Raw genomic sequence first — 57,671 nt, forward strand, 5'->3', positions numbered from 1 at the left:
TGAGGATATCAAGAAGACCTTCAAAGGATTCATTCTTACGACCGAGGATGGGACCCGCTACGAGTTCGGTGGTCAGGCCAGCGCCATCGAGTATTCGGTTCCTTTTTTTAGTCAATATGAATCGAACTGGGAAGCCGATTCCTGGTATTTAACGAAGATTACTAGCCCAGAAGGACAGCAGGTGGTGCTAACCTACGAGGTGTCTCCGGCGGGACAAGGCAAGTACATAGGTACCTTTGCCCCTTCCGTTTACTTTGTCCCCTCTACCTGGACGGATATGGAGCCATGGGGGCTCCAACCAATACTTAATTGGCTTGGGGTAACATCCGGAGGAGGAACAATACCTTGTATTGCGGATATGAATATGGGAAGAGCCACGCAAGGCGTACTTTACAATGGACAACTCATTCGGGCTACGTATTTGAAACGCATCGAAAGTGCTACGACCCGTATCAACTTCGATACGGCCCCTACCGTTGAGCTGAAATACGCCAACCGGCTCTTTGAAAATCACATGATGGACGTGTGGCGAAACACGGGGACCGTCTGTGATATGTTTCCCTACCTCTACCATAAAAATGAGTACCAGTGCGGGCAAGAAGACAATAACGATAGTTTATCTACCGTTCTGCGTCGGGTACTGGACCAGATGGTCTGGCGGCAACTCAATAACCTTGAAGTGGTGGAAAAGGCGACGGATAGCCGGGTCGCCTACCGGGAGCTGCACTACACGGCTACGGAAGCCGAACGCCTGCGACTGCTGTCGGTGCATTTTCAAGATAAGGCCAATCCACTCTGCGCCTCCCGCTACGATCTGGACTACTACCATACACCGGGCAACGAGCTACCGGATTACCTGGACGTGGGAGACCAGACCGACCATTGGGGCTTTTTCAATAAAAATGCAAAACCCCTGGGGTCACCAGGCTACCTGGCCAGCATCAATAGCGATCCTGACCTGCCTACTTCCATGCCCCTAAAAATGGCCATCTTCCAACAGTTTTATAATCATAAGGAAGCCAGCGAAGATATTCTCGTGCTACAGGAAGGGAGCTTGCGTAAAGTTACTTATCCCACGGGGGGCTACTCGGAATTTACCTACGAGCGGCATGCGGCTAGTCAATACCTACACGCATGGAGGAATGGGGATCTTACCCTGATGTCCGAAGCTGATCTGAAAATCGGGGGACTGAGAATCAGGGAAATTAGCAGCCACGATGGCACCCTGGCTAAAATTCAACGCTATGAATATACGGATGGAACAAGCTCCAGCGGTATTCTGGCGGGCAAGCATCAGTACCACTGGCCGGAATACCGGGTAGAAGCATCGACAAGCTCCGATATCACGTATTACCGAGAAGTTTTTTCCTACCAGAACCTGCTTCCGACGGGCATCAATGCCCAGGGGAGTCACATTGGTTACCGGCAGGTCAAAGAGGTGCAGTCGGACGGTAGCTACACCCTGCATCGGTTTACGAACTATGAATCGGACTACCCAACCGATCGGCTGCGCCACATGGATGTGGCGGTAGACCTCTCCAAACGGATGCAAAGCGTAGGGGCGCAGTACGATCCCCGTATCGACCGATCCTGGGAGCGGGGACAGCTATTGAGCCAGGAGATTTACAACAGCGCCCATCAGCTATTGCTCCGTCGCCAAAACAGCTACCAGCGGCTTTCCTCGGATTACGTCCGATCTGCCAGCGCCAGTTCTTTTGTCGTGTGTCGAGCAAACCCGGAATTCGCACCAAGCCATGCGCGGGTGTATACCGGATTACCTTACCGGTACGAAACCCATCTGTTTCGCCGGGTGCGCGAAGAAGTGTTTCAGCACGACGTAGAAGATCCGACGGCCTACTCCCTGGACGTCACCGAGTACAGCTATAACCAGCAGGGCTTCCCCGTGGACGTCAAGCACACGCGCAACGACAGCTACACCCGCACCAAGAACCGCTACGTAGGTGACTACGTTTTCTCGCACCCGGCCCCCAGCTTTGCCGATCCGCAGGCCGAGCTCCTGCACCGCATGCAGCAGCGGGGGATGGTCGGCCGCCTGGTCGAGCAGCAGGTCTGGAACAACCAAACGCCCGGCGTCAGCAGCCCCACGGGCCCCGAGCGGCTGGTGGAAGGTTACCTCAATACCTTCCGGGATTACAGCAGCCCGGCCCAGCTAGCGGCCGGACAGCTCAACCTGCAGGTACAGCACACCCGCCGCTTCGTCAGCGCCACGCCGCCCACCTCGGCTCCCCTGTCCAGCCTGGGCGCGACGGGCAGCGTCTACGCCTTCACGGCCGATAGCCGCTACACCAGGACCGAAGTCGAGTTCGCCCCCGACGCCACGGGCTATACCGCCTGGGGCGAGCCCCAGCATTTCAGGGGGGCGGACGAGATCTGGACCACCTTAGACTGGGGAACCGGGGCCCAGAGCAGCCGCCTGCTCGCCCGCAGCCAGGGTGCGCTCACGACCACCTTCGAGTACAGCCAGCCGCTGGTGGGCGTTTCCAAGATCACCGATCCGACCGGCTACTGGAAGACCTACGAGTACGACGGCTTCAATCGGCTGCTCCGGGTGAAAGACCCCCAGGGCCGCAGCCTGCAGGCCTACCGCTATTTCCTCACCAACAGCCAGGGCTGTCCCTGATCCCGCCGCCATGCCAACCTCCCTCCGTTTTCTTCCACTGCTGCTGGGCCTGCTGCTGGGCCTGAGCACGCTCAGCCAGGCCCAAACCGCCAACCTCTGGACGGGCCAGACCGACAGCAACTGGCACAACCCGGCCAACTGGTCGCTGGGGCTGGTGCCCAACGCCTGCCACGACGTCATCATCCAGGGGGCCACCTCAGCTCCCGCCCTGCAGGGTGACGTGCAGCTGCACGAGCTGTACCTGCTGGACGGGGCCTCGGTGCTCACCAACGACTACGACATCTACCTGGGGCTGGGCCTGCCCTTCACGGTGGTAGCGCACGGAGCCACGCTGCCCTGCGCCGACGGCCCCGTCTTCCCCCTGACGGCCACCGTCACGGGCCCGGACACGACCGCCTACCACTACCTGTGGATCGGTCCGGCGGGCGATACGCTGCAGACCATCGACCAAACGGTGGCGACCGATACCCTGTTCATCAACAGTCCGCAGACGGGCGTCCGGCGGGACACGGCCGGGATCGTCGTGTTCTTTCAGGCGGGCTTCTCAGTGGCCCCGGGGGCCGACTACCTGGCCGTGATCAGCCAGGCGCAGCGGGCCACCACCCTGACGGCCTCCCGCTCGGGGATCTACACGCTGATCGTCACCGATCCGGCCACGGGCTGTAGCGTGCAGGATACGGCCCTGCTGCGGCGGGAGGGGGCCCCCACCCTGGCGGTGACGCCGCCCGCCCCGCTGAGTTGCCTGAACGAGTCGGTGACGCTGCGGGCCACGGCCAGCCTGACGGGCGGCAGCCCCGGCAGTCCGCTCTACAGCTGGGCGGGGGCTCCGGCCACCGTTTTGGGCAGCACCCAGGCGGTCAGCCAGCCGGGCTCCTACGTGATCACCGTCACCGACCCCAACAACCTGTGCAGCACCGTCGATACGGTGGAAGTCATAACCAACCAGACCCTGCCCCAGGCCACGCTGGCGGGCGGGATGCTGAGCTGCGATCCGGCCCAGCCGCTGGTGCTGCGGCTGAGCGGGCAGGAGCCCGTCACCGCTTCGGTGCTCTGGGCCAGCGGAGCCACCACCGACAGCCTGGCGGTGAGCCAACCCGGCAGCTACACGGTGACGGTGCGGCACCCGGTTTCGGGCTGCACGCTGACGCTGACGGCGGAGGTCACGGCCAACCCGCTCTGCGCGGTGGCCGAGGGCTGCGCGCTGCCGCCCCTTCCGGCGGGAGGAGGCCTCACCTACGAGCGCTGGGAAGGCCAGCCCGGCAGCCAGGTCAGTGACCTGAACCTGGCGGTGGCCCCCGACACAGTGGGCGTACTCACGAGCCTGGAAGCCCCCAGTCTGGGGCAGTCCAACTACGGCGTGCGCCTGCGGGGCTACGTGGTCCCCCCTACCGGCGGGACCTACACCTTCTGGCTGGCGGCGCACGCCGACGCCGAACTCTGGCTGAGTACGGACGAGGATCCCCTGCATAAAGTAAAAATCGCCCACCAGACCGGCCCGGTGGGCGCGCGCCAGTACGGAGCCACGCCCAGCCAGCGCTCGGCCCCCGTAACGCTGGCCTGCGGGCAGCGCTACTACCTGGAGGTGCTGCACAAGCAGGGCAGCGGCAGCGATCACCTGTCGGTGAGCTGGCAGATCCCCGGCCAACTGTGGGATACGCTGCCCGTGCCGGGAGCCTACCTGACTCCCTTTGCTACCTGCGCGCTGGCCATCGAGGGCGACAGCACGGCCCTCTACCTGGGCCAGACCCGGGCTTTGCACCTGGAGCGGCCGGGCGGGCTGACGGAGCCCGTGGCCTGGAGCAGTTCCTACGCCCACTACGTCAGCAGTCTGACGGCCACCGACAGCACCGACAGCCGCAGCGGCGTGGACACGGTCTACGTGCGTCCCGGGGCGGCGGGCACCTATACCTACGCGGTGCGCAGCAGCACCGACGCCAGCTGCTGGGCCGAGTACCGCCTGCGGGTCATCGACCAGGCCTGCGCCTGCGAGGACTGCGACCTCCCGGCGGTGAAGGAGACCGACTACCCCAGCCTGGACGGCAGCCAGCCGCTGAGCGGTAGCCACAGCTACGTGGCCGAGAGCCTCTACCGCACGGCCGACGGCAGCTCGGTGAGCCAAACGGTGACCTACCTCGACGGGCTGGGACGGCCGGTGCAGCGGGTGCAGGTGCAGGCCGGGGGCTACGGGCCGGGGGGCGCGGCTCCCACCGACCTGGTGCAGCCCATCGTCTACGACGCGCTGGGACGACAACCCCGGGAGTATCTGCCCTACGCCGGGGCCAGCAGCGGGGGCCAGTTCGCGGCCGGGGCCGTCGCGGCCCAGGCCAGCTACTACGGCAGCACGCTGGGCAAGAGCGGGGCGGCCTACGCCCAGCTGCAGTACGAGGCCTCCCCACTGAATCGGGTGGTGGCGCGCACCGCGCCGGGCAGCAGCCAGCCGGTCACCTACCGCTACCGGACCAACCGGGCCGGGGAGCTCTTCCGGCTGCAGGTTGATTTTTCTACCGAGCCGCTGCGGGTGAGCACCTACGCGGCCGGGTCGCTGCGGGTGGTGGAAACCACCGACGAGGCGGGGCGGCCCACCACCGAGTACCGGGATCTGTTCGACCGGGTGGTGGGCCAGGACGTGGGCGGACTGCGGACGCACTACGGCTACGACGCCCGCGGGCAGCTGCGATGCGTGGTGCCGCCGGGGGCCGTGCAGTTGCTCAGCGACGGGGCCAGCCTGGACCCCTTCGCCGGGGATTTGCTCTTCGCCTACCAATACGACGCGGAGGGCCGCCTGACGGCCAAGAAAGTACCCGGATCGGGCAGCAGCACGATGACCTACACCAGCCGGGACCTGCTGGATACCAGCACTGACGCCAAGGGGCAGGTGCTGAGCTACACCTACGACACCCTGAACCGGGCGGTGACCGTCTCGCTGAACGGGCAGGAGATCACCCACCACTACTACGATACCTACCCCAGCGACGATTTCGAGGCCAGCCACGCCTTCGGGCAGGCCCGCAAGACCAACACCACGGGCCTGGCTACGGCCACCGACCAGCGAGTGCTGGGCAGCAGCACGCTGCTGCGCACGAGCACCTACTACGACGCCGAGGGACGGGTAATCCAACTCTCATCCCAGAATCACAAAGGGAGCGTGGACCGCAGCTCCCTAAAGCTGGATTTTAGCGGGCAGGTGCTCGAAGAGCGGCAGACGACCCGGGGGCTGACGCTACTGACGCGCCGCTCCTACGACCGGGGCGGGCGCGCCAAGGCGATCTGCCAGCAGGTCTACGACGAGCAGACGCCCGAGGCGGGCAAGTACTGGGAGCCCGTGGGGCGCTACGCCTACAACGGCATCGGGGAGCTGACGGGCAAGACGCTGGGCTGTGGCATCCAGCGGGTAGACTACGCCTACAACCTGCGGGGCTGGCTCACCAGGATGAACGATCCGGCGCAGCTGGCGGCGGGCAAGGACTTCTTCGGCATGAGCCTGACCTACGACGCGGTGGGCAACATCAGCGGCTGGCAGTACCGCTCGGCGCAGCGGACGGGCCCCTACACCGAGGCGTTTTCGGTGACGGCCAAGGAGCTCTACCAGTACGGCTTCACCTACGACAACCTCTACCGGCTCAAAACGGCGGGGCTGACCAAGGCCGGAGCGCCGGTCTATGCCCTGGGTGGAACGGACAACGGGGCCATGGACTACGATGCCAACGGGAACATCACCAGCCTGCGGCGCAGCTTTCAGGGCAGCGTGGTGGATGAGCTCAGCTACGTCTATACGACGGGCTCCAATCAATTAGCGTCGGTGGCCGACGGGGGTACCAATCCTTCCACGCCCAACGAGTTCTTCGGCAGCAACGCCAGCTACGGCTACGATGCCAACGGGAATCTCATCAGCGACAGCGGCAAGGGCATCAGTAGCATCAGCTACAACTACCTGAACCTGCCGCAGGCGGTCACCCAGGGCAGTCAGACGATCGGCTACACCTACGAGGCGGGGGGACAAAAGCTCAAAGCGGATTTTGGCAGCGGGAAGGTCTACGACTACGTGGCCGGGCTGGTGTACGTCAACGACAGCCTGGAGTTTATCCCCACGGCGGAGGGAAGAATCCTGCCGCCGGGACGGGCGGTGAACCCGGGTGATACGGTTACGAACAAATTTTACCGCTACGAGTACCAACTTAAAGATCATTTGGGTAATTTAAGGGTGGCGTGCCGCTGTGAGGAGAAGCCTAATGCCACGATGCCTTCTGAGGCCTACGTGCCGATCGTAGTACAGGAGAACCATTACGATCCCTGGGGCTTGAGTTTACCGCTGGATACGCTGATAGGCAGTCCTGCGGACCGCTTTACCTATAACGGCAAGGAGAAGCAGGGGGAACTGGGTTGGCTGGATTACGGAGCCCGGATGTATGATGCGCAGCTTGGTAGGTGGGGTGTCATTGATCCAATGGCGGAGAAGTACTATTCATTTTCTCTCTATAATTATTCGTTAAATGATCCTATTTTATTAAATGATATAGATGGTAGAGATATTGATGTAAGTAGATTTAATAGTAAAGAAGAGCAGGAAATTCTGCGAAAGTTTCTTACAACTAAAGAAGGGTACTCATTTTTTGCCCAGTTTGCTAATAAAGGGGATAAAGTTGCTGGGGTGATATTCAAAGCAACAGGATCACATGCAAAAGATTTATTGGTTATACAGTCCACTGATCATGTCCACATGGTATACGATAATGGGCAAACTCAGACCTTTGAGCGGAAAAACCCTGCTGAAAATACTGATCGCCCTGGAAGCAATTACGGAAAAGACCTTCAATATGCTGATAAAAATACGGATGCAAGTAAAGGCATTATTCATCTGATCCGTATAAACAAAGGACAAGATGATGTATTTAAGTTACATACTTTATCCCATGAATCATTTGTCCACGTACAGGAGGACATAAACAGATTAAGTACTTTGCAAAGTGATGGTTCAATTAGACCAGGTACTATGAAGTATATCGATCAACTCCGAGCAATAGGAGAAAGTGCTATATCGGATCATAATAAATTAGGACAAGGGAGAATTTCGAGTTATAGGAATATAAGTGCTCAATTAGATAAACTTAATAATACTAAAGTTTATACTGAGTTGTACAATAAAGATGTAAGAAATCATGGCAAGAGGTAATTATTTATGTTTAATTTATTTGATTTTCACAAATTTAATATTTCTTAATTGTGGGAGTAATATAAGAGGACAGGAGAATGTTCTAGCCTTTGATACATTATCGGATGGTAGGCTATTAATTTCTGGTATGCTTATAAATGGAAAAAAAAACGGGGTCTGGAATAGCTATTATGATAATGGACAGTTTCAATTTGTAGAAACGTACATTAATGATACACTAAATGGACCTTGGATCTCTTATAGGGATAATGGCAATATCTTTACATTGGGGGAATTCAAAAATAATCTTGAAGAAGGGGAATGGTTACATTTCGGAGAGTATCCTAATCATATTGCTGTGAAGCGGTATTATTCTAATGGTAAAAAGATAGGGACATGGGAATACTATGATCATCATGGTCGTCTGGAATTGAAGATCAAATACGGTAAAAATGAGGTTGAAGAAATACTGGTGGACAACCGAATGCCTGTGCCAGATCAACAATAATTGTATGGCGTTTCATTGTCTAGAGATGATTATGAGGGAATACGCATAAATATCATATATGCCTACGACTTGCGGGCCAAGTCAAGGCCGGAGCGCCGGTCTATGCCCTGGGCGGAACGGACAACGGGGCCATGAGCTACGATGCCAACGGGAACATCACCAGCCTGCGGCGCAGCTTTCAGGGCAGCGTGGTGGATGATCTCAGCTATGCCTATACGACGGGCTCCAACCGCTTAGCGTCGGTGGCCGACGGGGGTACCAATCCTTCTACCCCGAACGAGTTTTTCGGTAGCAACGCCAGCTACGGCTACGATGCCAACGGGAATTTGATCAGTGACAGCGGCAAGGGCATCAGCAGCATCAGCTACAACCATTTGAACCTGCCGCAGGCGGTCACCCAGGGCAGCCAGACGATCGGTTACACCTACGGAGCCGGGGGGCAGAAGCTCAAAGCCGATTTTGGTAATGGGAAGGTCTACGATTACATCGCCGGGCTGGTGTACGTCAACGACAGCCTGGAATTTATCCCCACGGCCGAGGGAAGAATCCTGCCGCCGGGAAGGGCGGTGAATCCGGGTGATACGGTTACGAACAAATTTTACCGCTACGAGTACCAACTTAAAGATCATATGGGCGGGCGGCGTTCCGCTAACTTGCGTATCGCGTGCCGGTGCGGGGAGCAGGAGAATGCCACGACGCCTTCTCAGGCCTACGCGCCGATTGCGGTGCAGGAGAATCACTATGATCCCTGGGGCTTGAGCTTGCCGCTGAATGCCCAGGCTGAGTGGGTAGCGGGTAGTCCGGCCGACCGTTTTACCTACAACGGCAAAGAGAAGCAGGGGGAGTTGGGTTGGCATGACTATGGAGCCCGGATGTACGATGCCCAGATTGGTAGGTGGGGGGTGGTCGATCCGCTGGCGGATTCTGCCAGGAGATTTAGTCCTTATGCTTATGGATTTAATAATCCAATACGCTTTGTTGATCCTGACGGCCGAATGGGCGATGATCCTCAGGATGGGTGGTTGCAAAAGCTGCTTAATTATTTTGGCTTTTTAGCGCAACCCCAATCTGAGCAAGAGGCCCAGATGTATGCCAGTAGGCAGGAGCAACTCTCGACGGTCTCTACAAGGTTGCAGGAAGGGGGAGAATCATTACGGAAAAAGGTAGCGTATGTTCCCCTCTTGGGTTCTGCTTCAGAACTCAGCCATGCCGCTGTAGAAAAAGATAATACCCAGATTATGGTTAATACTATCTTTTTGGGGTTGGATGCTTTACCTATAACAAATGCCGCTAATGGGGGAAGTAATATAGCATTGGGTGTAAGAGAACACCTTGGTGGCTTTGCAAAAAAAGTTGGAGGTAGTACTTGGGAAACATGGGGAACTAAAAACTTCCAAACACAATTCTTAGAAACAATAAATAATCCAGCAAATAAAATTCACTTTAACCTTGATGGAGTGGGTAATGTTTGGAAAGCGGTCAGTGATGGTGCCAAAGGATTTGGAAAAAGTCTACATGTTACAAGCTGGGAACTACATCAAATATATTCTAATCCTGATGCATTAGGAAGAACAATATTTTATCAAGGTGGAAAAGTAGTGCCGAATCCATTTTAAAAAAGGAGATATTATGAATAAGGACATTTTTAATTCAGACAGGGATTTTACTGTTTTTGATTATTTTATTAGTCATGGACAGTTATTAATTAGATCAAAGAAAGGAGATAATCAAAAATGTAATATTGACATCATTTTCTTTGACACAACATTCCTACAATTGTTTACAATGTTATATGGTTTGACAATAAGGGTAGTCAACAAAGATGATTTCATTAAGTACGATTCTGTTAATAAGTATCTCAGTTATGATAACAGTAATTTATTTGAGATAATAAGTGGTAATGAGAAATACTATATTGCGGCATCATTTGTTAAAGTTTTTGAAAATGAATTAGAATTTAATGAAACGAGTTTAGGGATGATTCATAAAGGTCGAGAGAAAGAGATAGCAGGAAGCCGCTAAGGGGATAAAGGCTAGTAGTAAAGTATTATTAAACATGTTAAGACAGCTACAAGCTAAGTTCAAACACGCTGTAGACTTTGGAATTACAGACAATTGGAATAAAGCTGCATCAGGCAGGTTTAACTCAGCAATTAATCAGTAATCATTCTGTGTAAGTTCAAACTATTAATGGAACATATAGGGGACAACCTGTAATTCACTATGTCAATCCAAATATTGGATTGAATGTAATACTAATTCAGGATTGAGGTGGCGTATTTTTTAGGTAAGGAAAACAAGTTAAAGAGATTACATTACCTACTTTCTCGAATAGTTCCTGGACAATATTCTTGATCTTTGCTTGTGCTTGTTCTAGACTTTCAAATACCCCGAGGAAGGCAAGTACGCGGGGCTGGCTCACGAAGATGAACGATCCGGCGCAGCTGGCGGCGGGCAAGGACTTTTTCGGCATGAGCCTGAACTACGACGCGGTGGGCAACATCAGCGGCTGGCAGTACCGCTCGGCGCAGCGGACGGGCAGCTATGCCGATGCGTTTTCGGTGACGGCCAAGGAGCTCTACCAGTACAGCTTCACCTACGACAACCTCTACCGGCTCAAAACGGCGGGGCTGACCAAGGCCGGAGCGCCGGTGTATGCCCTGGGCGGAACGGACAACGGGGCCATGGACTACGATGCCAACGGGAACATCGTCAGCCTGCGGCGCAGCTTCCAGGGCAGCGTGGTGGATGAGCTCAGCTACGTCTATGCCGCGGGCTCCAACCGCTTAGCGTCGGTGGCCGACGGGGGTACCAATCCTTCTACCCCGAACGAGTTTTTCGGTAGCAACGCCAGCTACGGCTACGATGCCAACGGGAATTTGATCAGTGACAGCGGCAAGGGCATCAGCAACATCGCGTACAACTACCTGAACCTGCCGCAGGCGGTCACCAAGGGCAGTCAGACGATCGGCTACACCTATGATGCGGGGGGCCAGAAGCTCAAAGCGGATTTTGGTAGTGGCAAGGTCTACGACTACATCGCCGGGCTGGTGTACGTCAACGACAGCCTGGAGTTTATCCCCACGGCCGAGGGAAGAATCCTGCCGCCGGGCCGAGCGGTGAACCCGCCGCTCAACGACGAGGCGGGGGTACCGGCGGGCGTAGCCAACACGTTCTACCGCTACGAGTATCAATTACGGGATCATTTGGGTAACTTGCGTATCGCCTGCCGCTGCGGAGAACGGGAGAATGCTGTGACTCCTTCCCAGGCCTACGCACCGATCGTGGTGCAGGAAAATCACTACGATCCCTGGGGCTTGAGCTTGCCGCTGAATGCCCAGACTGAGTGGGTAGCGGGTAGCCCTGCCGACCGCTTTACCTACAATGGAAAAGAGAAGCAGGGGGAGCTGGGCTGGCATGACTATGGAGCCCGGATGTACGATGCCCAGATTGGTAGGTGGGGCGTGGTGGATCCGTTAGCGGAGAAGAGAGAATGGCTCTCCCCATACAATTATGTGCAGAACAATCCTATTTTAAGGGTTGACCCAGATGGTGCTTTTGATTTTGTACAAAGGGGGGATGGAAGTATCTATTGGGACAAAAATGCGAACTCCCAGGCAACAACCAAGCAGGGAGAAACCTATTTGGGTACATCATTGAATTTTACATTTAATAGTTATATTAATAATACTTTTGATGGTCCACAACCACCGTGGGATGTTACTGGGGATAAATTGACTTCTACTATTATTGTGACGGGTAATGAGGCTGCGGACGGGAGCCTAACTTCGGTTGATATTAAATCATCATATTCCATTGGAGAAACCGGAGGTATAGCTATGTTCAAAGGCCGTGATTATTTTCCCGGACTAGGAGGTGATCAAAATAAGGCGATTGATATCAAGGGTATGAAAGGGGGAACAGTTACGTTTGAACAGCATGCGAGCGTACCGGGAATTGAGGCTGCTGGTTTGAGTCTTTTAGGCTACGATGTTGTCAATGTTGCTCAAAAAGCTACTTTTAATTTGTCTGGAAATAAACTTTCCGTTACGGCGAGCACTGATGTTTTTCCGTCCGCTACTCTATCGGTAAACGGTAAGCAATTGTTCCAATACAACCAACCCTCATTTAAAGCTACACATGGACGTGGTTCAAGCTATACAGATAATGGAACCGGGGGAGCCGTCACTAATGACATTCAGAGGAGACCTACACCAAGTTTTCACACAAGATACAAGAAGTAATATGAAGACGGCAAGAATATTTTCAAAGTTTTCGGGATATATTTTGATAAAATGGGTCTGCTTCTATTTATATCAGTTTCTTGAGAGTAGAAATTCATGGAATTGGGAAAAAGTAAATTCTAGGGAAGATGCTTTGTTTACCGCTTGGATGTTATTAGCTCTGCCAATACTCGAAATTCTTATTCTTATTTTCCCATTCCAACTGGCCCTAAAGCAAAAAGGAATAATAGCATTATTCATCCTTTTGCTAACCTTTTCATTTGAATTTGCAATTGGTTGGTATGCGACTAACCAGCGTTTTGCAACATGGATGATTATAAAATTATTCTTTAGTGTAGCTCTTTTCTACATTTTCTATAAAAAAGAGATATGGATAAATGGGTAAGCAAAATACATTTCGTCAAATAGCCTAAGCCCCAGAATGCCCGGGGCTTTTAGCTTATCAGAGTGCCGCAATATTTTTAAGTTTTGCGGCCTTGATCAGGTTGTCAATTGTATAGAGGATATTGTTTTTATCTTTCTCGGAGAGGTTTTCGATTTCCTGTAGGTGTTGCAGGTTCTTTTTATCAAGCACCATGTTTTCGGATTTGCCCAGCAGGTAGCCAATACTTTCTACCGCTACGAATACCAACTTAAAGATCATTTGGGTAATTTAAGGGTGGCATGCCGCTGTGAGGAGAAGCCTAATGCCACGGCCTTCCCAGGCCTACGCGCCGATCGTGGTTCAGGAGAACCACTACGATCCCTGGGGGCTGAGTTTACCGCTGGATACGCTGATAGGTAGTCCAACCGATCGCTTTACCTACAACGGCAAGGAGAAGCAGGGGGAACTGGGCTGGCTGGATTACGGGGCTAGGATGTATGATGCCCAGATTGGTAGGTGGGGTGTTGTGGATCCCTTGGCACATATGAGAGTGTCTTTAACTCCCTACAACTTCGTAAGTAATAATCCGATATTTAGAATTGATCCGACAGGAGCTTTGGACTATCCTATTTATGGGAAAGATGGCACGTATTTGGGAGATGATGGTAGAACTGGAGGGGATTTGGCTTTTATCGGGGAGCTGACGGGCAAGACGCTGGGCTGCGGCATCCAGCGGGTGGACTACGCCTACAACCTGCGGGGCTGGCTCACGAAGGTGAACGATCTGGCGCAGCTGGCGGCGGGCAAGGACTTTTTCGGGATGAGCCTGAGCTACGACGCGGTGGGCAACATCAGCGGCTGGCAGTACCGCTCGGCGCAGCGCACGGGCAGCTATGCCGAGGCGTTTTCGGTGACGGCCAAAGAGCTCTACCAATACGGCTTCACCTACGACAACCTCTACCGGCTCAAAACGGCGGGGGTGACCAAGGCCGGAGCGCCGGTCTACGCGCGTCGGGCTCGGACTAAGGCCTCCAGCGCCGAATCCTTGAGTTTTAACAGGCTTTGGTAGTCCTCTCCGGTGCAGCCTAACAACTCGCGGTAGTAACGGACTGTAGGACGGGATATACCCGTCTGCCGAACGATATTACGCTCGGAAAAATTTTGATTTAATAGCAGTAGTGCCTGCCGTAACTTTTGCATACTAAGTGACTGGTTAGCCATAAGTCTAGGTCGTGATTAGGTCAAAACCCAATCTAACCCCAACCCATGGTTGCAGCCCTTAGTGGTAAACTTTGTGACGGAATGTCAGGCTTGTATAACATCAAACCAACTCCCAGGTGGTAAACGTTGCCTCGGAACTAGTGGCAAAGTTTGGCCCGGAATACTGGTAAAGTTTCCGTCGGAACAGTGGTAAACTTTGCTCCGGAATTGGTGGTAAGGTTTCGAGCGGAATGGTGGTAAAGTTTACTCCGGAATATCCACCCTGGCCGCCACCAGCAGCAATAGCAGCATCGGCTCTTTGAGCAGACCCCATACCGCCGTCAGCATTCCGTTTTTGCTTTTATCGTCTACGTAGTTCTCGCCGTGGGCCCGGCGGGATTGCAGGGCCTGGTCGGTGGTGAGGCCTCGGGGAGGATTCGTGGGGTCGGTGTACATGAAAGGTAGATCTGGGGTATCCATAGCGTGGCATCTCTTGAGTACTTTCAATCCTTTGGGTTTTTAAGCGTCGCTTTTGCGCTTACTCCGTCTCTATTTCCGACCAGACTCCCACCGGGCCGCCGACACCATGACAAGCTATTCAAAAAACGGTTCCTTTCCAAATGCGCAGACGCGCGCTGGCGGTACCCGCAGCGGGATAAGGTAATAGACCCGGTAACGAAGTGAAGACCCTCAGGCCGTCCTGCAAGAAACGGGGCGAGAAGATGCTGGATTTGGTGCGGATGGCTGGGCAGGAAGAGGGTAGGTACTTGGCTAGATAGCCAAGGGATCTGACCGGTGGCTTTTAAGGTACCTGTGCCGTAGTAGCGCCGCCGCTTGCTCTTGTCACCGAGCTCCCAGGCACTCCGTTTCGCTGTGCGATTTCGCCAGCACCCGTGCCAGAACTACCCACCGTTTAGGGTACCTTACCCGCTGGCTGGGCGATAGGTATGCCTATTCTCAAGGTACTTGCCGAGTCTACCTTCAAAGACTTGGAATATCCATCTACACTATCATCGTTTAATCCGTATTCCACGGTGAAGGTTTAGTAAGTCGAAGACTTACCTTATGTTTAGCCACCCGTTTTTGTAAACGGACGGCAGCGGGGGGGAAAGTAGCCCCAGCTCACCTAACTGCAAGAGCAGGCTTTTTATACTACCTCCCCCCCCCAAAAAAGCCCACCTCCCTTTTTTGTTTGCTCTGTCCGATTCACTACCTTAGCCGAGGGGATAGCGCTTCGTAAAGGCTATCCCTTAATTCCTAACGTATTACGTTCTAGCCACCCTCTACCACCCATGCACAACCACGTAGCCTTCCTGGACGAATGGGGTAACAACGGGCTCGACTTTACGAAAAAAGGAGTGTCTACGCACTTCATCGTGGTGGCCCTGACTCTGCCGAAGGAGCGGGTACCCGAAGCGGAAGAGGTACTTGAGCGGGTACGGCGGAAGCACTTTCAGGCCGGACCGATGAAATCGGCCGGGGTAGGCAGTAACCACGGGCGGCGAAGGGCCATCCTGGCCGAGCTGCTGGAAGCGCCTTTTCAAATTTTTGCCCTGGTGGTAGACAAGCGGCAACTGATCGGGGAGGGGCTACGCTATAAAGGATCCTTTTACAAGTTTCTCCACGGCCTGGCCGACCGGGAACTGTACCGTACCTTCCCAAACCTGGAGCTGGTGGCCGATGAGCACGGGAGCAAAAGCTTCATGGAGGGCTTCATCCGCTACGTGCAAAACCGGCACATCCCCAACCTGTTCAACCAGGCTACCTTTGGCTTTGTCAATGATCAACGTAGCTTACTGGTGCAGGGGGCGGACCTGGTGGCGGGTACCTTAGCCCGCTGCTACGACGAAACGGTACTGACCGACGAGCGCCCAATCTTTATTGAACTACTGCGTCCCAAGCTGCTGACCCTGCGCTTTTGGCCCGATGTATTCGCCCCTTCTCTAGCCCAGACGGCTTTGGGCGCAGAAAAGTACCATCCCGTGCTGGCCGAACTGAGCGTTAACCTGGCGAACGATTTCCTGAATACGAAAAACGCCCACCTCTCTCCGCCGGAACTCGACCAGGTGACCTGCCTGCACTACCTGGTCTTTCTCTTCCGGCACATCGACCCCACGCGCTATATCTCCAGCCTGGAGCTGATGGAGCATCTCAAGGCCAGAAAGGGCAAAGATATATCGCTGCACTACTTCCAAACCAAGGTGATTGCGCCGCTGCGGGATGCGGGCGTACTGATTGCCAGCAGCGCGCGGGGCTATAAGCTCCCGGCCAGCGAGCGCGACCTGTACGATTTCATCAACCACAGCCATACCATCATCGCGCCCATGCTGTCCCGCGTCCAGAAATTCCGGGACCGGATTCGACTGGCTACCGGTGGAGCTCTGGATGTGCTGGACCGGGAGGAATATGGTACGTTGCGAAGGTTGGTAGAGTAGATCGAAGGCGGTTATTGGTTAGGGGAAATGAGGCTATTTATTCCTGTGTCGAATGAATTACTACTCTGACTCACCCCATGAAAGTAGTATGATAGAAGGAACCTATATTATATTTAATTCACGCAGTGGGTAACGAGTCTCTAATTTCTAGATCTTATTTATATAATTTCTTGAAAGCAATATGATATAATTATATTACCTCTGTTTACCTAAGAGTAGCCAATTTTCATGTACATTTATGCGTATTTACAGCTCAATCAGTGTACGAGAATATGGATAAACTGTCTTTTTCCGGTCATGAATCCTTCATTTGTAAGCAGTTCTGGCTTAAAAAGGTGTTCGACTATGCTACAGATGGAAAGAGCTTTAACGATGAATTCGCAGTAGTTCGACTAGGGGTTGGTAAAAACATGGTTACGTCGTTACGTTTTTGGGGTAGGGCATTTGGGGTTTTGGATGAAGCGGACGCTCCTACCGAAATCGCCCTGTACTTATTTGGTGAAACTGGCAAAGATACTTACCTAGAAGATCTTGCCACGGTATGGTTGTTACATTATCAACTAGTGAGGACTAATAGGTTTTCTGTGAGTTCGTTGGTCTTTAATGCTCTCCGCAAAGAACGAATAGAGTTCACTCACGAGCACTTAGTCTACTTCTTGCTCCGAAAGACAAAGGAGTATGGCGCAAATACTGACAATCCAAAGACCATTGAGCGCGATGCCAACGTGTTTCTACGAATGTACTCAAAGCCCCGACGGGAAGAGAGCCTCGAAATAGAAGATGATTTTGCCGGTATACTTAATGACCTCGACATTGTCAAACGGTATAAACAACGAGGGTTAGATGGGAAGCTCGTTGATTGGTATAAAATAGAAGCCGGCGAGCCCTTCGATTTGCCCTTCCAAATTGTCCTGTTTGTTATATTGGACAACTATGAAGGACAGAAGAGCATCACTTTCAGAGAATTGCTAACCGGAGTTAATTCTCCGGGCTCGGTATTTGCGTTAAGTGCGGAGGGACTATTCGCTAAACTAAAGCAGATTACAGATTATTATAAAGAGGCGGTGTATACTGAAACGGCTGGAAACCAAGTACTGCAATTCAAAAAACTACCTAGCAAGTTCGACATACTGAATGAATATTACAACCATTGAATACGGCGCGAGCTTTTCTTCTTCTGTCAATATTGTCAGAGATGCAGAAACGGCATTGAACTATATTGTCACCCCTAATACGGAACAAGCTTTTGGTCAGATTATAAATGATTTCCGTCTTGGTGTGCGTTCCTTTACGATTATTGGAGCGTATGGAGTCGGCAAGTCGGCTTTCCTATGGGCGTTTGAACAAAGTGTCTCCAAACAGAAACCGCTGTTTCAGAAATTAAAACAAGCCCCTCTTTTTACAAAAGGCGCTGAGTTTTTACGAATTGTAGGCGAATACAATTCCCTTAAAGAAACTTTCGCAAGCCATTTGAGCATCGACAGTACAGATTTTACTGTCAATGATATTTTTCAAGCGTTGGAAACTCATTTGGTGTCGGTAGACGATCAAGGGAAGACACTGGTCATCGTCATTGACGAGTTTGGCAAGTTCCTGGAGTATGCTGCGAAGAATAATCCCGAGGGAGAATTGTTTTTCGTGCAACAATTGGCAGAATATGCTAACGACCTTAAAAAGAACTTGTTGTTAATCACCTCGTTGCATCAAGATTTCAATGGGTATTCGCGAAGCCTTTCAGTATCCCAACAAAGAGAATGGGACAAAGTAAGGGGGCGTCTGAAGGAAATTGCCTTTAATGAACCAGTAGAGCAGTTACTATTTCTAGCGTCAGAACGTTTACCCAAACTCGGAATCTCTCATACCCCTCGTGACTTTCTCAAGTTGTTCGAAGCTATCAAAACCTCGAAGGCGTTTCCTTTAAGAGATTATTTCTCAGAAATAATAGCGGAACGTCTACTACCTTTTGATATTCTATCGGCGGCGGTGTTAACCCTGAGTCTACAGAAGTACGGACAAAACGAGCGTTCGTTGTTTTCGTTTATAGAGTCACAGGACCCATTTGGGATAAAAGACTTTAACAGGGAAACAGGACTGTTTTATGGATTAGCCCATGTTTATGACTACCTCATCCACAACTATTATTCATTTCTTAACACCAAGTACAATCCCCATTATGCTCAATGGGCTGCAATCCGTTCTGCTATCGAGCGTACTGAGAGTCTATTAGCTGGCCAAGAGACCGACGCGTTGAAGCTAGTCAAGAGCATTGGACTCATGAACATTTTTGCCTCTACGGCAGCCACTATTAACAGGCGCTTTTTAATTGACTATGGTCGTTATAGTTTGGGTATATCCGAGCCCGAGCAACTGCTATATGAACTCGAAAAGTTCAAAATTATCCGATTTATCCGACACAGCAATAAATACGTCCTGTTCGAAGGTACTGATTTGGATATCGAACTTGCTATCGACGAAGCCGGTAATCTAGTTGAGCGTGTTTCGAATGTAGTTCATCACTTACTTAAGCATTTTGATTTTCCATACGTTCTGGCTAAAGCCGCCTTTTATCAAAAAGGCACACCGCGCCTCTTTGCCTTTCATTTAAGTGAAACGCCACAAGAGCTAGCTCCCGTCGGAGAGGTTGATGGCTACATTAACCTTATTTTTTCAGATATAGTTACAGAAAGTCAACTAAAAGAGCATTCTGCCAATGGACAGGAAGCAGTTTTATATGGCCTCTTTAAAAACACCGATGAAATACGCAATGTATTATTTGAAATCGACAAAGTAGAAAAAGTAACAGAACAGAATGGTGACGATCGGGTAGCCGTCAGGGAGCTAAATGCTATACGGCAACATCAAGTAAGATTGTTGAATCACTATGTGCTCGAGAGCATTTATTCAGAGCGATCCTCTGTGGCTTGGTTCTTTAAAGGGAACAAAGAAACGGTCTACTCTCAAAAGGCTTTTAACCAATTGCTATCGAAAATATGCGAGGAGGTATATCCTGCTTCGCCTATATATAAGAATGAAATGGTCAATAAGACCAAACTTAGCGGAGCGCTGAGCTTGGCTAAGAAAAACTACCTAAAGCAGCTGGTTGATAATTGGCAAATACCAGATTTAGGCTTTCAGACTAATAAATTCCCTCCCGAAAAGACCGTATACCTTTCCTTACTACGCGAAACAGGTGTTCATAGACAAGTGGAGCACGGATATACGTTATTAAAACCTGACAACAGTACTTTCCTCGAACTTTGGAATATTTGTTCTGAGTTTCTTATAAGCACACAGAGCGGAAAGAGAAAGCTAAATGAGTTAAGTGATATTTTGCTTGCGCGACCGTTGAAGCTGAAGAAGGGATTTGTCGATTTTTGGTTACCGACCTTTCTCTTTTGTCAAAGAAACGATTTTGCTCTGTTTGGTCGAGATGGGTATATCCCTATCCTTTCAGCCGAGACATTAGACCTGGTAAGTAAGGAGCCAGGTACCTTTGAGGTGAAAGCCTTTGATATCGAAGGGGTCAAATTGGATATTTTCAATCGTTATCGCTCTTTATTAAATCTATCCGAGCAAAGTAGTCCAACATCAACTACTTTCATCGAGACGATACGTCCCTTCTTAACATTTTACCGCGATCTTCCGCTATATGCTAAGCACACCAAAAACTTAAGTAAAAAAGCGATAGCCTTGCGAGAGGCAATTGTTTTAGCCAAAGATCCGGAAGATACCTTCTTTGATCAATTTCCCAAAGCCCTTGGATTCAACATTCTGCAACTCCAAAGAAATCAGAGTGATTTGGAGGAATTTGTATCTCAACTTGAAAAAAGCATTCGTGAGATTAGGACCTGCTATGAAGAGTTAGTTAACAGCTTTGAGGTGTTGATAACGAATGAGTTCACAAATGGGGTAGGGATTTTTACCGAGTACAAGAAGGAACTACAAGATCGATTCAGGAATATAAAAACGCATCTTTTGCTTCCGAGGCAGAAGGTATTCCTTCAGCGTGTCAACTCCCAACTGGATGACCGAAAGGCATGGCTAAGCTCATTGGCACAAGCTTGTATCGGAAAGTCTTTGGATACCATCACTGACAACGAGCGAGAAGTGCTCTTTGACAGGTTCAAAGACACGATTCTAGAAATGGACAACCTTTGCGACATTAGTAATGATACGTTTGATGAAGAAAAGGAAATGGTATTAAAACTAGAAGTAACATCCTTTGTAAGAGGCCTAAAACGAAATCTTGTAAGGCTGCCTAAAAGTAAAAATGAAGAACTTATCCAGCTTAAAAGTGAAATAAAATATAAATTGGGACAGGATAAGCAATTAAATATTGCTACATTGACTAAAATTTTAGAGGAACTGCTACAAGATGAAGAATAAGGTAAGGCATGTATTGGGAATATCGGGAGGGAAAGACAGCGCCGCACTCGCAATTTACCTCTTCCAAAAGTACCCATCCCTAGATGTAGAATACTATACCTGTGATACTGGAAAGGAACTTGACGAAACTTATGAACTCATTAGGAACCTTGAAATTTATTTGGGTAAAAAAATTGTTCGTCTCCAAGCTGCCGGAGATAGCCATGAAGACCCGTTTGACCATTTTTTGAAACTTTACGGGGGATTCTTGCCCTCCTCCGGCTCTCGTTGGTGTACACGAAAACTCAAGCTCGACCCTTTCGAAAAATGGGTTGGAGACGATCCTGTTATCTCTTACGTTGGAATTCGGGGAGACGAGAATAGGGAAGGCTATATATCCAAGAAAACAAACATTCAATCCATTTTTCCGTTCCGACAGAACATTTGGAGCGAGGATGTCGTTGCCAAGCTTTTAAAAAACGAACGAATTCCAAATGTATTGAATTGGTACGGAAATACTGCCTCCGACAAATTGGAGCGTATAGTAGAGATAGTCTCTGAACCACTTTCAGCTAAGTTTAATCAGAACAATAAGTTAACAGCCCTATTGGAGTTGGATACCGTCGCCTTCAATAAAGTAGTTTTTGACTACTTGAAAACCACAGGCTATCCGTTGTCTGTCTTGGATGAATTTCCGCTATTAAAGAACAAGGATGTACTCATTAGAAATGACATTTTTCAAATCCTGCGTGACTCTGGCGTAGGTGTTCCAAAATATTATGAGGGACTACCGTTTGAATTTAACGGATCTGTCGGCGTATATGCTCGTAGCCGCTCGGGATGCTATTTTTGCTTCTTTCAGCAAAAGATCGAATGGGTGTGGTTGTACGAACAGCATCCTGAAAAATTTAAATTAGCGGTAGAATACGAAAAGGATGGGTATACCTGGATGCAGGATGAAAGACTCGAAGACCTTATCAAACCTGAGCGCATTGCACAGATTAAGGAAGAACAAATTAAAAGAATCGAGAAAGTAAATAGCAAAAAATCCTCATATCTGATTGATATTTTGGCTGAGTCGGAAGTGGAGGGTTGTGCAAGTTGCTTTATATAAAAAATAATATCGATGGATTTCGTTATCGAAGAATGGACCCTAAGTGATTTAATATTTAAACACGAGCATGGCTATATTAACCTAAATCCACCGTATCAACGAGGTGATATATGGACTATGCCTGCCAAGAAAAAACTCATTGAATCTATCAAACTTAAGTATCCACTGCCCGCTTTTTTTCTCTTTAAAAACGAAGTTTCGAAATACGAAATGGTTGACGGGCAACAGAGAACTAGAACTATACTTGGATATGCAAAGGGACTCTTTCCTGATATTAACAAGCAAGAATTTGAAGATAGTGATAAAGACTTTTTTTTGAATCATTATAAAATATCAGTATTTGTTATAACAATTGCTACTCAGTCTGAAATTGAAGATTTCTATTATAGAGTTAATAAATTTGGCACTAAACTCAATAGACCCGAAATTTTAAAAGCTCAGTATTCTAATAGCCCACTACAGAATTTAATAGAGAGAATATCAGACTCTCCACAGTTCGAATCAATAGAATTGTTTACTCAGTCAACACTTAATCGCCTAACGGACTTCGATTTTATTGGCGAATTACTAGGTATTTTAAAATTTGGAATTACTGATAAAAAACTCTCAGTTGATAGGTGGTACCAAGATTCTACCTTTTCTGAACCACAGGCAGAAGAGCTAGAGAGACGCTTCTTTGTAATTCTTGATGATGTGATACGTTTTAATGAAATTTATCCGTTAAAAAACACCAGATATCGTCAACGAAATGATTTTTATACTTTATTTTGTTTCTTAATTAATACACAAGAACTGAAAAAATCCAGCTTGGATCACTTTTACAAGATTTTGGTATTAATAGGCGAAGATATATCTCCGTCTCAAGAGGAGTGTTTTGCCTTTCAAGAGTATGCTACTAATTGTGTTAGCCAGTCCAATTCAAAAAATGCTAGAGAAGAGCGTTTACGCTTTTTTAACGAGTTGTTATTGAATACAATTCAATCCCCTATTTCTACTGAATCAAAAGAGAATTTAACAATTGTAGATGTGCTTAATTTTTACCATCTTCCAGAAGATTCTCTTGTAATGGTTGAGAACTATACTACTATTGATATTTGGCTCCTTCAAGAACGAACCCAGAGGTATTATTTTAAACAATGAAGTTTGAGTCAAAGAGAATAATTTTATCTGAAGATGCAGATAAAAATCTTTTAGCCGATGAAAATTTCATTGAGCACGAGGGGGGGGTGTATTTTCTTCATTATTTAAATGAAAAGTACAAAAATTCTAAGGGAGGGAACTCGAGTGTATTCACCCTTTCCCCTGCTGATGAGCCTCAAAAGAAATTTGTAATAAAAATTTGCAATTATCATCGCCCATCACGAAATGCACATGCTCATATTATCAGAAGGCATGGGCGATTTATCGAGGAAATCAAAGTTTTAAGAGAACTTAAAGAAAAAGGAAGAGAAAACATCGTATCTATATTATTTGATGGCTCGATTCGTATTGATGGTAGAGATTTTCCTTACTACGTTATGGAGAAGGCTGACTGTGATTTGAAAGAATATATGTTTGCTAATTCTGAAATAGATAACCAAGAGAAGGTTAAGTTTTGTGTGAATATATTTCAGGCTTTAAGTGATCTTCATAAAGAGGGATACTATCATAGAGATATAAAGCCTGATAATATTTTTCTCTTTTTTATTGGCGACACAGAAAAGGAAAAGGCCATCTGGAAAATTGGCGATTTAGGATTGGCTGCACATAGAGATAAGGATTACGACGATTTAGGGGAAAAAATCGGTCCTTTTGGGTGGCTATCGCCGGAGGCTATGAACAAATTTTTAACTGAAGAGGCTAATATAGGGTTTGATTGTAGAATAGATGATAAATCAGATATCTTTCAATTAGGTAAACTATTTTGGTTTATTTTTCAACGAAACGTGCCTATTGGACAATTAGAATTAGATGATTTTCTTGTTTCGATTAATCATAAAGAAATTATTTTTGAGCTTTTAAAAGAGATGCTAAGGTATTCAAAAGTTAGGCGAATCAATCGAGAGGTTTTAGGCTCTTTTATGGCCGAGTTGCAACGGTCTTTTGCTGTATAATAAGTTAGTAGAATTATCATTATATGCACTTAGTTAACATCTTTCAAAATACTATTTAGATCTTTTTCTCTATAAGATTTCTTCAAAGCATAAGCCAGCCTAAGCTTTTCAATTTCGCGAGAAGTTAAAATTTCCTTTTTATAAAGATATACTAATAACAGTTGTATCAAATTATCAGAACCCATGACCATTTTTTTCTCTATTGGATTCCAAGCTATATAGTGCATATAGAAATGACTTAACCTCAAAATTTGTATAAATGTCATGTATCAGCTTATTTGTAAAATAGACCATTCATATCTACACAAGCATCGAACACGCGAAATGATCGTAAATCACAATAGTGTCATGAAATCATGAATTCTCATCAAAAGTAAATCAATATCATCGTTCGTATTATCCTTCCCTAAGGAAATACGTATACTACTGATTGCATCACTATTTGACAATCCCATAGCTAACAGAACATGGGAGGGCTGGATTAAGCTTGAATTACAGGCAGAGCCGTTACTAATCGCAATGTCTTTATTTATGCCAATAAAAACGTCAGTATCGAATCCTAGGATGGAAACATTAACTGTATTGAATATTCGCGGAGCGCGCTTCCCATTTATAAAAGCTCCGTCTAATTTTAGTAGCTCTTGTTCAGCCTTATTGCGAAGACTTTCAATAAAAATCTTATTGGTCTCCATTTCAACCAAAGAAATCTCAAAGGCCTTTCCCAAACCAGCTATTAGCGGTACATTATACGTGCCGCTTCTTAAGCCATTCTCCTGAGCACCACCGTGTAGCAATGGCTGGATTCTATTTTGAGCTTTTGCGTAACTATTTATATAGAGCCCACCAATACCTTTAGGTGCATACATTTTATGGCCGGAAAAACATAGTATATCAATATTCGATTCTACTACATTGATAGGCAATTTTCCAACACCTTGAGTACCATCACAGACAAAGTAGGCACCTGCCTCTTTTGCTATTTCACCAATCTTTTCAATCGGATGTATTACCCCGGTCTCGTTATTTACCCACATTAAGCATATCAACAGGGTATCTTGTTTTATCAGGGAGCTTAGTTTCTCCAAATCTATGACACCGTGCTCGTTCACAGGGAGATAGTCAATGTCAAACCCTATACTTTCCAAATAGTAGCAGGTTTCCAGAACAGCTTTATGCTCTGTTGGGCAGGTGATAATATGTCTTTTTGAATTTCTAGGGTGTAGAGCCAAACCCTTTAGAGCAAAATTAATGCTCTCAGTAGCTCCTGATGTAAAATAAATTTCATCTTTAACTGAGCCAATGACTTTCGCAATGCTCGATCTAGCCTCGTCCACCAGCAATCGTGCGCGAATCCCATAAGAATGCTGGCTTGATGCATTACCATATACGTCAGTTAATGTCTGAAATACTACTTCAGAGACTCTTTTATCGACTGGAGTAGTAGAGTTATAATCTAAATACATAGGTCTAAGTTACAAAATTTAGGCCAGTTCACCTCAATTTAGTGGTTTTTTGAATTGTAATTGATGAAATCAGATTCCAGTCAAAGCTGACGAAACTCACCTACTGCACGTATCCCCTTCCCTACAAGCGTGGGGATTGATCGGGCATCAACTCTTTGGGTATCGTAGTTCGAATGTGTAGTCTCCACGGCGCGAGCGGGGACTTCATGCTGATAATGAGCTGATAATTCATTAATCAGCCGATGAAGCCTGGTCATTGGCAAATGGATAGTTATGAAATGCATCATTGAGAACCTTCTGACCTCTAGCCATCCTAACAAATTCATTATCTTTGATACTCAGGTATCAGGAAACTATAATATGAAGACGACCCTAGACCATCTCCCATCCGACAAGCAACGGGAGATCCTCGAAATCCTTGAAATCATCAAGGAGGAGGCTAACCCGGAAAAGATAATACTCTTCGGTAGCTATGCTAAAGGGGACTGGGTTGAAGACAAATACCGAGAAGATGGTGTCACTTACACGTACATCAGTGACTATGACTTCCTGGTCGTAATCAAAAAGAATGGTATAAAGGAGCAAGCCATTATCAGCCATATTGAAAATCGGTGCGAGGGATATAAAAACGTAGTCAGCCCAATTGTTCATGATATCGACTATATCAATGAGGGACTACTAATCGGTCAGTACTTTTTTACTGAGATTATTAATGATGGTATCTTGTTGTTCGATTCTGGAAATTTCCAGCTTGCCAGGGCCAAAACCCTTACGGTAGAAGAAGAAAAATCAAAAGCCAAAGGCTATTTTGACATGTGGTTTCCTATGGGATTAGAGTTTCTAAAATTGGCAGAGAATAAGCTAGGACAAGAGAATTTACGGATTGGAGCTTTCATGATGCACCAAGCTGCCGAATACTTTTACAGTGCAGCTCTTTTGGTCCACACCGGCTATAAGCCGAAAACCCATAATTTACATAAATTAAGAAATTATTCGAAGCATTTATCGACCAATTTGTATTCCATTTTTCGGTCTCCCGTGTCAGACACGAATGAATTACGCCTTTTTGATCTATTGAAAAAAGGGTACATTGACGCCAGATATAAACTTGATTATCTAATTACAGAATCGGAATATTCCGCCCTGCTAGAAAAGCTCAAGAGAATGAAAGTAGTTGTTGAAGAATTATGCGAGCAAAGAATTGCCTCATTTGTTTAGAACGGCAATTTCTAGCTACATCGCTAATAACGGGACAAAAAATCAAATTCCTTATCCAGAATCTCTTTGGGAGACATCCCTAGGCCTTTCGCGTATTCTAAAAAGGTAGTAAAGAAATAGTCCTTTTTACCATTTTCTATATTACTAATATTACTCTTGGTGAGGTCACAACGAGCTGCAAGCTGATCTTGACTTAAGTCTGCTTGAACTCTTAGAGCCCTAAGATGGAGGCCGATTTCCTGCAATCGCGATTGATCCCGTTCCTTTTTCATTCTGTCCAATCGCGAAAAAGCCGAATTTTGTCTTGAAAAATGTTATAAGATCTTGCAACAAAACTCAGGATTCACTATATTTGTACAATCAACGTCCTCACTACCGGCCTGAGAAACCCAATAAACGGGATGTTGACTATGCAAAAGACTTTAAACCGTACGTGTACGGCCCCTTCGTTTTTGAGGATGGGCAGTTTCTCAAGCCTATGTAGTGAGCTGAAGGGGCCTGCGCGTCGGTTTATGTTTCGTCTTTTTACTGTTTCTTCCCAACATTCCGGCATTCGAAAGCAAATACACCGTCACCTTGTAATCTCCTCGCCCCGCCCGGATCTTTGGCTGGTGTCTTTTACTGCCATTCCCTCACGAAATAACCGAAACTCCCAACTTCATTCATCGACTTGTAAAATACCCTGGAGACAGGGGAGAAGGTTACTGGCCTTTGAAAGGAACAATGTGTCCTTTTGGTAGGCTCTTGATTAGCATCAATCTACAATCTACCCCATAAATCCATGAACCGTTACCCCAACTTCATTTTCCGCCTCATCATCCGCAAGCCGCAGTAGGGCTTAGGCGTAGGCACCTCGTATCGGGAAGGTTGAGGCTTTGGCCGTCCGGGCTTATTAGGCCTGGCTGGGCTCGCCTTGCCTTCCGGGCCGCACCTACCTGGGAGCCGTCTGCTTGTACTTAACTCCTTTTTCATCCTTCAATCATTCAAGTTACAATGAAGCAGCTTTATTGTTCCCTGGGCAAGCTATGGGCTTCCCTGTTCTACCTATCGCTCCTCTTTTTGCTCCTGTGGTGCTGGCGGCCCGCCCAGGGCCAGGACCTCACGCACACCCTACAGGGGCGGGTACTCTCCGCCGCCGAGCGGGAGCCTTTGCCGGGCGCTTCCGTGCAACTGCGTGGTACCCGCCAGGGCACCACCACTGACGAGCGCGGCAGCTTTACGTGTACGGCCACCGGTAGCCGGGTGAGCCTGAGTATCTCCTTCATCGGCTACGCGGCCCTGGATACGGTGCTGGCCCTGCCGCTGCGGCAGGAGCTGCTGCTGCTGCTGGAGCCGGACGCCGCCCAACTCCGGGAGGCGGTGGTGACGGGCTACCAGCGGATCCCGCGCGAAAGGGCCACGGGCTCCTTCGTACACGTAGACAACGAACTGCTGAACCGGCGGGTCTCCACCAACCTGCTGGATCGCCTGGATGGGGTAGCCAGCGGGCTGTTCTTCAAGGGAGAGGCCCTCCACACGAGCTCGACCAACCCCCTGGGCCGGAACCTGAACCTACGGATCCGGGGGGAAAGTACCCTGGCCCCCACCACGCAGATCAGCCGGGACCCGCTGATCGTGGTGGACCACTTCCCCTTTGAGGGCAACCTGGATCAGATCAACCCCAACGACGTGGAGTCGATCACGATCCTGCGGGATGCGGCCGCCGCTTCCATCTGGGGGGCGCGGGCCGGCAACGGGGTGATCGTGATCACCACCAAGAAGGGGAGCCGGAACAAGCCGCTGCGCGTGGAGCTCAACGGCAACCTGACCCTGGGGGCGAAGCCAGACCTGTACGCGGATCAGAACTACCTGCCCGCGGCTTCCTACATTGAGGTGGAACGGACGCTGTTTGCGGCCGGGTACTTCAACGCCGACCTGGCCAACACCACCACCCGCCCGCCCCTCTCGCCGGTGGTGGAACTGCTGGCCCAGCAACGGGCGGGAGCCCTTTCGGAGGCCCAAACCGAGGCCGCCCTGGCCGAACTGGCCGGGCGGGACCTGCGGCCGGACTACCGGCGCTACGTGTACCGGCGGGCCGTGAACCAGCAGTACTCCGTGGGGCTGCGCGGGGGCGGTGGGGCGGCCACCTACGCGCTGTCGACGGGCTTCGACCGGAACCGGACCAACCTGGTGGGGAACGACTACCAGCGGTTTACCCTGAATTCCAACGCAACCTACACCCTGGCAAAGGGACTGGAACTGAGCACGAGCCTCAACTACAGCACCAACAAGACCACTACGAACAACTACCAGAATCACTACGGGTTCATGCCGGTCGGGGGGAAGTACCCGCGGCTGTACCCCTACGCCCGCCTGGCCGACGAGGCCGGGAACCCGCTGGCGATTACCAAGGACTACCGGGCTGCCTACGTGGACCAGGCCGCCGCCCAGGGCTTGCTGGACTGGGGCTACCGCCCCCTGGAGGAAACGGCCCTGGCCGACAACGCCACCCAAACCCACAGCCTGTTGCTGCGGGCGGGGCTTCGGTATAGCGTGCGCCCGGGGCTGAGTGCGGAGGTGCTCTACCAGCAGGAAAAGCAGGGGATCGCGGGCCGGGACCACCGCAGCCAGGATACCTACTACGTCCGGGACCTGATCAACCGCTTCACGGGGCGGGGGCCCGACGGCAGCCTGACCTACCCGGTGCCGCTGGGCGGGGTGCTGCTGCAAAACCAGGTGGACTGGAAGACCGACAACCTGCGGGCGCAGTGGCACCTGGACCAAAGCTTCAAAAGCGCGCACCGGCTGACGGCCCTGGCCGGGGCGGAAGCCCGCCAGCTGCGCACGGAAGGCTACACGCGGACTTCGTACGGCTACAGCGAGGCGCTGGGCGTGGCGGTGGCGCCCCTCAACTACGCGGCCTTTTGGCCGGTCAACCCGGCGGGAACGGCCCGCATTCCCGCCCCCGCGGGGGGGATGAGTGGCTACCTCAACCGCTTCCTGTCCTTCTACGCCAACGCGGCCTATACCTACCAACACCGGTACACGCTCACACTGAGCGCCCGCAAGGACGGGTCCAATATTTTCGGGGCGAACACCAACCAGCGGTTTTCGCCCCTGTGGTCGGCGGGCGGGTCCTGGGAGCTGAGCCAGGAGCGGTTTTACGACCTGGACTGGCTGCCGTCCCTGCGGCTCCGGGCGTCCTACGGCTACAGCGGCAACGTGTACCAGGGTGCGGTGTACACCACCGGCGTGTACATCCCCAGCCCGCTGACGGGAGCCCGCATGATCCATAACCTGACGGCCCCCAACCCGGAGCTGAAGTGGGAGCAGGTGGGTACCCTGAACGCCGGGGTCGACTTTGCCTTCCAAAACCAGCGGTTCAGCGGCAGCCTGGAGTGGTACCGGAAACGGGGTCGGGACCTCATCGAAGCCCAGCGGCTGGCCCCCTCGACCGGCTTCTTTAGCTTTACTACCAACGGGGCCGCCACCCGCACCCAGGGCCTGGACCTGAGCCTGACCGGCCGGTTTCGGGCGGGGGGCCTGGGCTGGCAGCCTACCTTCCTGCTCAGCACGGTCCGGGACCAGATCACCGACTACAGCGTTACGCCCACGGCCGGCAGTATCCAAACCAATACCGGCCGGCCCGGCCTGGTGGGAAAGCCCCTCTATAGCCTCTACTCCTACGCCTGGGCCGGACTGGACCCGGCCACCGGCGACCCGCGGGGCTACCTGAACGGGGAGGTCAGTACGAATTACGCGGGGATCCTCACCAATTTCAGCCCGGACAGCCTGGTGTTTCACGGCTCGTCGGTGCCGACCGCCTTCGGGGCGTTGCGCCAGGATTTTTCCTGGAAGGGCTTTTCGCTGTCGGTCAACCTGGTCTACAAGCTGGGGTACTACTTCCGGCGGCAGTCGGTTTCGCCCAACTACCAGGACGTCCTGGCGGGCTATACCCACCCGGACTACGCGGTCCGCTGGCAGCAGCCGGGGGACGAAACGCCGGTTCCTTCCTTCGTGTATCCCAACAACAATAACCGAAGTACCTTCTACCGCTTTTCGGAGGAGCTGGTCGAGCGGGGTGACCACCTGCGGGTGCAGGACCTGCGGCTCAGCTACGAGCTGAGCGGCCGGGCGCTGCGGGCCCTGGGCGTGCCGCAGGCCCAGCTGTACGCCTACGCCTCCCAACTGGGCCTGCTCTGGAAGGCCAACCGGCGGGGGATCGACCCCGATACCAGCTACATAAACCCGACGGACCATAACCTGCCCCGTCCCTTTACGCTATCCCTTGGTTTCAAACTCAGCCTATAACGTCGATACCCATGCGTGATCAAACAAATACTACCCTTTGGACGGTCCGTCGGGCGGCGCTCCGCCTGTGGGCCCTGCTGCTGGCCGTGGGGGCTCTTTCCTGCCAGCCCTTCGACGCCTGGCTCGACGTGAAGCGCGACCGGGCGGATGTGCTCCCCGAAACCCTGCTGGATCTGCAGGCGCTGCTGGACAACACCCTCGTTTTCAACCAGGGCTACCCGCTGCTGGGCCAGGTAAGCGCCGACCACCTGGTGGTGCCCGACGACCGGCTGAACGCGATCTCTCCCGCCGAGCGTAACGCCTACGTCTGGGCGAAGGATGTCTACGAAGGGGCCGCGGCCGGGGAATTTGCCAACCCCTACGTGAAGATCGGCTACGGCAACGTGGTCCTGGAAAGGCTCGGGGCGGCCGTACGGACGGCGGCGGACCGGGCCCAGGCCGACCACCTCCAAGGGCAGGCCCTGTTCCTGCGGGCTTTTTCTACCTACCAGCTGTCGCAACTGTTTTGCCCGCCCTACGATCCGGCGACGGCCGACCGGGAGGCGGGCCTGCAGCTACGGATGAGCCCGGACCCGAACGTGGCCGTGCCGCGTTCGACCGTGCAGCAGACCTACGAGCAGTTGCTGCAGGATGCCCAAACGGCGGCGGACCTGCTGCCGGTCCGGCCGCTGTATCCCACCCGCGCTTCGCGGGGGGCGGCGCAGGCCTTGCTGGCTAAGGTGTACCTGGTGATGGGGGCCTATGCGGAAGCGCTCCACTACGCCGAGCTGGCCCTCGGGGGCACCGCAGCGACCCTCCTGGACTACCAGGCGGACTTGGTGCAACCCACCAGTACCTTTCGGTTTCCGGCCTTTTCGGTCGAAAAGCCCCATCCGGAAATCCTCTTTTACGCCGAGGGTTCGCCCTTGTCGACCACCAACCCCAACGCGGGGGCGGCCTTCGTCGAGCCCGGCCTGTACGCCTCCTACGAAGACGATGATTTGCGGAAGCACCTCTTTTTTCGGACCCACGCCAACGGCCGGGCCGAAGTGGTGGGCCGATATACGGGTACATCCAACGCCTTTGCCGGGATTGCCCTCAACGAGCTGTACCTGATCCGGGCCGAATGCCTCGCCCGGCTGGGGGAGGTACCCCGGGCCCTGGAGGCGCTCAACGGGCTGCTGCAACACCGCTACCGCGCCGGTACCTATACCCCCCGCAGCAGCGCGGACCCCGACCTGGCCCTGCAGTGGATCCTGACCGAGCGGCGCAAGGAACTGGCCTTCACCGGTCAGCTCCGCTGGGAAGACCTGCGTCGGCTCAACCGGGAGCCCGACCGGGCCCTCTCCCTGGAGCGCCGGGCCAACGGAATGACCTACCAACTGCCTCCCAACGATCCGCGCTACGTTTTCCCGCTGCCGGACCTGGAAATTCAGCTGAGCGGGATTGCCCAAAACCCGCGCTAAACCTTTCCACTATATAAACGTGACGAGCATGAAAACCAAAAAAATCATCGACCTGCTCTGCCGCCTGGGCATTCTGCTGGCCGCCAGCCTCATGGCCTCGACGGCCCGGGGCGATCGCCCCGCCTTGACCCTGACGGTGGAGGTGGAGGAGCGCCTGGCGGTCGACTCCCTGTTTGTGCGATTCCGCCATACAACCCTGCCCCAGGCCACCCCGGAAGCAGATATGCTGTGTTTAAAAAGAAGTGGTCCGCGCACTTTCGTGTATGCGGGGAGGTTTCCGCAGGCCCGCGGGCAATTTTCCCTGCACATCCGTCCGGCGGCCGGGAGTATCTGGGAGGATCGGTATGCGTACCTGCCCTTGACCCCGGCCTTTTACTGGGAAGCGGGGGATAGCCTAACCCTGCTCATTCAAAAAAGGCAGGCCGGGAAGCCGATCGGTAGTCCGATGTACGATTACGCGTATACCTTTCGGGGCAAAGGGGCCGCCAAATACAACGCCTGGCTCCGGGTGTACCGCACCTACCTCCAGGCGCCCACCGCCCGTCCGGCGGAGCGCTTGACGCTGGACTACCAGGAGATGGCTTCCTGGTCCCAGATACGGGCGGCGCTGGATACCCTGCAAAGCCAGCGGGCGGCGCTGGATGATTTTCACTACGACCTCTTCCGGGCGGACCTGGTCGGCGGGCAAAGCGAGCGATTTGCCCGGCTCAAAAGCCTGGGCGAAACGTCCCGGGATTCGGGATGGTGCCGGGACGTGCTGGCCCGGCAGCTCATGTCCCCGCTCGATTCCCTGGCCGGAGCGATTCCCGGCCCGGTGGCCTACCATTCCCGCGCCTTGATCCACTACCAGTTCGAGCGCCTGCGGTTCGAGGCTCACCTGGCCGCGCTGGGCGGGGACCCGTTTGACCTGCTGGAAGCCGTGGCGACCCGGTACGAAGGAGGTTTTCGGGATCGGTTGTGGCTGAACCTATTCCTTCAAAATACCGAGGGGCGGGATTTGGTCCGGGACTACCAAAGGGTACGCGGGCAGATGACCGATGCGGCCTGCCAGCAGGCCCTGCGGGAGGTAGTGGTGCGTTTGCCCGGGATGCCCGTGCTGGATTTCGAGCTACCGGACCTGGCGGGGAACCGGGTTCGGTTAGCGGATCTGAGGGGCAAGGTCGTCTTCCTGGACGCCTGGTTCACGGGCTGTGGGGCCTGTGCGGCCTACTACCGGCAGGTGTTAAAACCGGCCAAAGAAGCGCTGAAAGCGGAAACCGACATCGTCTTCGTGTCCCTATCCGTCGACCGGAGCGAGGCGCTGTGGCGCAAGAGTGTGGCGTCGGGGACCTATACGTCGGCGCGGGCCGTCAACCTCTACACCGAGGGGCAGGGCCTGGACCACACCTGGACCCGGCAGTACCGGTGGGAGGGTGTTCCCAAGCTGATGGTGGTGACGCGGGAGGGGAAAATCCACCAGCTCTATGAAAATGGCCTGGCGGAGGATATTCGTACCGCGGAAGCCCTGGTCAGGAGCCTGCAAGCGGTCAAAAGCGAGCGGTAAGGCTAGCCCGGCCCCCAGGCCGAAAAGCGCCGTCGGTACGGCGCTTTCGACCAGGGGGCCGGGCGGGATTTCTGCTTACGGATTCGCCCGGGAGACGGTCACCGAAAGCTCCTGCGCATTTTTAGGAATCCTCTGTTGGCCATCCGGCGCGACGGCGGGCGAATACACCTGGCAGGCCCGGTCCCCGGGTTCGTCACAGCCCGTGGTAGGGGGTGTTCCGATGTAGTAGTAGTCATCGTCCTCCGAGGCTACGGAGTAAAAGGCAAAGGCCGCCGCTTGCGTGGTGGGTCGGCTGGTATTCATCGCTACCAACAGGCCACCGCTCAGGAGCAGGGCCAACAGGGATACCCCTTGGGATTTAACGAAACGGTTCATGATCGACTGGTTTTTGTTTTGAAACGATACGCCTACTCTTTTTTCAGGTTTTCGGCCTACTTCCTGGCGGTAGGGGAGCTGTCCTGGACGGCTCCCTGGGCGGCTTAGACGGTAAAGGGGCTAGGTCATAGGGATGGTGGGGCGGTTTGGTGAAAAAGGAGACTGTTTAGGCTTAGGAGTATGGTAAAAGCAAGCTTAGGAGATCGTGGGCTACCCGGCGGTGCGTAGGGTGGCCCGCACAGGGTGGCCCGCACAGGGTGGCCTGGCTAAACACCAAGGTATATCATGGGCATTGGGATAAGAGCCCAGGTCACCGCTTCGCGTTTTTCATGACATCTTCGGGCCGATTTTCTATCATACGACCAGTCCTTTGGATTTCCATGAACCATAACGTGGTGGCCTGATGATAGAAAACCGGCCAATTCTCTAGGGTAAAACCCGCACAGGATGATACCAACTGAGAAAATCCTTAGCCCGCACTGACGATATATAGGTTGCCCGTAAGCGGGAGCGTTTCTCAGCCGTGGGCTCGCATGACGCCATCCGGGCAGTGGGGTACCGGAAGGCAACGGGACGACTAGCCCCCTAGTAGTACGGCCTTTTAGGCGGCAACGTATTGTTTTCGAGCGCCTTGCCAAAGCTCCGTACAAGCTGCGCCAAATGCAAAAAAGGGGGGCTACTCTTTTCCGACGCGAAGCATACACTTTTCCGATACTTCCTACCGCTCGGGCGGTGGCGGGCCGTGGTCCGCCTTCACGGCTTGGGGGCTGAGGCCAAAGTACCGCCTGAACCGGGCACTGAAGCCCGCCGGATGGCTGTAGCCCAGCCGCTGGGAAACGGCACGGACCGTTCGTTGCTCTTCCGTCAGCAAGCGCCAGGCTTCCTCCATCTTGAGGTGGAGCAGGTACTGCTTCAACGGAATCCCATAGGCTTGCTGAAACTTCCGCGCCAGGGTGTCGGGGTGCAGGCCCAGGGCGTCGGCCAACTCCTGGATGGTCGGCAGGGGGCTCGTCCGGACCTGGGTCCGGAGTGCTTCCTGGACCCGATTGGCCACGTCCGGTTCCTTTTCGGGGGCCTCTTGCCGAATCCCCAGCGCTTCCAGGATCCGGGTTAGGGGGGGCGGGTCCGGGGGGCGGAGGATGCGTTCCCAGCCATCAGGGGCAGGGGATTGGACGGAGGCCGGTCGGAGGTGGGAGTGGAGACTCCCTAGCGCGTAGGCCAGCAGGGCGGGGCGGAAGGCCGGAATCTGCCCGTACCCGGCCCGTAGCGCGGGCTCGTCCAGGTGCAGTACCACCCACTCCAGGTTGCCCGCCCCGTACCGCACTGGGCTTTCCCCGGCCGGGGCGTACCAGGTCAAGAGCCTACCTGGGGTCAGGTCCAGGCCGCCTTTCGCTTCTTCGGGTCCATGCAGGCTCCCCCTGATCACATACCAAAGGTAGATACCGAAGGTGTGCCGGTGAAAGGTCAACCTCCCGTCCCGGCTCGTCTCCAGTTCCAGGTGCCGGAGGCGGTACCCGGGGCCCTGCCGGGTTTGGCGGCGCAGCTGTCCGTCCGGCCAGCGGATGAGTTCGGCGGGATCTTGGTCGGGATGGGGGGCGGGCTCCCTCGTGACCGTGGCGTGGGCGGTGATGGCTTCGGATAACCGGATGTCCCACGGAAGGTCCATGTTCAATAGTTCTTAATGGTACGAATGGCTTTTTCCAGCACGGCCACGACGACCTGCTTGTCCCGGTCCTCCACCTCGTAGGCCTTCCTCCGCATGCTGTTCCAGGAGAGGGTTTTCCGGTGCTGGGTGGAAAGGTGGGGCACCAGCAGCCGGAAGGCCTGGGCCACCGAGCGGACCTGGAGGATCTCGGTGTCCACCAGCGCCCGGACGGCCACCGCCGTCTGGTCCACCGTCAGGCCCACCGTGGCCCGGAGGGTAGCCTCCCCGGGGATTGGCGGGGGCGTCTCCCCGCCCGCCTTGCTTTTCAGGTAAGCGATCTCGGCGGTAAACCAGCGGTCCATCACCGTGGTGACGTCGTCCAGGCCCGGATCAAGGCGGACCCGGGGTTTCCGGTGCAGCTGCTGAAACTGTTTGAAGCGAAGGAGCAAGCGGTCGAGCTGTTCCGACTCGCTGGCCTGCGCCTGCACTTCCCGGGCTATGCCCGCCGTATAGTACCGCAAGAAGGCCCGGCTGTTGAAGTTCAGGTAAACCAGCCGTTCCACCAGATGTTCCGACCATCCGCCCCGGGAGCCTCCGCCCCGGGAGCCTCCGCCCCGGGAGCCTCCGCTCGGGGACCGGAGGGCCTGGTTCTTTTCGACCAGGCACTTTTCGAGCTCGGCCACCAGTTCCTGGTGATAAAATACCTCCCGGAAGGATACCTGGGCGTTCGGGCGATGGCTGGTAAATCCGTACAAGCCTTCCAGGACAAGGCCGGCGAGCTCCCCGCCGCGGGTCCGCTGCCGTAGTGGCCCTTCCAGGGCCTTGACCCGGGTGTGCAGGGCCGCTTTGATTTCGGCCAGGTAGGCCGCCGGGACTCGCCCTTCGTCCCCGATGAGCGCTCCCAGTCGCTCGTCGAGAAACGCCAGCAATTCAGCCAGGGCGTCGGACAGGGCGTGACACGATTGGTGGAAAGCCGCATGGGTTGGACCCCGGGTCCGGTTTTCGTACACCTGATCGAGCAGGATCACCAGGCCGCTGTGGTAGCTCCGGACCAGCGCCCGAAGCTTGTTGGGGTCCGTCTGGGTAAAAGCCAGGCGTTTAAGGATCGTTTTTTGCCGGTGCGCGTGGGCCCGCGCCCGGACGGCGATTGTTTCGGCCTCGGCCGGGCTGGGCGCGAGGAAATCATCCCGGGCGGGATTGAGTGCCACCGTCACCACGAAGTCCAGCCATTGAAGGGGGTATTGCATAACCTTACGCACGAATAATTCCCTACCTCTACCCCAAAAGCGTTACCGGCCCTTTCATAAGGTCCGGTTGTCGGGATAGGCGGCCTTATCCCGATCACGGAGCAGGACTGGTGCCCGGCCCAGGAGACGGGCCGGGCACCGCGATTAGCCCGCTTTGGTGCAAATGGTGCCGCTGGTCGTGATGGACTGCTTTCCCTGGGCGGAGGCGCGACCCGCTGGGTTTTCCAGCCGCGCCAGCACGTACGTTTTCAGGTACCGCTTTTGGGGGGTAATGGGCGTTTTCATAACCGTTGCTGTTTTAGGGGGAGAAAAAAGAACCTGGGGACAAAGCAACGGCAAGGAACGGCCGCCCGAAAATTTTTGAGACGAACGCGGCGCAAAATGAGACGAACGCCCCTTTTAAGCGTGTCCGTTGTCCGGCTCAGCGCCTATTTCCTCGGTGGGGTACCGGTCCAGAGGCAGCGAAATGTGCACGGTAAAGACCGCTTCCTCGTGGCTGATTTCGAACTGATGCTCGCCGGGAAACTTCAGCTCCAACGTGCTACGGATCGTACTCAACCCCAGCCCCGAACCCGCCGGGGCTGGTCCAGAATCGGGAGGAGGGACGCTGTTGGTGACCGTAAAATGCAGCCAGTCTTTTTCGACCCGACTGGTAATGTCCACAAACGAAGGCAAGTAGGTGGCGTGCACACTGTGCTTGAAGGCATTTTCTACCAAGGTTAACAGCAGCAGAGTCGGAACGCGGTGGCGGGGCTGGACGGGGCCCGTGTGGGTAAAAGCAATCTCGGTGCGTAACTCGGCGCGCATGGATTCCAATTCGAGGTACTGTTGGATCAGGTGGTGCTCCTCTTCCAGGGGGATGAAAGCCTTCTCGGCCTCGTAGAGGGTGAACCGAATCAGGTCGGCGGCCTGGTGAAGGTAGGCCGCGCCGGGGCCGGAAACGGAATCCAGTTCCGTCGCCGTGGCGTTGAAGATGTTGAAAATGAAATGGGGGGTCAGCAGGGAGCGGAGGGCTTTCAGCTCGGTTTTAGCCTTTTCTTCCTGCCACCGGATCTGTTCCAGTTCGCGCAGAAGCCCGTGTTTCATCATGTGGAGGCCTATGGGCAGGATTAAAAGCTGAAAATCGACGAGATCGTAAATGAATACCAGCCAATCCCCGCCCGCCCGCTGCGACCAGGGTTTTAGGTAGCGTTGTCCGATTGATTCGAAAATCGGCGGGAGGTTTTCCAGCCCCCAAAGCAGCGCGTAGCTCTGGTAAAGCAGCGTCGTAATTAGGTGCATAGCCACCAGGCCGACGGCCAGGGTCGCCCCCAGCCAGGCGACGCTGCCGAGGGGCTTCGGGCCGAGCCGGTATACGACCACCAGGAGGTAGTACAGGGGGATAAAACGGGCATAGTAGAGCCCATAGGCCCAGAGCAGCTCGGAAGAAGGCCTTTGTTGGGTCCAGGCGGGCACGAAAAAGAGAAGGTGGTACAGGATAAAGCAGGTCCAGAACAGTACGTGCACGAACCCGCGGTGCCGGGGACTGGTTGGAAAGAGCAGCCCACGATAGGCGCTAAATTGGGACGTTCTTGTGGGCATGGCCATTAGCGGGTCAGTAGTCTTAGAATCATCTCCCGCCGGAGCCGATCGGCAATGAGGTACTCGCTGCCGTCGATCATTTTGACCATATTGCCCTCGATCGTCTTAACCGCATGGCGGTTGACGATGCAGGAACGATGGATGCGCACAAAGTCCGTGTCCGGCAGCCGCTCTTCCATCCCGCCCAGGTTTTCCCGAACCAGGAGCATTCCCTCCGTATAGTAGATCTTGACGTAGTCTTTCAGGGCCACCAGGGCGTAGATATGCTGGTGGGGGATTCGGTGAAACTTTTTGTCCGATCGAAGCCAGGCATACCCCTGGCGCTCCGCACCGGTACCGGCCGGCGCTCGGCGCTCGCCAGGTGAGTCTTCGCTTTCCCCCGCGACGGGATCGTCCGGGAAATGCGGCTGGTGTTTGACACTGATTTTTAAAATCGTCTTGATAAAGCGGGGCCAGGAAACGGGTTTGAGCAAAAAATCCGTGACATCGTACTCGAACGCATCCAGGGCGTACTCCTTGTAGGCCGTAACCAGAATGACGTGGGGGCGGGGCGGGGGCAACGATTTGAGCAGGTCCAGGCCGGTCAGCCCCGGCATTTCTACGTCCAGGAAGATAATATCGGGGCGGTGGTTGACGATGATTTCCAGGGCCTGGGGGACGTTGCTGCAGCACCCCAGCAGCTCGAGCCACGACATTTCGCTGATCAGCCGGGCTAGGGCCTGCTGCGCTTTGGGTTCGTCGTCTACGACCAGACACCGCAAGGAAGAAAAGAGGTCCTTTTTCATAGGCTCAGCAGGTTATGTAACCCCAGTCCGATCAACAGCGGCGGGATGGGTGGTGGGATTTTTTTTCCTTCAACCTACGAAATAAACCCCAAAACGCCAAGAAAAAGAGTTACTTAATCGGTTACTTGGCGGGGCGTGGTGGTGAGGAATGGGGGCGTTTGGGGTAGGAATGGTAATATTTTTTTAGGTAGTAGGAAAGAACCAATTCCTGTTGCCGAGCCTGCGCCAGGAATAGCCGGTTGAAGAACAGGTGCAGGTGAGAGGCCACCACCGCCGGATCCGCCGGTTCCTGCTGACCCCGGCGGACGCGACGCACCGCTCTTGAGCGCCGGGCTATTACCCGCCCTACCCGCCCGCCGCTTGCCGCCAGGAGGGATTCGATGCGCTGCCGGTCCCGCCGGTAGTGGGCGTCCAGCTGCCCTTTCAGGGCCGTATCGCCCCGAAACTCCCGGAAAAGAGCGTCGAAGACCCGTTCCACCAGTGTCCCCCGGGCTGCGTGGTCCAGCCCCCAGTCGTTTAGCAGCCGATCGGCCCCGGCCAGCCCCAGCAACCACCGGGGCCAGCCCGTCAGATCCAGCAGGGAAATGACCGCTTCACTGTCCGCGTGAAAAAGGGATTCGGTCCGTTCGTAGGGCAGACCGGGGTACCGTTCCAGTTCCCGGCGGTAGGTATCGTACTGGATGCTATGGAGCCAGCCTTCCTCCCACGCGCGGTGCAGCTCCTGCGTGAGCCCACGGGTGGCTTCGGGGGCTTCCGCCGGGTAAAACCGGATGCGGAGGTGCGGTTCGGGGTCGGCATACCGCACAAAAAACCACTTTTCTACCGACTTCGCCCGGACCAGTGCCCGCATGAGCGGCCCGATTCGCTCCCGGAGCAACCGGTCTCCGGTTTGGGGGCCGCAGTAGACTTTGACGTAGGTCCAGCCACCCCCCCCCGGGGGGAAATCGCGCTGTACGGTTTCCGCGCCTCCCGAAGGAGTGCTTCTCGGCGTGGCGACGCCCGGCGAGGCGACGCTCGGCGCGGCGGCTCCCGGCGTATTTTTTGCCTCCCTAAAGGGGAGCACGATTTCGTGGGTGAACCCGTTTAAGAGCCCGGTGGACGATTCCGGAAATTCAACCAGCCGGATCCGGTCTTGGGTCCGGAACAGCGCGTGTAATGACTCCCGGGAACGGGCCGAATCGTGGTCGATCAGCAGTTCCCGGTCTCCCTCCACGAACTGGGTGTAACGCGGAATGCCGAGCTTTTGACGGACCGCCTCCCATTCGTGGGCCCACTCGCCCTCGCGAGCGACCGTGGCGACGCCCGGAGCGGCGGCTCCCGGCGTGGCGACGCCCGAAGGAAACAACCGGGGAAAGTGGCTTTTGGTGATGGTCCAGCGGGCCCGGGCCAGGATCCAGTGCCCGTACTGCACCCGGGGTAAAAATACCCGTTCCGCCAGGTGGCCCCACTGCCAGCCGTAGCCGGTACCCTGTCCGGCTACGTCGCAAAGGAACCGGTACATCGGCAGGCCCTGGGTGAAGTTATGGGCCGTCGTCAGCCGGGGAATGACCCGCTTGCCCAGCCGTCGGCTCCTTAGCTGGACCTGGTTGTCCCTGACGGAGACCAGCAGGTCCGCGGGGGAAATGCGCCGTTCGGGCGGCAGGTGGCTACCGCCCAGGTAGACGATCTCATAGTCGGTGAGGTGCGGGCGCTGAAGGAGGTTTCCCAGGCGTGGTTCGGGCAAATGGGCGATTTCGGCAAAAACGACCTCCGGCTCCTGCTGCGCGCGCGTGGCGGCCGCCACGCGCAGCTGCGCGGCCAGACTGGGGTCGGCCTCTCCGAACCGGCCCAGCAGCTCCAGCCCCGAAGCCCCTCCCATCGCCCGGGCCAAAAACCGAAAATCGCCCCGGTCCAGGGCCTCTGGGGAATCGGTTAGCAGGCTTCCCAGCCAGTACAGGCCGTCGCCCGGGTGGGACCCCGTCGGGTCCCACCCCGCAGGGGTCATCCCGGCGCAATCCTCATCCGTGAGCGTTACGCACCGCGTGGGTTCCAGCCAGGCCCTTTCCGCCAGGTTTTCCCGTAGCCGCGCGAGGGCATCCTCCGTGGGGTAGGGCCGCTCGGGGCGGGTGGGAAAGACGAGGTCTGCCAGCAGGGGGAGCTCCTCGCAACTACCGGGCCGTACCGGGCCGTACCCGATCCCCTCGGTGCTATCCAGGGCTTCGGGCAACGGTACCTCCTGGCCTTCAAACCGGCGCAAAAAGGCGTCCCGAAATTGGTCCAACTCCCGACTGCGGCCCATTTCGAGCAGCGGCCGCACCGTTTCAAACTCCCGGGCCAGGACTTGCACCCACCGGGCGCTGAGCGACCACCGTCCCGCCAAAACCAGATCCGTTTGGACCACCGGGCGGTTCTCCGGATTTTGGATGTAAGGGGCGAGCAACGCCTGAAGGCGCAGACCGGCGTTCAGCGGGGCTTGGGTTGCTTCCAGGAGCTGGTGGACCTGGTTGAGCAATTTTTTCTCCGATCCCGCCCCTTTCAGGGTCATGAGCTTCGCTCGGAGAGACGCAAAAGGGTCGCGGCCCGTGACCGTGAACCGCCACTCGCTTTCGAGCAATTGGGCTTGGATCAATTCCCGAATCAGCTTCCTGGCCCGGGCCGGGGGTAGGCCGGGCCCAAGGGCCTGCCCCAGTTCCCGGGCGGTTGCTCCCCCTTGGGCCCGGCGCATCGCGCGCTCCACTTCCGGTCCCGGCTCGACCGCCGTGAGCGTGTGGAGGGTTCCCGTGTGGGTGTATTTCCGTTCGGTGTACCGGTAGATCCCCTGCCCGAAGGTCAGGCTGGAGTTGAGTTCAAACCGCAATTGCGCCTGGATGGTGGGCTTGGCTTCGAGCCTCCGGATCAGGTCGTGCAGGGCGGCCGGGTCCAGCCGCCGGTAGCGCCGGAACGCTTCCGAGCCGGCGGGCTCCAGGACGGTCCGCCCGGATAGGGTCCCGGTGGCTACCCCGGCAAATAGACCGAAAGGGGTGGCGCGCGTGCACAAGCGGACGAGGTAGTGGGTAAGGGCCGATAACACCTGCCGTCGGTTTTTGTCTGGTTGGCCGTCGGTGCGAAGGCCCCGGAAGGAGGCATAGAGACCCGGCGAGGCGAGGAAGAGGGCTTCCGCGAGCCAAGGGTCGGAAAATAGGGTTAGCAGGTGTTGCTCCGCCAGCTCCGGACTTTGCATGGCGTGGAAAGTCCGGAGGGTTTCCAGGGGGAGCAGGGGCCTTCGAAGCAGGAAAAAGCCGTCGGGGATCAGAGACATGGCGGGTACATTTTCGTGGAAAAAGGGCGACGAGCAAATTTTTTAAATGGCGTTCACCTTTCCACATTTTTTAGACCAAGGGCCCCGGAAATGATACCGGCGCGGCCCTGGGGGCGACGAAGCAACTTTCGTCGTTTTTTTTACCGCGTTCGTATCAAAAATTTGCTATTTGACGCGGGTAAAGCAAGCTTTATGAGATTAATTAAATGCCACCAACATGGGTATTTCTTCCGTTTTCGACCCCGTCCCGTTGGGCCAGATCGAGGGGGTTTGTCGGCGAATGCAGGCGCAGCGGCACCGGGAGCCTTCGTTTGGGCTGGACTACGGCTGCCTGGGCCAGGCCGTATTCTATTACCTGTACGCCAGGCATACGGACCAGGAAGCGTTTCTCCGGGAGTCCGCCGACCAGTTTGACCGGGCCTGTGCCTGCGTCAATACCGATCGATCCTTCGTCATTCCCCGGGATTTCTGCGACTTGGGAGCGGTGGTCCATTACCTGGCTGAAGGGGGGGCGCTAGCGGTGGAACCCGGCTATTTTCTGGGGGACGTGGATGCCTTTCTGCACCAGGGGCTGGAGCAGGCTCTCCGGCGCGGGGCCGTTTCGGGTTTTACGACCGGTGCCGCTGGCTACGGACTGTACTTCCTACACCGTGCCCGCTACGATCCGGCGCGTTTTGCGCCGACCCTTGAGCGCCTGGCCGACTGGCTGGCGGTGTTTACCCTTAAGACGCCTTTGGGGTGTTGCTGGCCTTCGACCCGCCACCAAACGGTAACGGGCGTGGACCTGACGCTGGCCTACGGGCAGGCTTCGGTGGTGCTGCTGTTGGCCGCGATGGTGGAGTTGGGTTTTGCCGATCCCCGAAAAGTCCGCTCGGTGGTCGCCGGAGCCATTGCCTTGATTGATCACTGTCTGAAGGTGACCCAAAGCCATACCGTGCGGGTATCCCTACCGGAAGGTCACCTGGGTACGGCCTACGCCCTGCTCCGGGCCGGGCTCGTGTTTGACACCCCCGCGTGGAAGGCGCTGGGCGAATCCCTGCTGCGGCACTGTGCGCATAGCTGCCAGGATTCCCGGCGGAAGCTTCCCCGCGCCGGAATCCGCGGGGGCGTGGCGGGGGCAACCCTGGCGTTTGCGCGTATCCACCGCCTCACGGACAATGCGCTCTACGGGGAGGCCGCCCGCCAATGCCAGCGCATCTTACTCCGTCAGACCAAGCAGGACGAGGACGGGAATACCCCTTCTCCGGGGGAAGTAAGTGACGGGAAGGCTCTTTCGGGGGTGGGAGCCACCCTCATCCGCTCATCCGGACAACTTGACTTTGACCGACTCATTTGGCTGATTTAGAGGCTGTCCGGGTAAGGGGTTTGGCTCCTTTTCAAGACCTGGGTATCGACCTCCCACGGTGTTTTCGGATTTTTGGAAGCGGAAACGGGCTTTTGCTTACGCAAGACTGAACAGGCAGAGCGCGCTTCCTCACGGTAGCGCCGCTCACGCCTCCGCAGCCCTCGCATTATCACCTTCGTTCACCGCCGCATTCTACTTCCCTTCCCCTTTGCCATCCGTCAAAATGGGCCTTTTGAGCCCGACCTGGATCCTCAACGTTTGGTGAATAATCTGGATCGGGTACCTTCTTGGAGTAGAGCGGGTTTCCTTGTTTCTGCTTAGGCCTTTTATGGGGCCGGTATTGACGTTGATTTGTTGCGTCGCGCGGGTTCCGCCCTGATCCTCCCCCTTGATGACAGTGGGTCCATCCCGCACTTGCTCCTATCGCCGAGGGGATCCTTGCCTGCGGCCAGGAAGGGCGGCATCCTGTCCAACCGGCGCTGGGAATGGCCTTCCTCCAGGTACCACAAGCCCGAAAAAGGGCCTGCGTTCACCTCGTAGAATTGGTGTGGGTGAAAGTCATCGGTGTAGTAAAGCGGCTATGGAAGGGAGTGCCAGGGCAAAAAAACCAGCTGGACTCCAGTTGGGGTTTAACTATTATATACACTATACTAATGCTGCTACCGAAGCAGCTGCACAAATCAATCCGCAAATATCAGTCCAAAAAATCACCCCGGTGAAAGCGTTACCAGGGTGATCCAAATGACAACGTTACAAAACTTCAACTTCCTGAAGTCAAGTACAAAGTAAGGCAAAAAGGGTTTACTTCAGGGGAAAAAACCTCAGTAACCCTTCCATATCTATTTACTACCAACCCCCTATTTTAGGGGTTGTACCTTCTTGTTGCGCTCGCTACCTTTGGCTTGGTGATGCCTCTGGGCAGTTCCAAATTACAACGTTACAGGCACGCCCCATGAGCTCACTCTCCTACCGCTTGAAGGACCTCCATCTCTTTTACGTCCCGCTTAAAAAAGAAAAAGCCTGGGCACCATGGCGCCCAGGCTTTCCGACATATATCCACACCATATAAGATGCAAATATAAATTTTTTTGGTTATTCTCCCTACACCTTCCGGGGCGTATTCATCCGTAGGTTGCTCATCCGCACGTAGCCCTCGTTGAGCTTGTTGATCCGGCACGTGGCCAGATTGTCCATCAGCCGTTTGGGCGCTTGCCGAAGACGCCAATGGCCTCCCGCCGCCTCTCAAACGTTACCCTGGCTGCGTTGCCGGTCCCGGTGAGCGTCTCCTCCTTCTTGCGGTACGGCGGTGTCATCAGGATCATAACGGCGTTGAGGACCCGGACGGGGACCCGGTCCCGCCTCAGTTCCAACGCCCACGATCCGTTCCGTATCAGGGGAAGCATCCCATGCCAATAGAACGAGGTATCGTTGTTTTCCGGTGGGCTCCCTACTTTTGAGACACCCTTTTAGGGAATAGTGAAGGTCAGCGAGAAGCATGATGGAATTCAGCCACGCACGGGCGTCCCTCGAGCAGGTACGCCCGAGGGATATGGTGCACTAGCTGTCCCGGTTAGGGTACGAACCCGTCCAGGTCAGAGGCCACGACTATTGGTGCCATTCTCCCGTTCCGATCGAAAAAAACGCCTCCCTTTAAGATCAACCGGTGGCTTAACCGGTAGTACGATCACGGGGAACAGCCGAGCGGTAACGTGATTGACTTTGGCATCCGCTACTACGGTTGCTCGGTCGGGGCCTTTATCCACCGGGTACACGGCGATCTTTCTCCTCACCCGCGGCGGGAGCCCCCTCCCCTCCACCCGCTAAGCCCCCGGTGCGAATCCGGGGGCAGCGGATAGAGCCGATTACGGCCCCTGCCCTCGGATGACAGGTACACTATAGACTCCATAAGCAACGCTACTACGCCCTTGGCCTCCCCAACGATTCGGGCGGCTTCGAGCTGCGGAACGCCTACTGTTAAACTCAGGACCTCCCCCAAGGATATCACCACGCTTGCCGTGAGGGTCTTCGAAGGGTTCATGGACTTCTCTTTCCTACCGGATGATTGCCCCGCATGACCTGAGCGATTTCGTCATTCCCAATTCCGTCGCTTTTTTCCCGCGCCCGCCCTTTCCTGGAGCGGCACCAAAGGGTTCACCTGTATCTAGACTGGGGTGATACCGGTTGGCGCATCAGGAGGGAAGCGCTGGCGGGTTCTTTCGTATACTGCGACGAAAGCGGGCTTTACCAGTCCTACAAGGACCTGAACGAATGGCTGACCGCCGGGGCTCTTTCGGCCGAGCCGCCAATCCAATCGCCGCACTCGGAAAACCAACAGGCACCCCAATATCCGCCCAAGCCCCGGTAGACAAATCCCCAAGGCCGGAGGCTTCGGATCTGAACCCATTCACCCGGGACATCCGTTGATTTGGTCGGTCGGATTGCCTTAAGCGCAATCGGCAAGATGTACGGTTGTATCACGCTCCGCCCGTGCTCCAACCGAATCTTGCCCCGCCGTTGTGCCCTCGGAACTCGGGCGGCGGGGAGGCTTAGGGAGAAGGGAGGGATTAGGGGTATGAAAAGACCTTAATCGGGAGGGTGGCTAGGGTTTGCCATGGCCCCTTGGGGAACCACGCAGGAGCGGCGGCTGGGGTAGCGTAAGGGATTCGCCGTAGGGAGCCTTCGGGGAGGGCTCAGTTAGGTCGAATGCCCAGGTGACCCGGATCAAATTCGGCGAGGTATAGGAAAAACGAAATGCCGCCGCTATCTTAACCGTTCGGAGTCTGCCTGGTCCTGGCCTTGGTAGACCGGTTGAACGCGAAATGGCTATGTGATGAAAGCAGAAAACAACCGTAATCGGTGGCTGCACCTGCGCCTCACCGAGCAGGAGTACGCCTCCCTCCATCAGGAGTATGCCCGGACCACGGACCGGAAACTTTCTGACTTTGCCCGCCGAAAGCTCCTGGGCAAGCCCGTCACGGTGCTCCACCGGAACCAATCGCTGGACGGGATAGGCGAAGAACTGGGTCGCCTCCGGATGGAGTTACGGGCGGCGGGCCATAACTTCAACCAGGCCGTCAAAAAGCTCCATACCCTGCGGGGGGGGCACCAGATCGAGGCTTGGCTACTTACCTACGAAACCCAGCGGGAGCAGCTTTGCCGGCAGGTAGAACGGGCCGGGAGCTACCTGAAAACCCTGGCGGGACTATGGTCGCGCGAATAGGCATCGGCAAAAACCTGAGGGCGGTCCTGCTGTACAACGAAGGGAAAGTGGCCCGGCAGGAGGCGACCCTGCTCGAAGCCGGCTACTACCCAAAGGAGGTCGCGGGACTGACCTTTCATGAAAAATGGGCCCGGCTTCAGCAGCGGATGAGCCTTAACCCGCGGGTCAAAGCCAACGTTCTGCACATCAGCCTTAATTTTGCGCCCGGTGAAAACCTCCCGCCGGAACGGTTGACGGACATTGCCGTCCTCTACCTCGACAAGATCGGTTTTGCGGACCAGCCCTTTTTGCTCTACGAGCACCACGATGCGGCCCACCCCCACGTCCACCTGGTCACGACCAATATCCGGGCGGACGGCCGTCGGATCAGCCTGCATAACATTGGTCGCATCCGCTCGGAAAAGGCCCGGAAGGAAATCCAGGCGCAGTTCGGGTTGGTGAAAGCGGAAGACCGCCCCCGGCTCGGCTACGAGCCGCCGCCGGTACGGGTCGAGCCCGCCGCCTACGGGAAAGCGGAAACCAAACGAGCCCTGAGCCAGGTGCTTCGGCACGTCTTGCCCACCTACCGGTACAGCTCCCTGCCGGAGCTCAACGCGGTGCTGCGCCAGTACCAGGTCCGGGCCGACCGGGGAAGTGAAGATTCCCGCCTTTATCAAAAGGGAGGACTGGTCTACCGCATCCTGGATGCCGCCGGGAATCCGGTGGGGGTGCCCATGAAGGCGAGTGCTTTTTCGTTTAAGCCCACGTTAACGTACCTCTCCGGGCGGTTTGCAGAAAACCAGGCCACCAAACGAAACTACCGAGCAAGGCTTAAAAATACCATTGATCTGGCCCTGCTCGAGAAGCCGACCTGGGCCACGCTGTCCCGGCAGTTGGAGCACGAAGGCGTCAGGCTGGTGGAGCGTAGCAACGACCAGGGACGGGTCTACGGGCTGACCTACGTGGATCACCGGACACGCTGTGTCTTCAACGGCAGTGAGTTGGGGAAGCCGTACACGGTCCAAGGTCTTCGCGCCCGGTGCGGGTCGGTGCCCTTGACCCAGCCGCCCCGGGTTTCGGTGACCCCGCCGAGCCAGGAGTCCTCGCCCCGGCTGCCTGGCACGGACTTCACAGATCGTTCGCGGGACGACGGGCTTCTGGAAGCGCTTACCCTGCCCCTGCCGGATCCGACCGGTGTCCCCTGGCCCCTCCGGAAAAAAATGCCCCGAAAGCGAAGAAGAATTAGCCAACCCTAAACGGATACCACCATGCAGGAGAATCAATACGCCCTGGGTAAAATTCTGGACCTGACCCGGATGCTAGCCATCGTGCTGCTGGGGCTTCACTTCTATTACTATGGCTACACCGCCTTTGCCGGTTGGCAGCTCGTTTCCGATTTCAGCGACCGGTTATTGGAAAACGTGGCGCGGACGGGTTTGTTTGCCCGCTTCCACCGTTCCAAGGTCCTGGCTCTGGGCTTGCTTCTGGTATCGCTACTCGGCATCAAGGGGAAAAAGAAGGAGAACTTGCCGGTCTGGACCGGGCTGGGCTACACCCTAACCGGAATGGCTATCTACTTTGCCGCCTCCCTGTTGTGGTACCTGCCGCTGTCGGCTCAGGGGGTGACGGTTGCCTACCTGGCGGTGACGACGGTTGGCTTCGTCCTGGTGCTGATGGGAGGGACCCTGCTCTCCCGCGTGATTACGGTTCGCCTGGAGGAGGATGTCTTTAACCGTCAGAATGAAACCTTTCCCCAGGAAGAACGGTACCTGGACAATGCGTTTTCAATTAACCTTCCGGCCCGGTATCGGCTCCGGAACCAGACGCGCAAAAGCTGGATCAACGTCATCAATCCTTTCCGGGGACTGCTGGTCCTGGGCTCGCCCGGAGCCGGCAAGTCCTACTTCGTTATTCGGCACGTGATCACCCAGCATCTGAGCAAAGCCTTTACGATGTTTGTCTACGATTTTAAGATACCGGACCTTTCCGTGGTTGCCTACAACGCGTTTCTCCGGTACCGACACCGGTATGCTAAACCACCGGCTTTTTATACCATCCATTTTGACGACCTTAGCCGTAGCCACCGCTGCAACCCCCTGGAGGCGGAAGGGATGCTCGACCTGACCGATGCCGCCGAATCATCCCGCACCATCCTGCTCGGACTGAACCGCGAGTGGATCCGACGTCAAGGTGATTTTTTCGTCGAGTCGGCCATTAACTTCCTGACGGCAGTGATCTGGTTTTTGCGGAAGTTCGGCCACGGCCGGTACTGCACCTTGCCCCATGCCATCGAACTGATGCAGCTGGAATACGGCAAACTGTTCACCATCCTGCGGGCCGAAAAGGAGATCGAAGTGTTGATCAATCCTTTCGTGACGGCCTATCGGAACGGCGCGATGGAACAACTCGAAGGCCAGGTCGCCTCGGCCAAGATCGCTTTGGCCCGGCTTTCTTCCCCCCAGCTGTACTACGTGTTGAGCGGCCGTGATTTTACGCTGGACATCAACAATCCGGACCAGCCCAAGATCGTTTGCATGGGCAATAATCCCCAGAAGAGCCAAATTTACGGTGCCGTGTTGTCCCTGTACGTGAACCGGCTGGTGAAACTGGTCAACCAAAAGGGGAAAGCGAAATGCAGTCTGGTACTGGATGAGTTCCCCACGATTTACCTTAACCACATCGACGGCCTGCTGGCCACGGCCCGTTCCAACCAGGTGGCTACCACGCTGGGCCTCCAGGACTTTAGTCAGCTTCGGAAGGATTACGGCAGGGAACAGGCCGAGGTGATCATGAACATTACGGGCAATCTCATCGCGGGCCAGGTCACGGGCGATACGGCCAAACAGCTGTCCGAGCGGCTCGGAAAGGTCATGCAGGACCGTACCAGCCTCTCCGTGAACCGGACCGATACGTCCGTGAGTAAATCCAAGCAGTACGATTATGCCATCCCGGCTTCCCGCATGGCTACGCTCAGTTCCGGGGAATTTGTGGGGCTGGTGGCCGACAACCCGGATCAGAAAATAGACCGAAAGGCGTTTCATGGCGCGATTGTCAATGATCACCGGGCGCTAAAAAGGGAGGAGGCCGCCTACCAGCCGCTGCCGGTCATCCGGCCCGTGGACGATGCGCAGGTACAGGCCAACTACCTTCGGATCAAGGAAGAGATCCAGGACCTGGTCGACAGTGAGCTGGAGCGGATCCTGCAGGATCCGGGGTTGGCCCATTTGGTGGTAAAGTAGAGGGAGAAATGCGCCTGAACAAGCCTTTCGGGTTAGGAACGAAGGGACTTTTTGTGCTGGTCCAGCCACCACTCCAGCTGTTCTACCACCCGAACGGCCTCTTTTCCCGGGTGGTTTTGCTGTACATAGCGGACGAACGAGGCTTGGGTATCCTGCTGCTCCCATTCCAGGTTGGTTAGAACCAGATCCGGCCACGGCTTGACATGCCGGGTGAAGGCATGGAGTTCCAGGTACGGAGGGGCTTGGGACAGGTGGGTGGTGAGCTCGGCGTACAGGGATGGGGCCATCACCCGCTCGGCTTCCCGGAGCAGGTCAAACAGAACGAAGGGAGGGTTTTCGTGGGCTAGGGCCTTCCCGAAGTTGGGGGCTCCTTTCGTGTCCAGGAACTCCTGGAGATAGGTCCGAAAGGCGACTTCGGTGGCCACACAGAGATCCATACCGTAAAAGGAGTAGGCTTTTTTGAAACGGTCCAATGAAAAAGCATCCTGGCATTGTTTGACCACGTACCTCAGCAGGGCGATTTCTCGCTCGATGACAAACGCGAGGGTAGGGGGGGAATCCTTCGGGTTACTGGCCTGCGCAAACCGGGGGTGGGAAAAGAGCTCGAACGCGCTGCTCTTAAAGAAGCGGGTTTTGCGGGCATGGGTCAACTGCACGTAGAGCGGATACGTGGATTTTCCGTGAAAGGAAACGGCTTTCAACCGATCGTTGAAATACGTCCTATAGCTGATTTTTGACGCCCTTTTCATGCGGATTCGCGTTAAGAGGGTAAAGATAGTATATTGTTTTGCTAGATATGGATTTATATAAACAAATTACTACCTTAGTGGGGTGATTGAGCCCTGAGGAGGAAGGAATGGGATCAGAGAGGAGGTGCATCATGAAGCAATTAAGCCCCGAGTGGGTAAGGGATTTCCTGCGCCAGAAAGGAAGAGAAATAACCGTGGAGGAAGCGGCCATGATTTACGAATGGCTGCGAAAAGTAGCCTTCTTGGCGGTCGGGCACTACCTCCGGACTTGACAAACCACGCAAAGAACAAAAGGATATGTTGGTAGCGGACTTATACATTCGGGTGTCGACCGATGAACAGGCGGATAAAGGCTATTCGCAACGGGATCAGGAAGAACGGCTAAGGCTGTATTGCCAGCAAAACCGGATCTCAGTCAACCAGGTAATACGGGAAGACCATTCGGCCAAGACGTTTGAGCGGCCGGAATGGTCCCGGTATGTGCTGCATCTGCGCAAGGCTAAAGGAAAATCGGATTTGGTCTTGTTTACCAAATGGGACCGGTTCAGCCGCAATGCTGGCGATGCCTACCAGATGATCAGTATTCTCCGGAAATTAGGCGTGGAGCCGCAAGCCATCGAGCAGCCCCTGGACATGTCCATTCCCGAAAGTAAAATCATGCTGGCAATCTACCTGGCCACCCCCGAGGTGGAAAACGACCGCCGGTCGCTCAACGTCATCAACGGCATGCGGAGGGCTCGGAAGGAGGGGCGATGGATGGGACCGGCGCCCGTGGGGTATATCAATCGGAGTACGGAAGAGGGACGTAAATACATCGCGCCCAAAGAGCCGGAAGCGGGTATTCTGCGGTGGGTCTTTGCGACCCTGGCCGAAGGGCACTACACCACCGAACAAGTTTGGAAACAGGCCTTGGCCAAAAAGCTAAAGTGCAGCAAGAACAATTTTTGGCTGGCCATCCGCAATCCGGTCTATTGCGGAAAGATCCACGTACACGCGTTTAGGGATGAGGCAGCCTTTTACGTGACGGGACAGCACGAACCTTTGGTCACCGAAACATTATTTAACCGCGTGCAAGCGGTGTTGAGTGGGCGCGCCAAAAAGCAACGGACGAAAATGAACTCCAACGAAAATTTACCGTTGCGTGGGTTCCTTATTTGTCCAGAGTGCGGAAAAATGTTGACGGGCAGCGCCTCTAAAGGAAGAAATAACTACTACTACTACTACCATTGTACGTCGGCCTGCGGGAGCCGTTTCAAGGCCCCGCAGGCGAACGCGTTGTTTGTCGACTACCTCCGGCAATTCATACCCGAGCCAGACATGGTAGAGCTGTATCGGTTCTTTTTGAACGCGGAATACCACCAACAAACTCGTTCCTTGCGGGACGAACGGAATGCGATCCTGGATAAAATGAAGGCCTTGAACGACCGGTTGAATGCGGCCCGGCGGCGGGTTTTTGAAGAGCTAATTGACCCACTGGATTTTAAGCTGATGAAAGCGGACTGTGAGCAGGAGATCAACGAGCTGGAGCGGAAGCTGATGGCCCTCCAATCGAATAATCCCAAGAGCATTGAAGGATTACTGGAAGAGGGAGTGGCGAACCTGTTGAGGCTGGATTATTTGTACCGCGAAGGGAGTATCGCGCAAAAGCGGCATGTCATCGGTTCGATTTTTCCGGAAAATCTCGTGTTTGACGGAAATTATTATCGAACCGCCCGCCTTAACGAAGCGGTGCGTCTTATCTACTTGATGAAGAGGGATTTACAAATAAAAAAAAACGGTACAAGTGACGAATTTCTCGACTTGTACCGTTCGGCGGTCCGGACGGGACTCGAACCCGCGACCCCATGCGTGACAGGCATGTATTCTAACCAACTGAACTACCGGACCAATGTGTCAATTATTGTTGTTTTCGCCGTCGTTTCGGTGAAAACGTGGTGCAAAAGTAGACGGCTTTGTAATACGGTGCAAGTGTACTCTCGAAAAAAAGTAACAATTTTTTTAAATAGCCTGACTATCAGTCGCTCTTTTTTTAGGGAGTCTGTTTTTGTACTTTTGGGGCGCGCCGCCGTACCGGGCAAGGTACCTTTCTGTATTCAGAAGGCGCGCCGAATTCAAGCAGCATGACCCAACTACACGAAATCATACAACAGCTGGAACGCTGGGCACCGCCTGCCTACCAGGAAAGCTACGACAACGCCGGGCTGATTGTGGGGGACCCGGCCCAGCCCGTGCGGGGGGTACTTTGCTCCCTCGACTGCACCGAAGCCGTGGTGGACGAAGCCATCCAAAAAGGGTGTAACGTGGTGGTAGCGCACCACCCCATTGTATTCAAAGGCCTGAAGTCGCTCACGGGACGCACCTACGTAGAGCGGACGGTACTGAAGGCCATCAAGCACGACGTGGCCCTTTACGCCATCCATACCAACCTCGACAGCGTAGTAGACGGCGTGAACTGGATGATCGCCGCGCGCCTGGGCCTCCAAAACGTAAAAGTGCTGGCTCCCAAAAAGCAGCTCCTCATGAAGCTCACCACCTTCGTGCCGCTTACCGATACGCCCGCCGTGCTGGAAGCGCTCTACGCGGCCGGAGCCGGCCGGATAGGGGAGTACTCGGGCTGTAGCTTTCGGACGCTGGGCACGGGTACCTTCACGCCCGGCGCGGCGGCTAACCCTACGCTAGGTACCCGCGGGGAGCCCGAGGAGGTACAGGAGCACCGGGTGGAGGTACTTTTTTCGGCCTATCTGGAGCGGCGTATCCTAAGTGCCTTGCGCGAGGCGCACCCCTACGAAGAGGTAGCCTACTACCTGCATACCCTCGAAAACGAAAACCAGGAAGTAGGGGCGGGGGCCGTGGGGGAGCTGCCCGAGCCGCTGGCAGTACCGGATTTTCTGCGTTTCCTGAAAGAAAAAATGGAGACGCCGCTGGTAAAATATACCGAGCCTGCGGGTACCATGGTGCGGCGCGTGGCCGTGTGCGGAGGCGTAGGAAGTTTCCTGCTGCCCGCCGCCAAGCAAGCCCAAGCCGACGCCTTCGTGACGGCCGACTACAAGTACCACGAGTTTTTTGACGCCGAAGGACGACTCATGATCTGCGATATTGGGCATTATGAAAGCGAAGTACACACGAAAGACATTCTTTACAAGTATTTATCAGAAAAATTTGATAATTTTGCGCTCTATTTATCGGAGGTTAACACCAATCCGGTTAGGTACTTTTGGTAATGTATTCTGCAACAGCTGTGCACAAGAAGCGGAACGCATCATTTCAAGTACCTTCATCACTTACTGGAACCAAACGATAGTCTGAAACAGTCCGTAAACGACATACATGGAAAACACGATCGCACAAAGGTTAGACGCACTGCTTAAGCTGCAGGAAATTGATTCAAATCTTGACGAAATACTAAAAACCCGGGGTGACTTACCCGAAGAAGTACGGGACCTTGAAGACGAAATCATCGGCTTTGAAACCCGTCTCGGCAAATTCAAATCGGAGATCGATGGCCTTAACGGCGAGATAGATAGCCTGAAAGGTGCCCAGAAAGACGCCGAAAAGCTGATTACCCGCTACAAAGATCAGCAGATGAACGTGCGGAACAACCGCGAGTACGACGCCATCACGAAGGAGATCGAGCTGCAGGAGCTGGATGTACAGCTGGCCGAAAAGAAAATCAATGAGGCCCGCGCCCGGATTCGCCTCATCGAGGAGGACGTGAACCGTACCCAAAGTACCCTCAACGAACGCAACGAAGACCTCAAGGCCAAGAAGCAGGAGCTGTCGGTGATCATGGGTGAGAGCGAGGAAGAAGAAAAACAACTGATCGGGGAGCGCGAAAAACACATCAAAAAAATTGAGGAACGATTGCTGAAATCGTACCAGAAGATTCGCAACAACTCCATCAACGGACTGGCCGTAGTACCCGTCTCACGCGGGGCGTGCGGAGGCTGCTTCAACATTGTACCTCCCCAGCGCCAGGCCGATATTCGGGAGCGGAAAAAACTAATCGTGTGCGAGCACTGCGGACGTATCCTGGCGGATGTCGAAAGCGTAGAACCCGCTTCGAACCGGCGCTAGGTTTCGGTCCGGGATGTCGACAAAAAAAGGCTGCCCCACCGGCGGCCTTTTTTTATACACCCGGTTGCCGGGCATCTCAATCGCTCCGGTGGGCGTATATGCATTCAAAAAACGCGCTATTACGCATGAATTATTTCCGAATGTGGCTAATTACCTTACTCCTGGTCCTGGTCGGCCTGCTTACGGAGAGCCGGGCGCACGAGGCCGAAGCGGATTTTGCCTTTACGCCACGCCTGCAAAAAGCCTACTTTGAAATCCAGAAACTACGCCTCAACCACGCCCGCGAGCTCCTGGAGCAGGAACGCGCGCAGAATCCTGCCAACGGGGCGCTGGTATACCTTGAGAACTACGCCGACATGTACTACCTCCTGATCTCGGAGGATATGAAAGCTTACGCTACCCTAAGCAAACAGCAGGACGCCCGCCTAAGTACCCTCGCGCGGCTGCCGGGCTCGTCGCCCTACCAGCGCCTGCTCATGGCCGAAGTACGGCTGCACTGGGCCTTTGCCAAGCTGAAGTTTGGCAGCGAGGTCAGTGCCTGCTGGGATATTATCAAAGCGTACCGCCTGCTGGAAGAAAACCGAAAAAAATTTCCTGCGTTTGCGCCTACCCTCAAATCCCTCGGGCTGCTGCACGTCCTGATTGGCTCCATTCCTGACAACTACGCCTGGGTAGCCAAAATGCTGGGCTTGAAGGGGAGCATCAGCCAGGGCCTGAATGAACTCCAACAAGTACAGCGCCAGGAGCCGTTTTTCCGGCAGGAGGCCCAGCTCATTGAGCTCCTGCTGCACGCCTACACGCTCCAAATGAGTCCGGCCCAGATCCAGCAGCTGCACCAGCTTCCCCGCAGCCAGCCCGACAACCTGCTGCTGCACTTTTTTGGCACGTCCATCCTGATGAAGGAAGGCCGGAGCGAGGAGGCCCTCACCGTGCTGGCCAAAGCGCCCCGCGGCGAAGACTACCTGCCGTTTCCTTTTCTGGACTACCTCCGGGCCGAAATTCTGCTTCAAAAGGGCCAGTATGCCACGGCTTTTGCCTATTACAGCCTGTTTCAGAAAAATTTCAAAGGATTTAATTTCTTAAAAGACAGCTACTTCAAACAGTTTCTCTGCCGCTGGCTGGACAAAAGTACCCCCGCCGAGGCGCTCGTCCATCTGGCGCGGGTGGAGAAAGTAGGAAGTACCATCACGGAGTCGGACCAGTACGCCCAGCGCTTTGCCGAGCAGTACCGCAAAGGCCCCCGCCCGGAGCAGAAGGTACTTTTTCGGGCACGCTACGCCAGCGACGGTGGGTACCTGGCCGAGGCCTGGGAAGCTCTGGAGCCCTACACCGAGGCTTCTTTTCAGGAACTGACGGACCGCGCCGAATTCAACTACCGGCGGGGGCGCATTTTGCAGAAGAAAGGCCAGCCCGAACAGGCTACCCGTTACTACCAGCGGACCATCGCCCTTTGCCAGGGCACTTCGCTTTATTATGGGGCCTCGTCGGCGCTGCAACTGGGGTACATTTGTCGGGAAAAACAACAAAATGACCAGGCCGTGGCCTATTTTCGGAAGGCGATGTCGTTTAAAAAGCACGAATACAAAAACAGCATCGACAACAAAGCCCGCGCGGCCCTCACGGAGCTGGGCGTGTAGCTTTAGGCAGAGGGCATTGGGCTTGGGGCAGAGGGGGTACTTTGGGCAGATGGCTTGGGGTGCTTTCGAGAAAGTACCCCATGCCAGGCACCCTTTCTCCGCGGGAGAAAGGGCGGGGGGATAGAGGCCATAATAAAACAAATTTTATACGAACCTAAGCAGAAGTAGGGTGGAGGAGAAAGAATACCAGGTGTCGCGCAAAATACTGAGCTGGGCCGAGGAAGACCGGCCGCGCGAGAAGCTGCTGCTCAAGGGCAAAGCCGCCCTGACCGACGCCGAACTCATCGCGATCCTGATCGGCTCGGGTACGGTGGAGCTGTCGGCGGTGGATGTAGCCAAGATGATTCTGGGCTCGGCCGGCAATAACCTCAACGAACTGGCCCGGCACGGCGTTAAGGAGCTGACGAAGATCAAGGGCATTGGGGAGGCGAAGGCCATCACCATCG

The 57,671-nt window shown here is 54.6% G+C and carries 40 protein-coding genes, 1 tRNA gene and 1 pseudogene (2 of these 42 cut by a window edge); 29 read left to right on the top strand and 13 right to left on the bottom strand.

The window, feature by feature from the left end; translation table 11 throughout:
- The 8 genes from HNQ92_RS05245 to HNQ92_RS05280 all read left to right on the top strand — a co-directional run.
- Positions 1-2,641: the 3' portion of an RHS repeat domain-containing protein gene (locus HNQ92_RS05245; RefSeq protein ID WP_184171921.1), read on the top strand. The gene continues 704 nt to the left of window position 1, outside the view; the window shows 2,641 of its 3,345 coding nt (coding positions 705-3,345); its start codon lies off the left edge, out of view; its stop codon occupies positions 2,639-2,641.
- 10 nt (positions 2,642-2,651) lie between these two features.
- The gene (locus HNQ92_RS28895) at positions 2,652-7,811 is read left to right on the top strand and encodes a DUF6443 domain-containing protein (RefSeq protein WP_184171923.1); all 5,160 of its coding nucleotides are present in this window, start codon (positions 2,652-2,654) and stop codon (positions 7,809-7,811) included.
- On the top strand, positions 7,798-8,298 hold the full coding sequence (locus HNQ92_RS05255; protein ID WP_184171925.1) for a toxin-antitoxin system YwqK family antitoxin: 501 nt from the start codon (positions 7,798-7,800) through the stop codon (positions 8,296-8,298). The genes HNQ92_RS28895 and HNQ92_RS05255 overlap by 14 nt, the downstream gene beginning before the upstream one ends.
- A 131-nt stretch (positions 8,299-8,429) precedes the next feature.
- Positions 8,430-9,914: an RHS repeat domain-containing protein gene (locus tag HNQ92_RS05260; RefSeq protein WP_184171927.1), complete on the top strand. Its 1,485-nt coding sequence runs from the start codon at positions 8,430-8,432 to the stop codon at positions 9,912-9,914.
- 13 nt (positions 9,915-9,927) lie between these two features.
- Entirely contained in the window at positions 9,928-10,320 is a 393-nt protein-coding gene (locus HNQ92_RS05265; protein WP_184171929.1) for a hypothetical protein, read from the top strand.
- 34 nt (positions 10,321-10,354) lie between these two features.
- Positions 10,355-10,462: a colicin D domain-containing protein gene (locus tag HNQ92_RS29145; protein ID WP_184171931.1), complete on the top strand. Its 108-nt coding sequence runs from the start codon at positions 10,355-10,357 to the stop codon at positions 10,460-10,462.
- A gap of 262 nt (positions 10,463-10,724) precedes the next feature.
- Positions 10,725-12,542 (top strand): RHS repeat domain-containing protein, encoded by a 1,818-nt coding sequence (locus HNQ92_RS05275; protein ID WP_184171933.1) that lies wholly within the window; start codon positions 10,725-10,727, stop codon positions 12,540-12,542.
- Position 12,543: 1 nt separating this feature from the next.
- On the top strand, positions 12,544-12,927 hold the full coding sequence (locus HNQ92_RS05280; RefSeq protein WP_184171935.1) for a hypothetical protein: 384 nt from the start codon (positions 12,544-12,546) through the stop codon (positions 12,925-12,927).
- Between the two features lie 57 nt (positions 12,928-12,984).
- Here the strand turns inward: HNQ92_RS05280 and HNQ92_RS05285 are convergent, their stop codons facing one another.
- On the bottom strand, positions 12,985-13,185 hold the full coding sequence (locus HNQ92_RS05285; RefSeq protein ID WP_184171937.1) for a DNA-binding protein: 201 nt from the start codon (positions 13,183-13,185) through the stop codon (positions 12,985-12,987).
- A gap of 43 nt (positions 13,186-13,228) precedes the next feature.
- Here HNQ92_RS05285 and HNQ92_RS05290 point away from each other — a divergent pair, with 43 nt between their 5' ends.
- On the top strand, positions 13,229-13,975 hold the full coding sequence (locus HNQ92_RS05290; protein WP_184171938.1) for an RHS repeat-associated core domain-containing protein: 747 nt from the start codon (positions 13,229-13,231) through the stop codon (positions 13,973-13,975).
- A 395-nt stretch (positions 13,976-14,370) separates the two neighbouring features.
- Here HNQ92_RS05290 and HNQ92_RS05295 read toward each other — a convergent pair whose 3' ends face one another.
- Positions 14,371-14,586 (bottom strand): cation-transporting P-type ATPase, encoded by a 216-nt coding sequence (locus HNQ92_RS05295; RefSeq protein ID WP_184171940.1) that lies wholly within the window; start codon positions 14,584-14,586, stop codon positions 14,371-14,373.
- An 812-nt stretch (positions 14,587-15,398) separates the two neighbouring features.
- Here HNQ92_RS05295 and HNQ92_RS05300 point away from each other — a divergent pair.
- The 6 genes from HNQ92_RS05300 to HNQ92_RS05325 all read left to right on the top strand — a co-directional run bounded on the left by HNQ92_RS05300 (position 15,399) and on the right by HNQ92_RS05325 (position 24,113).
- Positions 15,399-16,541 carry a DUF3800 domain-containing protein gene (locus HNQ92_RS05300; protein ID WP_184171942.1) on the top strand — a complete coding sequence of 381 codons (1,143 nt, stop codon included), beginning with the start codon at positions 15,399-15,401 and terminating at the stop codon, positions 16,539-16,541.
- A 272-nt stretch (positions 16,542-16,813) separates the two neighbouring features.
- Entirely contained in the window at positions 16,814-17,695 is an 882-nt protein-coding gene (locus HNQ92_RS05305) for a DUF4007 family protein (RefSeq protein WP_184171944.1), read from the top strand.
- Complete coding sequence (locus HNQ92_RS05310; RefSeq protein ID WP_184171946.1) at positions 17,676-20,927, top strand: hypothetical protein; 3,252 nt, start codon at positions 17,676-17,678, stop codon at positions 20,925-20,927. Before HNQ92_RS05305 ends, HNQ92_RS05310 begins: the two co-directional genes overlap by 20 nt.
- Positions 20,917-22,020: a phosphoadenosine phosphosulfate reductase family protein gene (locus tag HNQ92_RS05315; protein WP_184171948.1), complete on the top strand. Its 1,104-nt coding sequence runs from the start codon at positions 20,917-20,919 to the stop codon at positions 22,018-22,020. Before HNQ92_RS05310 ends, HNQ92_RS05315 begins: the two co-directional genes overlap by 11 nt.
- Positions 22,021-22,032: 12 nt before the next feature.
- Positions 22,033-23,160 (top strand): DUF262 domain-containing protein, encoded by a 1,128-nt coding sequence (locus HNQ92_RS05320; RefSeq protein WP_184171950.1) that lies wholly within the window; start codon positions 22,033-22,035, stop codon positions 23,158-23,160.
- Positions 23,157-24,113, top strand: a complete 957-nt coding sequence (locus tag HNQ92_RS05325; RefSeq protein ID WP_184171952.1) for a protein kinase domain-containing protein — start codon at positions 23,157-23,159, stop codon at positions 24,111-24,113. Before HNQ92_RS05320 ends, HNQ92_RS05325 begins: the two co-directional genes overlap by 4 nt.
- A gap of 335 nt (positions 24,114-24,448) precedes the next feature.
- On the opposite strand, the gene HNQ92_RS05330 is transcribed toward HNQ92_RS05325, so the two are convergent.
- Positions 24,449-25,576, bottom strand: coding sequence for a cysteine desulfurase family protein (locus tag HNQ92_RS05330; RefSeq protein ID WP_184171954.1), 1,128 nt, complete (start codon positions 25,574-25,576; stop codon positions 24,449-24,451).
- Between the two features lie 360 nt (positions 25,577-25,936).
- On the opposite strand from HNQ92_RS05330, the gene HNQ92_RS05335 reads away from it, so the two are divergent.
- Positions 25,937-26,794, top strand: a complete 858-nt coding sequence (locus tag HNQ92_RS05335; RefSeq protein WP_184171956.1) for a HEPN domain-containing protein — start codon at positions 25,937-25,939, stop codon at positions 26,792-26,794.
- A 23-nt stretch (positions 26,795-26,817) separates the two neighbouring features.
- Here HNQ92_RS05335 and HNQ92_RS05340 read toward each other — a convergent pair whose 3' ends face one another.
- Positions 26,818-27,066: a helix-turn-helix domain-containing protein gene (locus HNQ92_RS05340; protein ID WP_221307392.1), complete on the bottom strand. Its 249-nt coding sequence runs from the start codon at positions 27,064-27,066 to the stop codon at positions 26,818-26,820.
- 721 nt (positions 27,067-27,787) lie between these two features.
- Between HNQ92_RS05340 and HNQ92_RS05345 the strand changes: the two genes are divergently transcribed.
- From HNQ92_RS05345 to HNQ92_RS05355, 3 genes are read left to right on the top strand one after another with little or no spacing between them, the layout of a single operon-like run.
- Complete coding sequence (locus HNQ92_RS05345; RefSeq protein ID WP_184171960.1) at positions 27,788-31,084, top strand: SusC/RagA family TonB-linked outer membrane protein; 3,297 nt, start codon at positions 27,788-27,790, stop codon at positions 31,082-31,084.
- 11 nt (positions 31,085-31,095) lie between these two features.
- The gene (locus tag HNQ92_RS05350) at positions 31,096-32,529 is read left to right on the top strand and encodes a RagB/SusD family nutrient uptake outer membrane protein (RefSeq protein ID WP_184171962.1); all 1,434 of its coding nucleotides are present in this window, start codon (positions 31,096-31,098) and stop codon (positions 32,527-32,529) included.
- A 28-nt stretch (positions 32,530-32,557) separates the two neighbouring features.
- Positions 32,558-34,072 carry a TlpA family protein disulfide reductase gene (locus tag HNQ92_RS05355; protein WP_184171964.1) on the top strand — a complete coding sequence of 505 codons (1,515 nt, stop codon included), beginning with the start codon at positions 32,558-32,560 and terminating at the stop codon, positions 34,070-34,072.
- Positions 34,073-34,147: 75 nt separating this feature from the next.
- On the opposite strand, the gene HNQ92_RS05360 is transcribed toward HNQ92_RS05355, so the two are convergent.
- The 7 genes from HNQ92_RS05360 to HNQ92_RS05390 form a co-directional block, all read right to left on the bottom strand.
- Positions 34,148-34,447, bottom strand: coding sequence for a hypothetical protein (locus tag HNQ92_RS05360; RefSeq protein WP_184171966.1), 300 nt, complete (start codon positions 34,445-34,447; stop codon positions 34,148-34,150).
- A gap of 718 nt (positions 34,448-35,165) precedes the next feature.
- Positions 35,166-36,113 carry a helix-turn-helix transcriptional regulator gene (locus HNQ92_RS05365; protein ID WP_184171968.1) on the bottom strand — a complete coding sequence of 316 codons (948 nt, stop codon included), beginning with the start codon at positions 36,111-36,113 and terminating at the stop codon, positions 35,166-35,168.
- A 2-nt stretch (positions 36,114-36,115) separates the two neighbouring features.
- Positions 36,116-37,339, bottom strand: coding sequence for a hypothetical protein (locus HNQ92_RS05370; protein WP_184171970.1), 1,224 nt, complete (start codon positions 37,337-37,339; stop codon positions 36,116-36,118).
- A 144-nt stretch (positions 37,340-37,483) separates the two neighbouring features.
- Entirely contained in the window at positions 37,484-37,624 is a 141-nt protein-coding gene (locus HNQ92_RS05375) for a hypothetical protein (protein ID WP_184171972.1), read from the bottom strand.
- Positions 37,625-37,738: 114 nt separating this feature from the next.
- Positions 37,739-38,920: a sensor histidine kinase gene (locus HNQ92_RS05380; RefSeq protein ID WP_184171974.1), complete on the bottom strand. Its 1,182-nt coding sequence runs from the start codon at positions 38,918-38,920 to the stop codon at positions 37,739-37,741.
- Positions 38,921-38,925: 5 nt separating this feature from the next.
- Positions 38,926-39,705, bottom strand: a complete 780-nt coding sequence (locus HNQ92_RS05385) for a LytR/AlgR family response regulator transcription factor (protein ID WP_184171975.1) — start codon at positions 39,703-39,705, stop codon at positions 38,926-38,928.
- 121 nt (positions 39,706-39,826) lie between these two features.
- Positions 39,827-42,982 (bottom strand): lantibiotic dehydratase, encoded by a 3,156-nt coding sequence (locus HNQ92_RS05390; RefSeq protein ID WP_184171977.1) that lies wholly within the window; start codon positions 42,980-42,982, stop codon positions 39,827-39,829.
- A 217-nt stretch (positions 42,983-43,199) separates the two neighbouring features.
- Between HNQ92_RS05390 and HNQ92_RS05395 the strand changes: the two genes are divergently transcribed.
- From HNQ92_RS05395 to mobC, 4 genes are all read left to right on the top strand, one after another.
- Positions 43,200-44,327, top strand: a complete 1,128-nt coding sequence (locus tag HNQ92_RS05395; protein ID WP_184171979.1) for a glycoside hydrolase family protein — start codon at positions 43,200-43,202, stop codon at positions 44,325-44,327.
- A 2,830-nt stretch (positions 44,328-47,157) separates the two neighbouring features.
- Positions 47,158-47,547, top strand: a complete 390-nt coding sequence (locus HNQ92_RS05400) for a plasmid mobilization protein (protein WP_184171980.1) — start codon at positions 47,158-47,160, stop codon at positions 47,545-47,547.
- Positions 47,532-48,782 carry a relaxase/mobilization nuclease domain-containing protein gene (locus HNQ92_RS05405; protein WP_184171982.1) on the top strand — a complete coding sequence of 417 codons (1,251 nt, stop codon included), beginning with the start codon at positions 47,532-47,534 and terminating at the stop codon, positions 48,780-48,782. Before HNQ92_RS05400 ends, HNQ92_RS05405 begins: the two co-directional genes overlap by 16 nt.
- 12 nt (positions 48,783-48,794) lie before the next feature.
- Positions 48,795-50,765, top strand: a complete 1,971-nt coding sequence (gene mobC, locus HNQ92_RS05410) for a conjugal transfer protein MobC (RefSeq protein WP_184171984.1) — start codon at positions 48,795-48,797, stop codon at positions 50,763-50,765.
- 32 nt (positions 50,766-50,797) lie between these two features.
- On the opposite strand, the gene HNQ92_RS05415 is transcribed toward mobC, so the two are convergent.
- Positions 50,798-51,514 carry a hypothetical protein gene (locus tag HNQ92_RS05415; RefSeq protein ID WP_184171986.1) on the bottom strand — a complete coding sequence of 239 codons (717 nt, stop codon included), beginning with the start codon at positions 51,512-51,514 and terminating at the stop codon, positions 50,798-50,800.
- Between the two features lie 131 nt (positions 51,515-51,645).
- Here HNQ92_RS05415 and HNQ92_RS05420 point away from each other — a divergent pair, with 131 nt between their 5' ends.
- The gene (locus HNQ92_RS05420) at positions 51,646-51,786 is read left to right on the top strand and encodes a hypothetical protein (RefSeq protein ID WP_184171988.1); all 141 of its coding nucleotides are present in this window, start codon (positions 51,646-51,648) and stop codon (positions 51,784-51,786) included.
- Positions 51,787-51,811: 25 nt separating this feature from the next.
- Positions 51,812-52,789: pseudogene (locus tag HNQ92_RS29150) on the top strand (recombinase family protein); the annotation flags it as partial.
- A 538-nt stretch (positions 52,790-53,327) separates the two neighbouring features.
- Here the strand turns inward: HNQ92_RS29150 and HNQ92_RS05430 are convergent.
- Positions 53,328-53,401, bottom strand: a tRNA-Asp gene (locus tag HNQ92_RS05430).
- A gap of 233 nt (positions 53,402-53,634) precedes the next feature.
- Here HNQ92_RS05430 and HNQ92_RS05435 point away from each other — a divergent pair.
- From HNQ92_RS05435 to radC, 4 genes are all read left to right on the top strand, one after another.
- Positions 53,635-54,735 (top strand): Nif3-like dinuclear metal center hexameric protein, encoded by a 1,101-nt coding sequence (locus HNQ92_RS05435; protein ID WP_184171997.1) that lies wholly within the window; start codon positions 53,635-53,637, stop codon positions 54,733-54,735.
- Positions 54,736-54,841: 106 nt separating this feature from the next.
- Positions 54,842-55,588: a zinc ribbon domain-containing protein gene (locus tag HNQ92_RS05440; protein ID WP_184171999.1), complete on the top strand. Its 747-nt coding sequence runs from the start codon at positions 54,842-54,844 to the stop codon at positions 55,586-55,588.
- Between the two features lie 125 nt (positions 55,589-55,713).
- On the top strand, positions 55,714-57,225 hold the full coding sequence (locus HNQ92_RS05445; protein ID WP_246439703.1) for a tetratricopeptide repeat protein: 1,512 nt from the start codon (positions 55,714-55,716) through the stop codon (positions 57,223-57,225).
- A gap of 169 nt (positions 57,226-57,394) precedes the next feature.
- Positions 57,395-57,671 carry the 5' portion of a RadC family protein gene (gene radC, locus HNQ92_RS05450; protein WP_184172001.1) on the top strand. The gene runs 428 nt beyond the window's last position, so only the first 277 of its 705 coding nucleotides appear in the window; it begins with the start codon at positions 57,395-57,397; its stop codon lies off the right edge, out of view.

It is taken from the genome of Rhabdobacter roseus, from assembly GCF_014202275.1.
Lineage (GTDB): Bacteria > Bacteroidota > Bacteroidia > Cytophagales > Spirosomataceae > Rhabdobacter > Rhabdobacter roseus.

Bases quoted from the DNA above. Each gene is read 5' to 3' on its own strand.
- HNQ92_RS05335 (WP_184171956.1), top strand. From the start codon at position 25,937: ATGAAGACGACCCTAGACCATCTCCCATCCGACAAGCAACGGGAGATC.
- HNQ92_RS05330 (WP_184171954.1), bottom strand. From the start codon at position 25,576: ATGTATTTAGATTATAACTCTACTACTCCAGTCGATAAAAGAGTCTCT.
- HNQ92_RS05415 (WP_184171986.1), bottom strand. From the start codon at position 51,514: ATGAAAAGGGCGTCAAAAATCAGCTATAGGACGTATTTCAACGATCGG.
- HNQ92_RS05340 (WP_221307392.1), bottom strand. From the start codon at position 27,066: ATGAAAAAGGAACGGGATCAATCGCGATTGCAGGAAATCGGCCTCCAT.
- HNQ92_RS05315 (WP_184171948.1), top strand. From the start codon at position 20,917: ATGAAGAATAAGGTAAGGCATGTATTGGGAATATCGGGAGGGAAAGAC.
- HNQ92_RS29145 (WP_184171931.1), top strand. From the start codon at position 10,355: ATGTTAAGACAGCTACAAGCTAAGTTCAAACACGCTGTAGACTTTGGA.
- HNQ92_RS05375 (WP_184171972.1), bottom strand. From the start codon at position 37,624: ATGAAAACGCCCATTACCCCCCAAAAGCGGTACCTGAAAACGTACGTG.
- HNQ92_RS05395 (WP_184171979.1), top strand. From the start codon at position 43,200: ATGGGTATTTCTTCCGTTTTCGACCCCGTCCCGTTGGGCCAGATCGAG.
- HNQ92_RS05290 (WP_184171938.1), top strand. From the start codon at position 13,229: ATGCCACGGCCTTCCCAGGCCTACGCGCCGATCGTGGTTCAGGAGAAC.
- HNQ92_RS05300 (WP_184171942.1), top strand. From the start codon at position 15,399: ATGCACAACCACGTAGCCTTCCTGGACGAATGGGGTAACAACGGGCTC.
- HNQ92_RS05260 (WP_184171927.1), top strand. From the start codon at position 8,430: ATGAGCTACGATGCCAACGGGAACATCACCAGCCTGCGGCGCAGCTTT.
- HNQ92_RS05370 (WP_184171970.1), bottom strand. From the start codon at position 37,339: ATGCAATACCCCCTTCAATGGCTGGACTTCGTGGTGACGGTGGCACTC.
- HNQ92_RS05345 (WP_184171960.1), top strand. From the start codon at position 27,788: ATGAAGCAGCTTTATTGTTCCCTGGGCAAGCTATGGGCTTCCCTGTTC.
- HNQ92_RS28895 (WP_184171923.1), top strand. From the start codon at position 2,652: ATGCCAACCTCCCTCCGTTTTCTTCCACTGCTGCTGGGCCTGCTGCTG.
- HNQ92_RS05280 (WP_184171935.1), top strand. From the start codon at position 12,544: ATGAAGACGGCAAGAATATTTTCAAAGTTTTCGGGATATATTTTGATA.
- HNQ92_RS05405 (WP_184171982.1), top strand. From the start codon at position 47,532: ATGGTCGCGCGAATAGGCATCGGCAAAAACCTGAGGGCGGTCCTGCTG.
- HNQ92_RS05275 (WP_184171933.1), top strand. From the start codon at position 10,725: ATGAACGATCCGGCGCAGCTGGCGGCGGGCAAGGACTTTTTCGGCATG.
- HNQ92_RS05295 (WP_184171940.1), bottom strand. From the start codon at position 14,586: ATGGATACCCCAGATCTACCTTTCATGTACACCGACCCCACGAATCCT.
- HNQ92_RS05365 (WP_184171968.1), bottom strand. From the start codon at position 36,113: ATGGACCTTCCGTGGGACATCCGGTTATCCGAAGCCATCACCGCCCAC.
- HNQ92_RS05355 (WP_184171964.1), top strand. From the start codon at position 32,558: ATGAAAACCAAAAAAATCATCGACCTGCTCTGCCGCCTGGGCATTCTG.
- HNQ92_RS05325 (WP_184171952.1), top strand. From the start codon at position 23,157: ATGAAGTTTGAGTCAAAGAGAATAATTTTATCTGAAGATGCAGATAAA.
- HNQ92_RS05310 (WP_184171946.1), top strand. From the start codon at position 17,676: ATGAATATTACAACCATTGAATACGGCGCGAGCTTTTCTTCTTCTGTC.
- HNQ92_RS05350 (WP_184171962.1), top strand. From the start codon at position 31,096: ATGCGTGATCAAACAAATACTACCCTTTGGACGGTCCGTCGGGCGGCG.
- HNQ92_RS05380 (WP_184171974.1), bottom strand. From the start codon at position 38,920: ATGCCCACAAGAACGTCCCAATTTAGCGCCTATCGTGGGCTGCTCTTT.
- HNQ92_RS05285 (WP_184171937.1), bottom strand. From the start codon at position 13,185: ATGATCTTTAAGTTGGTATTCGTAGCGGTAGAAAGTATTGGCTACCTG.
- HNQ92_RS05420 (WP_184171988.1), top strand. From the start codon at position 51,646: ATGAAGCAATTAAGCCCCGAGTGGGTAAGGGATTTCCTGCGCCAGAAA.
- HNQ92_RS05390 (WP_184171977.1), bottom strand. From the start codon at position 42,982: ATGTCTCTGATCCCCGACGGCTTTTTCCTGCTTCGAAGGCCCCTGCTC.
- HNQ92_RS05435 (WP_184171997.1), top strand. From the start codon at position 53,635: ATGACCCAACTACACGAAATCATACAACAGCTGGAACGCTGGGCACCG.
- HNQ92_RS05320 (WP_184171950.1), top strand. From the start codon at position 22,033: ATGGATTTCGTTATCGAAGAATGGACCCTAAGTGATTTAATATTTAAA.
- HNQ92_RS05445 (WP_246439703.1), top strand. From the start codon at position 55,714: ATGAATTATTTCCGAATGTGGCTAATTACCTTACTCCTGGTCCTGGTC.
- HNQ92_RS05360 (WP_184171966.1), bottom strand. From the start codon at position 34,447: ATGAACCGTTTCGTTAAATCCCAAGGGGTATCCCTGTTGGCCCTGCTC.
- HNQ92_RS05305 (WP_184171944.1), top strand. From the start codon at position 16,814: ATGGATAAACTGTCTTTTTCCGGTCATGAATCCTTCATTTGTAAGCAG.
- mobC (WP_184171984.1), top strand. From the start codon at position 48,795: ATGCAGGAGAATCAATACGCCCTGGGTAAAATTCTGGACCTGACCCGG.
- HNQ92_RS05400 (WP_184171980.1), top strand. From the start codon at position 47,158: ATGAAAGCAGAAAACAACCGTAATCGGTGGCTGCACCTGCGCCTCACC.
- HNQ92_RS05255 (WP_184171925.1), top strand. From the start codon at position 7,798: ATGGCAAGAGGTAATTATTTATGTTTAATTTATTTGATTTTCACAAAT.
- HNQ92_RS05385 (WP_184171975.1), bottom strand. From the start codon at position 39,705: ATGAAAAAGGACCTCTTTTCTTCCTTGCGGTGTCTGGTCGTAGACGAC.
- HNQ92_RS05265 (WP_184171929.1), top strand. From the start codon at position 9,928: ATGAATAAGGACATTTTTAATTCAGACAGGGATTTTACTGTTTTTGAT.
- HNQ92_RS05440 (WP_184171999.1), top strand. From the start codon at position 54,842: ATGGAAAACACGATCGCACAAAGGTTAGACGCACTGCTTAAGCTGCAG.